The sequence below is a fragment of the Advenella mandrilli genome, assembly GCF_016595155.1.
GTDB classification, from domain to species: Bacteria; Pseudomonadota; Gammaproteobacteria; order Burkholderiales; family Burkholderiaceae_B; genus Advenella; species Advenella mandrilli.
This window is the reverse complement of record NZ_JAENGP010000004.1, coordinates 168250-225489: the sequence shown is the minus strand read 5'-3', so window position 1 is coordinate 225489 and position 57240 is coordinate 168250. Positions and strand designations below refer to the sequence as shown.

The 57240-nt window shown below is 48.8% G+C and carries 54 protein-coding genes and 2 riboswitches (2 of these 56 cut by a window edge); of the genes, 44 read left to right on the top strand and 10 right to left on the bottom strand.

Going from position 1 to position 57240, the window contains the following annotated elements:
- The 7 genes from JHL22_RS05610 to paeA form a co-directional block, all read left to right on the top strand.
- A protein-coding gene (locus tag JHL22_RS05610; RefSeq protein ID WP_234041129.1) for a Bug family tripartite tricarboxylate transporter substrate binding protein crosses the window boundary here: on the top strand, positions 1–476 show its final stretch. 502 nt of this gene lie to the left of the window's left edge; 476 of the gene's 978 nt are visible here — the last part of the coding sequence; its start codon lies beyond the left edge, outside the window; the stop codon is at positions 474–476.
- Positions 477–512: 36 nt separating this feature from the next.
- Positions 513–1466: an acetaldehyde dehydrogenase (acetylating) gene (locus JHL22_RS05605; protein ID WP_200234803.1), complete on the top strand. Its 954-nt coding sequence runs from the start codon at positions 513–515 to the stop codon at positions 1464–1466.
- A 29-nt stretch (positions 1467–1495) separates the two neighbouring features.
- Positions 1496–2515, top strand: a complete 1020-nt coding sequence (gene dmpG, locus JHL22_RS05600) for a 4-hydroxy-2-oxovalerate aldolase (protein ID WP_200234801.1) — start codon at positions 1496–1498, stop codon at positions 2513–2515.
- A gap of 429 nt (positions 2516–2944) precedes the next feature.
- Entirely contained in the window at positions 2945–3316 is a 372-nt protein-coding gene (locus tag JHL22_RS05595) for a helix-turn-helix domain-containing protein (protein ID WP_200234799.1), read from the top strand.
- Positions 3306–4700 carry a type II toxin-antitoxin system HipA family toxin gene (locus tag JHL22_RS05590; RefSeq protein WP_200234797.1) on the top strand — a complete coding sequence of 465 codons (1395 nt, stop codon included), beginning with the start codon at positions 3306–3308 and terminating at the stop codon, positions 4698–4700. Before JHL22_RS05595 ends, JHL22_RS05590 begins: the two co-directional genes overlap by 11 nt.
- 192 nt (positions 4701–4892) lie before the next feature.
- A riboswitch (glycine riboswitch) is annotated at positions 4893–4989 on the top strand.
- Between the two features lie 39 nt (positions 4990–5028).
- A riboswitch (glycine riboswitch) is annotated at positions 5029–5127 on the top strand.
- Between the two features lie 25 nt (positions 5128–5152).
- Complete coding sequence (locus tag JHL22_RS05585; protein ID WP_200234795.1) at positions 5153–5770, top strand: trimeric intracellular cation channel family protein; 618 nt, start codon at positions 5153–5155, stop codon at positions 5768–5770.
- Positions 5771–5962: 192 nt separating this feature from the next.
- Positions 5963–7288 carry a polyamine export protein PaeA gene (paeA, locus tag JHL22_RS05580; RefSeq protein ID WP_200234793.1) on the top strand — a complete coding sequence of 442 codons (1326 nt, stop codon included), beginning with the start codon at positions 5963–5965 and terminating at the stop codon, positions 7286–7288.
- Between the two features lies 1 nt (position 7289).
- On the opposite strand, the gene JHL22_RS05575 is transcribed toward paeA, so the two are convergent.
- Positions 7290–8534, bottom strand: coding sequence for an MFS transporter (locus JHL22_RS05575; RefSeq protein ID WP_329610639.1), 1245 nt, complete (start codon positions 8532–8534; stop codon positions 7290–7292).
- 312 nt (positions 8535–8846) lie between these two features.
- Here JHL22_RS05575 and JHL22_RS05570 point away from each other — a divergent pair, with 312 nt between their 5' ends.
- Genes JHL22_RS05570 through JHL22_RS05555 form a run of 4 tightly spaced genes read left to right on the top strand, consistent with a single transcriptional unit; the run spans position 8847 to position 12612 of the window.
- Positions 8847–9221 carry a cupin domain-containing protein gene (locus tag JHL22_RS05570; protein ID WP_200234790.1) on the top strand — a complete coding sequence of 125 codons (375 nt, stop codon included), beginning with the start codon at positions 8847–8849 and terminating at the stop codon, positions 9219–9221.
- A 58-nt stretch (positions 9222–9279) separates the two neighbouring features.
- Positions 9280–10230: a Bug family tripartite tricarboxylate transporter substrate binding protein gene (locus tag JHL22_RS05565; protein WP_200234869.1), complete on the top strand. Its 951-nt coding sequence runs from the start codon at positions 9280–9282 to the stop codon at positions 10228–10230.
- Position 10231: 1 nt separating this feature from the next.
- Positions 10232–11449: a CaiB/BaiF CoA transferase family protein gene (locus JHL22_RS05560; protein WP_200234788.1), complete on the top strand. Its 1218-nt coding sequence runs from the start codon at positions 10232–10234 to the stop codon at positions 11447–11449.
- Positions 11446–12612, top strand: a complete 1167-nt coding sequence (locus tag JHL22_RS05555) for an acyl-CoA dehydrogenase family protein (RefSeq protein WP_200234786.1) — start codon at positions 11446–11448, stop codon at positions 12610–12612. The genes JHL22_RS05560 and JHL22_RS05555 overlap by 4 nt, the downstream gene beginning before the upstream one ends.
- 92 nt (positions 12613–12704) lie before the next feature.
- Here JHL22_RS05555 and JHL22_RS05550 read toward each other — a convergent pair whose 3' ends face one another.
- Complete coding sequence (locus JHL22_RS05550; RefSeq protein ID WP_200234784.1) at positions 12705–13481, bottom strand: IclR family transcriptional regulator; 777 nt, start codon at positions 13479–13481, stop codon at positions 12705–12707.
- Positions 13482–13654: 173 nt separating this feature from the next.
- Between JHL22_RS05550 and JHL22_RS05545 the strand changes: the two genes are divergently transcribed.
- The 14 genes from JHL22_RS05545 to JHL22_RS05480 all read left to right on the top strand — a co-directional run bounded on the left by JHL22_RS05545 (position 13655) and on the right by JHL22_RS05480 (position 27049).
- Positions 13655–13924, top strand: a complete 270-nt coding sequence (locus JHL22_RS05545) for a Flp family type IVb pilin (protein ID WP_200234783.1) — start codon at positions 13655–13657, stop codon at positions 13922–13924.
- On the top strand, positions 13924–15249 hold the full coding sequence (locus JHL22_RS05540) for a hypothetical protein (RefSeq protein WP_200234773.1): 1326 nt from the start codon (positions 13924–13926) through the stop codon (positions 15247–15249). The genes JHL22_RS05545 and JHL22_RS05540 overlap by 1 nt, the downstream gene beginning before the upstream one ends.
- Positions 15246–15977, top strand: a complete 732-nt coding sequence (locus tag JHL22_RS05535) for a pilus assembly protein (RefSeq protein WP_200234771.1) — start codon at positions 15246–15248, stop codon at positions 15975–15977. The genes JHL22_RS05540 and JHL22_RS05535 overlap by 4 nt, the downstream gene beginning before the upstream one ends.
- 3 nt (positions 15978–15980) lie before the next feature.
- On the top strand, positions 15981–16688 hold the full coding sequence (locus tag JHL22_RS05530; RefSeq protein WP_200234769.1) for a hypothetical protein: 708 nt from the start codon (positions 15981–15983) through the stop codon (positions 16686–16688).
- A complete protein-coding gene (cpaB, locus tag JHL22_RS05525) occupies positions 16685–17665 on the top strand; it encodes a Flp pilus assembly protein CpaB (RefSeq protein WP_200234767.1) in 981 nt (326 codons plus the stop codon). The genes JHL22_RS05530 and cpaB overlap by 4 nt, the downstream gene beginning before the upstream one ends.
- 25 nt (positions 17666–17690) lie before the next feature.
- Positions 17691–19151 (top strand): type II and III secretion system protein family protein, encoded by a 1461-nt coding sequence (locus JHL22_RS05520; protein ID WP_234041128.1) that lies wholly within the window; start codon positions 17691–17693, stop codon positions 19149–19151.
- A gap of 28 nt (positions 19152–19179) precedes the next feature.
- Positions 19180–20937 carry a TadA family conjugal transfer-associated ATPase gene (locus JHL22_RS05515; RefSeq protein WP_200234765.1) on the top strand — a complete coding sequence of 586 codons (1758 nt, stop codon included), beginning with the start codon at positions 19180–19182 and terminating at the stop codon, positions 20935–20937.
- A 15-nt stretch (positions 20938–20952) separates the two neighbouring features.
- Positions 20953–21810, top strand: a complete 858-nt coding sequence (locus JHL22_RS05510; RefSeq protein WP_234041127.1) for a type II secretion system F family protein — start codon at positions 20953–20955, stop codon at positions 21808–21810.
- A 9-nt stretch (positions 21811–21819) separates the two neighbouring features.
- Positions 21820–22698: a type II secretion system F family protein gene (locus JHL22_RS05505; protein ID WP_200234763.1), complete on the top strand. Its 879-nt coding sequence runs from the start codon at positions 21820–21822 to the stop codon at positions 22696–22698.
- Positions 22698–23012, top strand: a complete 315-nt coding sequence (locus tag JHL22_RS05500) for a DUF192 domain-containing protein (RefSeq protein ID WP_200234761.1) — start codon at positions 22698–22700, stop codon at positions 23010–23012. Before JHL22_RS05505 ends, JHL22_RS05500 begins: the two co-directional genes overlap by 1 nt.
- A gap of 304 nt (positions 23013–23316) precedes the next feature.
- Positions 23317–25116, top strand: coding sequence for an acyl-CoA dehydrogenase (locus JHL22_RS05495; RefSeq protein ID WP_200234759.1), 1800 nt, complete (start codon positions 23317–23319; stop codon positions 25114–25116).
- A gap of 276 nt (positions 25117–25392) precedes the next feature.
- Positions 25393–25626: a hypothetical protein gene (locus JHL22_RS05490; RefSeq protein WP_200234756.1), complete on the top strand. Its 234-nt coding sequence runs from the start codon at positions 25393–25395 to the stop codon at positions 25624–25626.
- A gap of 236 nt (positions 25627–25862) precedes the next feature.
- Positions 25863–26240: a 50S ribosomal protein L19 gene (gene rplS, locus JHL22_RS05485; RefSeq protein ID WP_200234754.1), complete on the top strand. Its 378-nt coding sequence runs from the start codon at positions 25863–25865 to the stop codon at positions 26238–26240.
- An 89-nt stretch (positions 26241–26329) separates the two neighbouring features.
- The gene (locus JHL22_RS05480) at positions 26330–27049 is read left to right on the top strand and encodes a CoA pyrophosphatase (RefSeq protein ID WP_234041126.1); all 720 of its coding nucleotides are present in this window, start codon (positions 26330–26332) and stop codon (positions 27047–27049) included.
- A 74-nt stretch (positions 27050–27123) separates the two neighbouring features.
- Here the strand turns inward: JHL22_RS05480 and rsgA are convergent, their stop codons facing one another.
- Both rsgA and JHL22_RS05470 read right to left on the bottom strand, forming a co-directional pair.
- Positions 27124–28011, bottom strand: coding sequence for a ribosome small subunit-dependent GTPase A (gene rsgA, locus JHL22_RS05475; protein WP_200234752.1), 888 nt, complete (start codon positions 28009–28011; stop codon positions 27124–27126).
- Between the two features lie 4 nt (positions 28012–28015).
- Positions 28016–29281: a M48 family metallopeptidase gene (locus JHL22_RS05470; RefSeq protein ID WP_200234750.1), complete on the bottom strand. Its 1266-nt coding sequence runs from the start codon at positions 29279–29281 to the stop codon at positions 28016–28018.
- A gap of 57 nt (positions 29282–29338) precedes the next feature.
- Between JHL22_RS05470 and orn the strand changes: the two genes are divergently transcribed.
- The 8 genes from orn (at position 29339) to aceA (ending at position 38141) form a co-directional block, all read left to right on the top strand.
- On the top strand, positions 29339–29884 hold the full coding sequence (gene orn, locus JHL22_RS05465; RefSeq protein ID WP_200234748.1) for an oligoribonuclease: 546 nt from the start codon (positions 29339–29341) through the stop codon (positions 29882–29884).
- A 24-nt stretch (positions 29885–29908) separates the two neighbouring features.
- Complete coding sequence (gene acpS / locus JHL22_RS05460) at positions 29909–30343, top strand: holo-ACP synthase (RefSeq protein WP_200234746.1); 435 nt, start codon at positions 29909–29911, stop codon at positions 30341–30343.
- Between the two features lie 2 nt (positions 30344–30345).
- Positions 30346–31392, top strand: coding sequence for a beta-N-acetylhexosaminidase (nagZ, locus tag JHL22_RS05455; protein WP_200234744.1), 1047 nt, complete (start codon positions 30346–30348; stop codon positions 31390–31392).
- Entirely contained in the window at positions 31355–33184 is a 1830-nt protein-coding gene (uvrC, locus tag JHL22_RS05450) for an excinuclease ABC subunit UvrC (RefSeq protein ID WP_200234742.1), read from the top strand. Before nagZ ends, uvrC begins: the two co-directional genes overlap by 38 nt.
- A 17-nt stretch (positions 33185–33201) precedes the next feature.
- On the top strand, positions 33202–33774 hold the full coding sequence (gene pgsA / locus JHL22_RS05445) for a CDP-diacylglycerol--glycerol-3-phosphate 3-phosphatidyltransferase (protein WP_200234740.1): 573 nt from the start codon (positions 33202–33204) through the stop codon (positions 33772–33774).
- A gap of 78 nt (positions 33775–33852) precedes the next feature.
- Positions 33853–35112: an MFS transporter gene (locus JHL22_RS05440; protein WP_200234738.1), complete on the top strand. Its 1260-nt coding sequence runs from the start codon at positions 33853–33855 to the stop codon at positions 35110–35112.
- Between the two features lie 20 nt (positions 35113–35132).
- On the top strand, positions 35133–36350 hold the full coding sequence (locus JHL22_RS05435; RefSeq protein WP_200234860.1) for an MFS transporter: 1218 nt from the start codon (positions 35133–35135) through the stop codon (positions 36348–36350).
- A gap of 492 nt (positions 36351–36842) precedes the next feature.
- Complete coding sequence (gene aceA / locus JHL22_RS05430; protein WP_200234736.1) at positions 36843–38141, top strand: isocitrate lyase; 1299 nt, start codon at positions 36843–36845, stop codon at positions 38139–38141.
- Between the two features lie 171 nt (positions 38142–38312).
- On the opposite strand, the gene mltB is transcribed toward aceA, so the two are convergent.
- Positions 38313–39446 carry a lytic murein transglycosylase B gene (gene mltB, locus JHL22_RS05425; RefSeq protein WP_234041124.1) on the bottom strand — a complete coding sequence of 378 codons (1134 nt, stop codon included), beginning with the start codon at positions 39444–39446 and terminating at the stop codon, positions 38313–38315.
- A 183-nt stretch (positions 39447–39629) separates the two neighbouring features.
- On the opposite strand from mltB, the gene JHL22_RS05420 reads away from it, so the two are divergent.
- The 3 genes from JHL22_RS05420 (at position 39630) to JHL22_RS05410 (ending at position 42370) form a co-directional block, all read left to right on the top strand.
- Positions 39630–40556: a histone deacetylase family protein gene (locus JHL22_RS05420; RefSeq protein ID WP_200234733.1), complete on the top strand. Its 927-nt coding sequence runs from the start codon at positions 39630–39632 to the stop codon at positions 40554–40556.
- 133 nt (positions 40557–40689) lie between these two features.
- Positions 40690–41439, top strand: a complete 750-nt coding sequence (locus tag JHL22_RS05415; RefSeq protein WP_200234731.1) for an electron transfer flavoprotein subunit beta/FixA family protein — start codon at positions 40690–40692, stop codon at positions 41437–41439.
- Position 41440: 1 nt separating this feature from the next.
- Positions 41441–42370, top strand: coding sequence for an electron transfer flavoprotein subunit alpha/FixB family protein (locus JHL22_RS05410; protein WP_200234729.1), 930 nt, complete (start codon positions 41441–41443; stop codon positions 42368–42370).
- Between the two features lie 104 nt (positions 42371–42474).
- Here JHL22_RS05410 and JHL22_RS05405 read toward each other — a convergent pair whose 3' ends face one another.
- From JHL22_RS05405 to JHL22_RS05395, 3 genes are read right to left on the bottom strand one after another with little or no spacing between them, the layout of a single operon-like run.
- On the bottom strand, positions 42475–43197 hold the full coding sequence (locus tag JHL22_RS05405; RefSeq protein WP_200234727.1) for a M48 family metalloprotease: 723 nt from the start codon (positions 43195–43197) through the stop codon (positions 42475–42477).
- A 33-nt stretch (positions 43198–43230) separates the two neighbouring features.
- The gene (locus JHL22_RS05400) at positions 43231–44046 is read right to left on the bottom strand and encodes a BPSS1780 family membrane protein (protein ID WP_200234725.1); all 816 of its coding nucleotides are present in this window, start codon (positions 44044–44046) and stop codon (positions 43231–43233) included.
- 6 nt (positions 44047–44052) lie between these two features.
- Positions 44053–45021, bottom strand: coding sequence for a homoserine kinase (locus JHL22_RS05395; protein ID WP_200234723.1), 969 nt, complete (start codon positions 45019–45021; stop codon positions 44053–44055).
- A 176-nt stretch (positions 45022–45197) separates the two neighbouring features.
- Here JHL22_RS05395 and JHL22_RS05390 point away from each other — a divergent pair, with 176 nt between their 5' ends.
- From JHL22_RS05390 to yfaE, 5 genes are all read left to right on the top strand, one after another.
- Positions 45198–47000 (top strand): ClcB-like voltage-gated chloride channel protein, encoded by a 1803-nt coding sequence (locus JHL22_RS05390; RefSeq protein ID WP_200234721.1) that lies wholly within the window; start codon positions 45198–45200, stop codon positions 46998–47000.
- Positions 46981–48021 (top strand): tRNA dihydrouridine(20/20a) synthase DusA, encoded by a 1041-nt coding sequence (gene dusA / locus JHL22_RS05385; RefSeq protein WP_200234719.1) that lies wholly within the window; start codon positions 46981–46983, stop codon positions 48019–48021. Before JHL22_RS05390 ends, dusA begins: the two co-directional genes overlap by 20 nt.
- A 331-nt stretch (positions 48022–48352) precedes the next feature.
- Complete coding sequence (nrdA, locus tag JHL22_RS05380; protein WP_200234717.1) at positions 48353–50629, top strand: class 1a ribonucleoside-diphosphate reductase subunit alpha; 2277 nt, start codon at positions 48353–48355, stop codon at positions 50627–50629.
- Between the two features lie 28 nt (positions 50630–50657).
- The gene (gene nrdB, locus JHL22_RS05375) at positions 50658–51791 is read left to right on the top strand and encodes a class Ia ribonucleoside-diphosphate reductase subunit beta (RefSeq protein WP_200234715.1); all 1134 of its coding nucleotides are present in this window, start codon (positions 50658–50660) and stop codon (positions 51789–51791) included.
- A complete protein-coding gene (gene yfaE, locus JHL22_RS05370; RefSeq protein WP_200234713.1) occupies positions 51788–52111 on the top strand; it encodes a class I ribonucleotide reductase maintenance protein YfaE in 324 nt (107 codons plus the stop codon). Before nrdB ends, yfaE begins: the two co-directional genes overlap by 4 nt.
- A 67-nt stretch (positions 52112–52178) precedes the next feature.
- Here the strand turns inward: yfaE and JHL22_RS05365 are convergent.
- Positions 52179–53545 (bottom strand): IS3 family transposase gene (locus JHL22_RS05365; protein ID WP_200234857.1). Its coding sequence is split into 2 segments (ribosomal slippage): positions 52179–53044 and positions 53044–53545, totalling 1368 coding nucleotides; the frame shifts between segments, so codons are not numbered across the junction.
- A gap of 184 nt (positions 53546–53729) precedes the next feature.
- Positions 53730–54710 (bottom strand): Bug family tripartite tricarboxylate transporter substrate binding protein, encoded by a 981-nt coding sequence (locus JHL22_RS05360; RefSeq protein ID WP_200234711.1) that lies wholly within the window; start codon positions 54708–54710, stop codon positions 53730–53732.
- A 150-nt stretch (positions 54711–54860) separates the two neighbouring features.
- On the opposite strand from JHL22_RS05360, the gene JHL22_RS05355 reads away from it, so the two are divergent.
- The 3 genes in view from JHL22_RS05355 to JHL22_RS05345 are tightly spaced (at most 25 nt apart) and all read left to right on the top strand, a layout consistent with a single transcriptional unit that may run on beyond the window.
- Positions 54861–55412, top strand: coding sequence for a VOC family protein (locus JHL22_RS05355; protein ID WP_200234709.1), 552 nt, complete (start codon positions 54861–54863; stop codon positions 55410–55412).
- 1 nt (position 55413) lies between these two features.
- Positions 55414–56895, top strand: coding sequence for a bifunctional 3-(3-hydroxy-phenyl)propionate/3-hydroxycinnamic acid hydroxylase MhpA (mhpA, locus tag JHL22_RS05350; protein ID WP_200234707.1), 1482 nt, complete (start codon positions 55414–55416; stop codon positions 56893–56895).
- A 25-nt stretch (positions 56896–56920) separates the two neighbouring features.
- On the top strand, positions 56921–57240 hold the start of the coding sequence (locus JHL22_RS05345) for an IclR family transcriptional regulator (protein ID WP_200234705.1). It continues 436 nt past the right edge of the window; the window shows 320 of its 756 coding nt (coding positions 1–320); its start codon is at positions 56921–56923; its stop codon lies beyond the right edge, outside the window.

Here is a 57240-nt window from a genome sequence, read left to right as displayed (position 1 = left end):
TGCTGGGTGGATTGTTTATAGAAAAAACCGGTGCAAAATTAGTGCACGTTCCCTATCGTGGATCTTCTCCTGCTTTGCAGGATGTGATGAGTGGTCGTGTGGCAATGATGTTTGATCCTATTATTACGACATCACCGCTTATAAACGGAGGAAAGCTAAAGCCATTGGCGATTGCATCAGATAAGCGTTCTGCATTATTACCCGACGTGCCTACATTGGCTGAATTGGGTGTTGATGGTGTAGATGCTGGAGTATGGTTTGGTATTGTTGTAAAAAAAGGAACGCCTGAGCCTATTGTTGAGCGTTTGAATCAGGAAATTGTAAAAGCAATGGAATCGTCAAAGGTGAGCCAGCGTTTTACAGAGCAGGGGTTGGAGCCGATTCCAATGACATCAAAACAATTTGGTCAATATCTTGAACGTGAAAATACACAATGGATTCCACTGGTTAAGGCCAGTGGGGCAAGAGTTGAATAATGTATTTCATGGATGAGCAGCATAAGGAGAAGCACGATGAGTAAAAAGCTGAAAGCCGCTATTATCGGTTCGGGTAATATTGGTACTGATTTGATGATTAAAATTTTGCGTCATGGCAAATATATAGAAATGGGGGCCATGGTGGGTATTGACAGCGCATCGGATGGTCTTGCCCGTGCAGGCCGTTTAGGCGTGGCTACAACCCATGAAGGCGTGGAGGGGCTGTCCCGTCTGCCGGTGTTTGACAGTATTGATATTGTTTTTGACGCGACCAGTGCCGGTGCACACCTTAAAAACGACAAATTCTTACGCGAATTGCGGCCGGAATTAAGAATGATTGATTTGACACCGGCTGCCATCGGACCCTATTGTGTACCGGTGGTTAACGGCCAGGCACATCTTGATGCACTGAATGTGAATATGGTGACGTGTGGTGGACAGGCGACGATTCCGATGGTTGCAGCCGTCTCTCGTATTGTTCCTGTCATGTATGCTGAAATTGTTGCCAGTATTTCAAGTAAAAGCGCCGGTCCGGGCACACGGGCCAATATTGATGAGTTTACCGAAACCACTTCTACCGCGATTAAGGCGGTAGGCGGGGCTCAGCAAGGAAAGGCCATTATTGTTTTAAATCCGGCTGAGCCACCGCTTATCATGAGAGACACCGTTTATTGTTTGAGCGAGTCGGGCGATGAGGACGCCATAGAGGAATCAATAGCTCAAATGGTTGGCGACGTACAGCAATATGTACCTGGCTATCGTTTAAAACAGAAGGTACAGTTTGAACGTATTTCTGAAAAACATCCGTTAAATATACCTGCTGTTGGTCGTGTGAGTGGCTTAAAAACGTCTATTTTCCTGGAGGTTGAGGGGGCGGCCCATTACCTTCCTGCCTACGCGGGAAATCTTGACATTATGACCAGTGCAGCCTTAATAACTGCCGAAAAGATGGCCGCACGGATTATTAATCAATCAGAAGTCAGTATTTGACTGCACGCGCTTAAAAGGAACACTGAGTAATGAAAGATAATAAAAAGCTTTATATTTCTGACGTGACTTTGCGTGACGGCAATCATGCTATCCGTCACCAATATTCGATAGGGCAGGTTAGGCAAATTGTTAAGGCGCTTGATGATGCCAGGGTAGATTCTATTGAGGTTGCACATGGTGACGGTTTGCAAGGATCGTCATTTAACTATGGTTTTGGCGCACATACCGATCTTGAATGGATTGCGGCTGCAGCCGAAACGGCCAAGCATGCAAAAATTGCCACTTTGCTTTTGCCCGGTATAGGGACCATACATGATTTGCGTGCTGCCTATGATGCCGGTGCGCGGGTGGTGCGCGTAGCGACACATTGTACCGAAGCTGATATTTCAAGGCAGCATATTGCCTATGCCCGTGAACTTGGCATGAATGCCGTTGGCTTTTTAATGATGAGTCATCTAACAAGCCCCGGGGAACTGGCTAAACAAGCCAAATTGATGGAATCGTACGGTGCCACTTGTATTTACGTTGTGGATTCAGGTGGCGCTTTGAGTATGGATGGGGTCAGGGACAGGTTTCGGGCCTTTAAGGATACGTTGGATCCAAACACTGAAACGGGTATTCATGCCCATCATAATCTTAGTTTGGGTGTTGCCAATAGTATTGTTGCAGTTGAAGAAGGGTGTGACCGGGTGGATGCCAGTTTAGCCGGCATGGGCGCGGGTGCGGGAAATGCACCACTGGAAGTTTTTATTGCCGCTGCCGATCGCCTGGGATGGAATCATGGCTGTGATTTATACAAGCTGATGGACGCGGCAGATGATTTGGTTCGTCCTTTGCAGGACCGCCCGGTGCGTGTTGATCGGGAAACACTGGCCTTGGGTTATGCGGGGGTCTACTCCAGCTTTTTACGGCATGCAGAAGCTGCGGCACAACGCTATGGGTTAAAAACGGTTGATATTTTGGTTGAACTGGGCCGCCGTAGAATGGTGGGGGGGCAGGAAGATATGATTGTTGATGTTGCGCTGGATTTGCTGGCGGCCGAAAAGTAAATTTTTTTCCATCTCATTCTCACGCTCCTGCGTGAGAATGAGTAGCCACGTAAACTTACCCTAAAAAGGCACAAGCCAAAACCAGAGATTTCTGCCATTATCATCTTTGATGGAGGAAATCATAAAACGATCTACATTTTCTTGTACTCGCATTAAATACTCCCGATACGATGGCACAAACAGCTTACTTGATTAGGGGTGTTTGTTAGGATTGCTCCCGTGCGGAGCATGGTAGTGGTGCTCTGCGTGAGAATGTATACAGGGTGTGAAGAGTTTGAATAAAAAAACATATCATTAAAATATAAAAAGACTGTAATATCAGTCCTTAAATAATATAAGGACTGATATTACAGTCTTTTTATACAAACAATTGATATAATAAGAACAGAAAAACCTTATAATCCCCAAACACCTTTTGGGCATTCCACCATGAAATATAACGAAATTCCCCGGACCTCTACAGCAAGGCTTGATGAAGCGTCCCGCTTAGGGCAACAACTGCAGGTTTTACGCAAGGCGGTTGGCATGACTCAAAAAGAAGCTGCCATCCGCTCCGGTTTATCCCGCTCAACTGCTGTACTGATAGAAGCCGGAGACGAACGTCGCACGCTTACGCAAATACTGCGTTATTTAGACGCTATTTCCCCCCAAACCAGCCTTTTGGACTTGCTGCAGGAAAATGTTGAAGCAATCAAAAACATGAACGCAAACAATATTCCGCAACGAGTCCATAAGCCTCGTACTGCGCTCCCCTCTTCTTTAAGCAATCAATCGGCTCCAAGTGATAAATATGACTTCTAAACGTCACCCTTATTTTCACCCTCCAAAAGAAGCGGCTGTTTTTGCGCATATTGCTGGCGGATTAAATGGAAAAACAAATGGCTTCGTTCCTGCCGGAATGCTAGAAAACCTGAATGCTGACACACCGCCCACATTTACCTACGGCAAAAGGTATATTGAACGCAAAAATGCAATTGAAGTAGATCCCCGGGCGCTACCGTTAATAAATGAAACGGGGGGGATAAAAAGACATGTTTTACCAGATCTGATGGAATTTGGGGGTATTCGTGATGCTGCGCCAGATGCCTGGGGGCGCCGGGTTATTGAAAACAAGCTTAATGTAAGAACAGGCGTCCTTCCAGAAATTGCTTACTTACTGGAAGCCGGTAGCGATCGGGTGGGTGCTTTAGATGTACGAAAAACATTACAAGATACTGAAAATACACCATTAAACCAAGAGGTTGAGTTAAACAGATTGCTTGAGGTCGCTGACAAAATAGAAAATAATGAGCCAGTGCCCGAGCATTTGTTTCAATACTTCAATGGTTTGGGTTCTGCAGGTGGGGCAAGGCCAAAAGCAACCGTTAGGGATGAAAATGGGATTTTATGGTTAGCTAAATTTCCTTCAAAAGGAGACAGGGCATGTAATGCTGTACTTGAAGGTGGCACATTGGAGCTGGCTCGGGCCATTGGCTTACGGGTGCCTCCTATTAAAATTCAAGAGGTTGGTGATAAACGGGTTTTGCTTATTCGACGTTTTGACCGTTATTGGGCAAAACCTGGTTTCATATTAGAGGCCGGAGAAGAAAGCTGGAATAGGGATCCTGATCATTTATCATCGAACATTGTTCTGGAGGAAGGGCGAATACCATTTTGTTCTGCCCTGACATTAATGGGGCTTAGCGAGCATGAAGCAAGAGCAAGCTCATATGATGCCATCTCTCAGGCAATTCGGGCACATGGCGCAATATCGTTTGTAGCCAGGGATGTTAAAGAAATATTCAAGCGAATGGTTTTTAATATTTTTGCCAATAATAATGATGACCATTTGCGGAATCATGCTTTTATTTACGATGTGGCAGCCAAAGGATGGCGATTAAGTCCTTTATATGATGTATTACCTATGAATGTAATAGCCCAGGAACGTTATCTACACCTTGAAATTGGAGAGTATGGCCGAGTTGCTACGCTGGATAATGCTTTGTCTCGCTGGCCTGCTTTTTATAGCTGCCGTAAAGAAGCCGTAAAAGCCATTCAGACGATTTGGTTGTTTATGCGTGAATGGATGCCATACTTTGAAAATTTAAACGCTTCCGAGCTGGATATGGATTATTTAAAAGGTGCTTTTAGAAAGCTGGAAGATTTAGCCAGTGCAGAGTTAAGCAAAGAAATTCGTAATCATTAATGATAATCACATGAGCGGTTTTATCACTGTGGTCCGCTCATAACTGCCCCGGCCAGCGGCTAAATCCAAGTCCTGGGCCGCAGTGTCCAACTTTTTGGGGGCAGTTCACTCCCGCGTGGGAACACCCATAGAAACACAAGCCAATGTAAACCCCAACAACTTCACCAATTATCGTTTACTTGCAGTATAATCTCTGGCTTCGCAGGAGAGAGGGGCAGGCATAATGCGTGGCTCCCGCCGAAGGCGCAAACTCCCATAATCGCTCAGGCATCATTACTGCGAATCGTATTCGGAAGCGGCTGTTCCTTAACCAGGATAGTGCGCAGCCGTCACGCCAGCTGGAGAGCGGTTGCCGGGCAACCCACCGAAGGGGCAAGCAGTTTGTATCACTGCGTAAACTCTCAGGTAAAAGGACAGGGGGAGAGGCAGCATAAAACAACCAGGATTCAAAATTGCTTCTCTATATTTATATTATTGCCATTACCGCTGAAGCCATGTCGGGAGCGCTTGCCGCAGGCCGGCGCAATATGGACATGTTTGGCGTGGCTTTTGTGGCCTTCATTACCGCTTTGGGCGGCGGCACGGTACGTGACATGTTGCTGGGCAATTACCCGGTTACCTGGACCCAGCACCCCATGTATATCCATATCACGATTCTTGCCGGCCTGTTTACCATGGTCGTTGCCCGTTACATGCATCGCCTGCATTCCATCTTTCTGGTGCTTGACGCAATGGGATTAATTGCCTTTACCGTTATTGGCTGCAATGTGGCCCTGAAGCTGGAATATAGCACTACTGTTGTTATTATGGCGGGCATTACCACCGGTATTTTTGGGGGCATATTGCGAGATTTGTTATGTAACCGCACCCCCATGGTACTGCGAAAAGAACTGTATGCCAGTGTTTCACTGCTGGTTGCCATTTTGTATTTATGCCTGCGGCACTGGGGGGTTAGCCATGACATCAATTTACTGGCTTCATTCGGTTTTGGCCTTACATTGCGCCTGGCGGCCATTCGCTGGCGCTGGACTTTGCCGGTGTTTACCTATGCGCCAGGGCGCTGGAGCTAACCGGACTGTCCAGCAGGATTGAAAGTTAACAGTTTGTGTCCAGCAGCCCTTTATCTTTTCAATGGTTAGTTCTGGCTGGACATATAACGGCCTAGTGATCGGGTACATCATGCCTGAAATAGGCCGTTATTCATTGCCATTTCCTGCCAAATGGTACAAAATCACAGGGTTATAAATCTTTCGTGGTTTTTTATGTCGGCTGGTGATTTGCTCACGCACGTGCTTTTTCTTTTGCTGCTGATTATTATCAGTGGTTTCTTTTCCATTTCGGAAATTTCCCTGGCCGCCTCGCGCAAAATCAAACTTCGCCTTTTAGCCAACGACGGTATTGCCAAAGCGCAAGAGGTACTGGCCTTGCAGGAAAACCCCGGCAATTTTTTTACCGTGATCCAGATTGGGCAAAATGCCGTGGCGATTATGGCGGGTATTGTGGGTGAAAGCGCCTTGTCGCCTTATGTGGCCAATCTTATTTCGGTTATTTATAGCGGCCCCATGCTGGGTACCTTGTCTTTTTTGCTGTCCTTTTTGCTGGTCACGGCCTCGTTTGTGATGTTTTCAGACCTGATTCCCAAGCGCCTTGCCATGGCCCAGCCCGAAAAACAGGCCATGGCGGTGGTCAAACCCATGAAGTTTTGCATGTTGGTGTTTGCGCCCCTGGTATGGCTGTTCAGCAGTATGGCCAATCTCATTCTTCGTCTCATGAGGGTGCCGCAAGTGCGCGAAGAAGAAATTACCCGCGATGATATTGTGGCCCTGGCCGAAGCCGGTGCGCAAGGCGGTGGGGTCTTGCTGCAGGAACAATACATGATTCGCAACGTGTTTGAAATGGATTCGCGCATTGTGCCTTCGGCCATGACGCCGCGTGAAAGCATTGTGTATCTTTCCCTGAATGAAACAGAAGAAGACATCCGCCAGAAAATTGCCGAATTTCCGCATGGCAAATTTCCGGTATGCCAGGATACGCTAGACCATGTCATTGGTTATGTAGACTCCAAGGATATTTTGCCCCGTATCTTGCAAGGCAAGGATTTATCGCTTAGAACCGCACCCATTGTTCGCAAGGTGCTGGTACTGCCCGATACCCTGACCCTGTTCGAGGCACTTGAGCAGTTTCGGGCGGCCAAAGAAGACTTTAGCCTGGTGGTGAATGAATATGCACTCGTGGTGGGCCTGCTAAGCCTGCAAGACGTCATGAATACCGTGATGGGGGATTTGGTGGGTTCCCTGCAGGAAGAGTGGATCGTAAAACGCGATGACCATTCCTGGCTGGTAGACGGCATGACCCCCATCGAGGAAGTGATGGCCGCCCTTACCATTAAGGAGTTTGAGGGTTTTGAGAATAATTACGAAACCATGGCCGGGTTCATCATGTACAAGCTGCGTAAAGTGCCACGCCCCACCGACTTCGTCTTGTATGAAGGCTACAAGTTCGAAGTGGTGGATATTGACAACTACCGGATAGACCAGGTGCTGGTTACCCGGCATGATGAAGAAAAGCAAAACTTAACGGTTGACTGAATTAAATTAAAGGTATGGCTGCGTTGCGCTGCCGCTTTCTGGTGATGGCGATCAGCAAGGCCGCTGTTGCCATAATGCCTGCTGTCATGACAAACACGGCATTCATTCCATACAGGTTGGCCACCATGCCGCCGGCAAGTGGGCCCAATACCATGCCAAGATATTGGGCAGAGGTTGAATAACCTAATACGGTGCCGGCAATATGGCCCGATACGTTATGCCGGATCAGGGCAGTAATGGCCGGCATCAGGCCGCTTAAACCAATACCCATTAAAAACCGTAATACAATAAATTGCCAGTCAGCCCAGGCAAAGGCCTGTAAAAGCAGGGTCAGGGCGGTAAACAAAAAACAGGCAACCAGCACGCAAAGATGACCTTTCTGATCTCCCAGTCGGCCAATTCTGGCCGATCCCAGCAGGCTGCCAAAGGCAGTGACTGAAATGGCAATGCCCGCCAGCAGCGGAATGTTTTCCGTCAGGGTGTGAAGGTTGGCCATATACAAGGTGATGATGGGTTCAACCGAGTAATTGGCAAACATTAACAAAGAGGCACAGCCAAGCATTAACAGTACCAGGTTGCGACTGGGGGCGTTTTGCCAGAAACCATCGGTTTTTTTCATGGTTTGGCTGGCGCCCGCCTTGCGTTTGAAACGGGTCTCTTTAATTAAAAAAGCCGTTGCCAGAAAGGCAATGAAGATAACGCCGGCTGCCAGAAAAAAAGTATTTCTAATGCCAATATAAGCAGGTAGCAACCCACCCACCAATGGGCCCAGCAGGTTTCCCGCCAACATGCCGGCAGCATGGGTGCCTACAGCCCAGCCGGTATGTGCTTTGGGGGTTTGGGTGGCCACCAGAATCGTGGCGCCCGAGGCATAACCCCCTAAAATGCCAATCAACAGACGCAGGCCAAACAGCTCCTGCACATTGCCCACCATACCCATTAAGGCAATGCAAAAGGCCATCCCCAGGCTGGCACGGATCAGAATCGGCTTGCGGCCAAAATGGTCGGCAAATTTCCCCCAGACAGGGGCCATCAGGCCGGCGGTCAGGAAGGTGGCGCTAAAAGCATAACCCGACCAGCGAATAATGGCCTCGGGGTCGGTTTCTCCCAGTTGTTCAATGTAGATGGGCAGAAATGGCAGCACCAGCGTCATGGCCATGAGCGTTGTAAATGAACCGAATACGCACACGTACAGGTTGCGTTTCCAATGTTCTTCCTGGGTTTCTTCTTCTTGGATTGTTTGCACTTTAATGCCTTTTTTATGAATGAACGGGTTGCTATGGCTTTGTTCGCTTGAAGCGGTATTTATTATGCTGGGAAACAGGAATACTGAACAAGACCATTTCTTATACTGGTATTGAATGTACCTGATACTGGTAATGGTGGTGGTTTTTCGGTTTTCAACATAATTTTAGTAATTAGCTAAATCGCTTATCTCTCCGTTTGTAAATTAATGTTTTTGCTTTGATACCAATTTTAGTAATTACCCTTAAATACAAAATAATTTATGTGTGTGAAAATTAATTCACATGCAGGAATTTAATAATAGAGGGTATTTATGCATAAATGGATTGTTAAAGAAAACGAAATTGAAGGGTATAGCCCGGCCAACCATACGGGTACCGTCAACAAAAGACTAATCAGTCAGGAAACAGTTGGCGCAAAGCATATGGAAGTCCTGATCGGGACGATAGAAAAAAACCAGGGTGCATTACCGCATGCTCATCCTGAGCTTGAGCAGGTATGTTATCTACTTTCTGGCAGTGCCGATGTGGAAATGGATGGAGAAAAAGGGAAGCTGGAGCCAGGTAATTGCTGTTATTTCCCTCCTTATAAAAAACACATTTTTACCGTCACAAGCGAAGAGCCTGCCAGAGTTCTTATTATTTACTCACCCCCCTACGAAGAAAAACCGGAAAGAGTCATTCGTTAGGCAATGGCTGGATAAAACCAAATTAAAAGTCAAAGGAGACAAAATGTTTATAACAGGTATGAAGAAAAAAATGACCGTTCTGGTTATGAGTCTTTTAAGCAGCAGCGTATTGGCTGCGTATCCGGAACAGGCGATTACACTGGTCGTGCCATTCCCGGCTGGTTCCGGCACAGATGCCGTCGGACGTATTTTTGCTTCTGAAATGTCATCCCGTTTGGGGCAGCCGGTAATTGTTGAAAATAAACCCGGTGCTAATGCAACCATTGCAGCACAGCAGGTTGCCAAGTCCAGACCCGATGGCTACACGCTGCTGATTTCAACCAATACTCCTTTATCTGCCGCACCTTGGCTAATGAAGAATGTATCTTATGACGTTGTAAAAGACTTTACGCCTGTTGCTCGCGGTGGCAATTTACCGTTTATCCTGATTACCAATGCCAGCAAACCTTTTAAATCCGTCACCGACCTGGTTGATTATGCCAAGGCCAACCCTGGCAAATTAAGTTATGCCTCTGGAAACAGTACCGGGATTGTGGCAGGGGCAACCTTGGGCAATACAGCAGAAATTGATGTTTTGCATGTGCCTTATAAGGGCACACCCCAGGCAATCACCGACTTGATTGGCGGGCAGGTTGATTTTATGTTTACTGATCTGGCTTCAGGCATTCCTTTTGTTAAATCCAATAAAGTCAAGGCACTGGCTGTATCTACCGCCAAACCCAGTGTATTGTTGCCGGATTTGCCTTCCATGGAAGCCGCAGGAATTAATAATTTTGATATTAATTCCTGGAATGGCTTTCTTGGACCGGCCGGCTTACCGGATGAGGTCGTCAATACCCTAAATAAAACCATTAATGAAATTGTTGAAAATGAAGAGGTCAGGCAAAAACTGGCCAATCTTGGCTTTGATGCATTTAGTGGTACACAGCAGGAATTTGCCGATTTTGTGAAGCAGCAATATGTGTTGTGGGGAGATTTAATTAAGGCCGCTGGCATAGAGAAAAATTAATATGGTTAATCATGATGAACCAAACCCGGGTCCATTAAGTGGAATCAGGGTTATTGATTTAAGCTCGGTGGTGATGGGGCCGTTTGCTACCCAGATGCTGGCTGATCTGGGGGCAGATGTGATCAAGGTGGAACCACCGTGCGGTGACAACATGCGTAAGGTTGGCCCAATGGTTAATGACGATATGGGGGCGCTGTATTTACACCTGAACCGTAACAAGCGTTCCATTGTGCTGGACCTGAAAACCGAGCAGGGCAGACAGGCCTGTCTGGCCCTGGCCAAAACCGCTGATGTGTTTTTGTACAATGTGCGCCCGCAGGCGATGGCCCGGCTTGGGCTGTCTTATGAAGACGTATCCGCGGTTAATCCTGCCATTGTTTATGCCGGTGCCTATGGTTTTGGGATGGATGGTCCCTATGGTGGAAAACCTGCCTATGATGACCTGATCCAGGGTATGACGGGTATCCCGGTTTTATATGAAAAAAATTCGGGTGATGAGCCCCGTTATGCGCCCTTAACACTGGCGGACCGGACCATCGGCTTGCAGGCCGCTATTGCCTGCCTGGCCGGCGTCATTCAAAGTCGGGCTTCGGGTAAAGGCCAGTCTATCGAAATTCCCATGTTTGAGGGGATGAGCCAGTTTGTGCTGGGGGATCACCTGGGTGGGAAAACGTTCGTGCCCGAGAAAGGGGAGATGGGTTATGCCCGTTTGCTGGCCACGCATCGCAAACCTTATAAAACTGCCAATGGCCATATTAGTGTATTGATTTATAACGATAAACACTGGAAAAACTTCCTGCTTCTGATTGGCCGGGAGGATTTGGTAGAGGGCTCCATCTTTTCCAGTCATTCGGTGCGTGCTGACAATATTGCCGAGGTCTACAGTTTTGTGGCGCAGATACTGGCTGAAAAAAACAGCGAATATTGGTTGGATTGTTTTGCCCGGGCGGATATTCCGGCGGCCCCTTTATACAGTGTGGAAGACTTGATGGAAGACCCGCATATCAAAGCGGTTAACCAGGTCGTGGAAATGGATCATCCCACCGAGGGACGGATTCGTACCCCGGGCACGTTGGGCAAATATTCCGCAACCCCTTTAAAAATATATCGTCATGCTCCCAATCTTGGTGAGCATACTGAAGAGATCTTACAAGAAACGGATCTGGATCAGTCAATGATTGATTCTTTGACAAATAATACGGGAAGAAGCAAACCATGAATTTTGAGTTGAACAATGACCAGCAGATGCTGGTGGAAGCAGTACAAACCTTGTGTGACGATTTTGATGATGATTACTGGCATGCCAGGGATGCTGATGGTGAATACCCCGAAGCGTTTTACAAGACACTGGCCGAAGCGGGCTGGCTGGGCATTGCCATGCCTGAAGAATACGGTGGCGCTGGCTTGGGCATGACCGAAGCGGCTTTATTGATGAAAACCATTTCCCGCTCGGGTGCCGGGTTTACCGGTGCATCGGCGGTGCATATGAATATTTTTGGCCTGAACCCGGTGGTGGTGTTTGGTTCAGAAGATTTAAAACAACGTGCCTTGCCACCCCTTATCCAGGGCAAGCAAAAAGCCTGCTTTGCCGTTACCGAACCGGATGCCGGGCTGGACACGACCAAGCTTAAAACCAGAGCCGTTAAACAGGGCAATAAATATATTGTTCATGGCCGTAAAATCTGGATTTCAACCGCGCAGGTAGCAGACAAAATGCTGTTGCTGGCACGTACCACACCGCTTGAAGAAGTCAGCAAGCCTACCCAGGGCCTGTCCCTGTTTTATACCGATCTGAACCGTGATTATGTTGAAGTGCGGGAAATTGAAAAAATGGGACGCAAGGCGGTAGATTCAAACATGCTGTTTTTTGACGGGCTGGAAATTCCCGAAGAAGACCGGGTGGGCGAAGAAGGGCGGGGTTTTGAGTATATATTGCACGGCCTGAATCCGGAACGGATTTTGATTGCATCCGAAGCAGTGGGATTAGGGCAGGTTGCCTTGCAGAAGGCCACCCAGTATGCCAAAGAACGGGTGGTGTTTGGTCGGGCCATTGGCAGCAATCAGGGAATCCAGCATCCGCTGGCGCAGGCCTGGATGCAGCTGGAAGCCGCTGATTTAATGGTTAGTAAGGCAGCCAGCCTGTACGACAATAACAAGCCTTGTGGCGAATTTGCCAATACGGCTAAATATCTGGCGGCAGAAGCGGCTTTTAATGCCTGCCAAACCGCCATACAAACCCTGGGCGGCATGGGCTATGCCAAGGAATACCATGTAGAGCGTTATTTGCGTGAAAGCTTCATTCCCCGCATTGCGCCAGTCAGTCCACAGCTGATTATGTGTTTTATTGCCGAAAAGGTCCTGGGTTTGCCCAAGTCCTATTAATTAATATTGAAAATAATTCCTGTTTTGCATGGGGCCCGGATAACATGTTATCCGGGCTTTTTTTGAGTGTTGCAGATAAAGCACAGGGTTGTTCAGGCGGAATTTTCAATAAAAGTACTAATGACGCGCAGTTTCTGGGCAAAGTCTTCTAAATTTGCCTGAATCCGGTACAGAGGGCCGGCAATGGAAATGGCATAGTGGCTGCCAGAAAGCGCGACCGGCCAGGCCAGCGCGCCCACATCGGGCATGGATTCGCCAAAGTTGGCAAACCATCCCCGTTCAAGTGAGGCCTTTATATCCTGTATAAAGGCAGCTTTGCCTGAAAGGGTTTTTTTATTGAAGGCATGAAACGGGATGCTGGCTAATACGTCCTCTTTGTCATTGTCGTTCAGGGTGGAAAACAGGGCTTTGCCTAAAGAGTTGGCATTAATTTCCTTTTGTTCTCCGGCGATGGCCACGTAATGAATCGGATTAAGGGAAGGAAGCACTTCCAGATAAAGCACTTTGTGATTGCTGTTTAGCTTACCGATAACCACGGTTTCATTGGTAATGTTGCGCAATTCTTCAAGGCTGGGGTAGATGCGTTCCAGCACCGGGTCGGCGGCGGATATTTTCTGGGCCATGGCCAGCAGGCGTCCGGTAGGGTAATAACCCGCACGGCGGTTGGTTTCGTAAAGATAACCCAGGCTTACCAGGGTCCTGATAAGTGCCAGGCAGCTGGACATGGGGGCGTTTAACAGCTTGGCCAATTCTGACAGGGCCAGGGGCCGACATTCCTTGGCATAAATTTCAATAATTTCAATAACCCGCAAGGCCGTTTTGACATTGGTTTCTTTGGGGGCTTTGCGTGTTGTGAGTGGGTTTGTCATGGTTGGTGGGGTAACGGTTGAAATGCTTAAAGCAAATTATAGGGGCTGAGCGGCCATTTGCAAAATGGGCCTGTTTGTCCATGATGCTTTTAGCTATTTCGGGTTTTGCGAATTGTTGATTCGTGTGGGTGGTAGCAAACTATGCCTGTTGCTATTTATAAGGAGAACCCCCCATGAAAAAAGCCAGTTTCAGGCAGCGCGGACAAGGCATGACCGAATATATTATTATCGTTGCCCTGGTCGCTATTTCGGCCATTGCTGTGTACCAATTGTTTGGCCAGGTCATACGCTCGCAAACCGCGGCCATGGCCAGTGAACTGGCTGGTGAAGATGGTACCGAATATTCCGCTTCGGCACAAAATGCCGCGCAAGCCGCTTCAGCACAAACCACCGCCAAGTCCCTCAAAAGCTTTACCGGCAACGCAGGTTCGGGCGGGCAATAATGGCAATATTCCCCAGTCATGCAGCAAGGCAATTACGAAGGCAGCAAGGCCAGGCGCTTGTGCTGGGGATACTGCTATTGGGTGTGATTGGCCTGGCCATGAATGCCCTGTTCAGCACCAGCCGGCTGGTGAGTGTAAAGGCACGCCAGCTTAATACGGTTGATGCCGCCGCGTATTCTGGTGCCCTTATTCAGGCCCGTGCCTTAAACATGCAGGCATATATCAATATTGCCCAAACCGGTCATCAAATGGCCATGGCGCATTTGGTCACCCTGGGTTCCTGGGCAAAATTCAGTGCCACGCAAGGGCAGCAGGTCAGTGTCGGAAACCCACCGGCCTATTTAATTGGCATGATGTTTGGCAGTGGGCATATGCAGGGGTATCAATCAGCCCGCAAGGCCCAGGCCATTGCCACTATTGCCAATCCGGGTAATGAATTGTTTCAGGCTTTTGAGGCGCACGACAAGGCCGTGCACAAAGTTTTGCAGGCAGCCAGCCTGGCGATTGATAAAACGCTGGAGTCCGCGCGTAACCGGGCTATTGAAAAAGTGATACTGGCCAACTATCCCGAGCCGCAAATTCGCAAGGCGTTGTCCTGGGACATTCACCATGACAATTTGCAAGGGTTTTCTGCAGTCTATCAACCTACCGGCAATTACCGTTCATTCATTGGGCAGGTAGCCGGTGTGTACCGTTTTCTTGATGAGCGCAATCATGTGCACAAAAACTTTTGGATGGTCAATAAACAATGCCCCTCTAAGCGTCATGAACTAAGGCGAAAGGGGCAAACCGACCTGGATGAGAAAGGTAACTGGCAATCGATTGACACACAGTCATACCATGCCTTGCGTTCCAACCGCTGGATTGGCTGTTATTTCAGGGAGTATCCCATGGGCTGGGGCTGGGTGCCCGGCAATGCAAACAGCATGGCTATGGACTTGCCCCATACGGAATCGCCACCTGATAATTTCTCCGGGATTGATTTCTGGCGCTGGGTAAAAAAAGCTACTCAATGGAATATTTTTGGTGGAAATCACAATCCTCTGGCCAATTCCCGTGCCGTGGCAGAGCGCCAGCGCTGGGAAGGAGGCGGGCTGGCCAATTATGTCGATATTGCCAATGCCCGCAAGCAGTCTTCGGTGGAATTTACGCTTTCCTTAACCCGCAAAAATGCCTGGGGACATGATTTTACCGTTCACAGCCGCGCCCAAACTTTTTTTGAGCGGCCACAAGTACGGGCAGACAAACGCGTTGAAAAAGCCAATTTCTGGCATCCGTTCTGGCAGGCACGCTTGGTGGAAGCAGGGAAAAAGGTGTTTGAATGAAACGGAAAGGGCAAAGTGGCCAGGCATTGGCCGAAGGTTTGGTACTTATGCTGGTGTTGATATTGTTCTTTGTGGCCATTGGCTGGTTGGGCCGCTTGCTGGACATGGGTTTGCAGGCTTCGCATGCCAGCCATTATGGTGCTTTTCAGCTGGGGCGGGAAATTCCCGATATTAACAAGGCGGAACTGGAAACCCGTTTTTTGCTGGGCCCAGAAAAGAATTGGCGTGACCGGCGGGGGAATTTATTACTGAATTCTGATGCTATTGACGTGACTGTAGACCGTAACGAAAAGCTGGATGCCATTATGCAGCCGGGCACGAATCATGAGCAGGCCGCTTTGCTGCGCAAGGGCTGGCAAATTGAAGACCCGGGCATGGCCCGGCTGTCGTTAAGTGTGACACCCGTGTTTGCCGCGGCACGCCAGCAAGCCAATTCACAGGTTGCGCTTAATTTGGGGCTGGATTTTTTTGATCACTTTTCGCTTTCCATCAGGCGTCATACCAGCATTCTGACCGGTGCCGGTCATGCCGCCAGTGACCAGACCGCTCATACGCATACTGCACGTAGCCGTGAGGGCTGGCAAAATGCGGCCAGCCTGTCCTATGAAAGCGGTCAGAAAATCCAGTCCTACTCGGAAAGTGTAGATGCTCCGTGGAATCGGCCACAGCCTGTTTTTGACTGGCTGCAACCATGGCAAGGCACCTTGCCAGCCCATCATCTGGAGTAATAAATGGCCAGGAAAATAAAACGGATACTGGTATTAGTGGTTGCCATGGCATTAGCCATGCCGGTTTGTGCCAAAGAAGGCCTGCAGCAGGTTTCCAGCCGTATCTTGGCTTCATTAAAGGTGCCGCAGTTTGACCTTGCACAGGAAATGAAGCTGTTTGGCCAACCGGCACTTAGCATTGTTTTTACCCGGGAACAGCCACTGGACAGTTTAATGCAGCGGGTTCAAGACGGACAGACAGTTTTTAATTACGCCGATGTGCTGGACGGGCATATGTTTTTGCATGCTGGCTTAAGCAATGCGCATGTTTTGCTGCATCTTGTTGCCACCTCTGAAACCAGTTTCAGGGGTGAATTAAGCGTTATTGAAAATAATCAATCGGCGGCTTTAAGCCAGTCTGTATTCAATGAACAGATGGTCGCAAGATTTTTGCCGTGGATACCGGTGGGTGCGCAATTATTGATGGATATTGAATTGCCAGGCCGGGAAATGGTGTTGCAACAACTTTACCTGCTCAAGCAAAGCGTCCGGCAAACACAAGATGACATCAATGCCCGCCTGTTGGCCCGGGAATGGGTGCCCGGCAACGAGGTTTTTCCGGGCCGGGGTTTTTGGCATAAAGGCAATGAATCGCTTTATGTCTTTGTACATGAAACAGAGACAGGGGCAGGCGTTTATCTGATGAAAAAAATGAAACAGGCAGAAAAATGAAAAAGCGTAAATGGCTGGATAAAACGGTTTTGATGGTAGGGGTGGCTATCCTGGCGGGCCTGTTTGCGGCATGGGCTGCACGGGAATATATTCAGGACACCATCAAGCAAATAGAACAACAGGCCCGGGTTAAGACGGTTCAAAGAGTGGTGGCGGCTTATGACTTGCCTGAAGGCACCCGGATTGAAGCGGTCCATGTGGCGGTGCGGGACATACCCGAGTCATGGGTGGTTAGCGGTAGCCTGGCACCTGACGCGTTTATTCAAATAGAGGGGCAGGTAATTACCACGGCTCTTAAAGTAGGAGATCCTGTCTTGTGGGCTAATGTGGCCAAAGCCAAAAACGCACCGTTTTCCACCAAAATCAATCCCGGAAGACGGGCCGTCACTATTCCGGTAGATGCCATTAACTCGGTATCGGGCATGTTGGTGCCTGGTGATCTGATTGATCTTTACGTGTCATTCGAGTATCGACGGCGGAAAATTACGGCGCCCCTGTTGCAAGGGGTCCTGGTGATGGCAACCGGCCGGCAAAGCAAAAACGGTTATGCCGAAGGGCTGGAAGAAAGCGGCCTGGAGCAAAGTTATTCAACCGTTACGCTGGATACGGCTCCCGAAGAGGCGGCCAAGCTGGTGGCGGCCCGCCAGGCAGGCATGATTACAGCCCTGTTAAGGAATCCCGAAGACGATAAGGCAACCCACAAAGCAGTCCGGGGAGATCTGGCCAGTATTTTGGGCATTGCGACACCACCGCCGCCCGTCAGGAAAAAACCGGCCGTTATTTATGGTGATGATGCACTTAGAAAATTGCCCGGCCTGGCGCTTGCACCCAACCCGGAAACGGCCGGCAAGCGCGATGAGCGTGGCGTGTTTGAGTTGCCTGTTCAGGAGGATATTGTCAGCGCCTGGATAAACTCTTTGCCCAAATCAATAGAAACGGCAACTGAAATGCAGACAGATTTAATGGTTGAGCAGTAAACAGGATGAATAAGGAGTGAAGTTGATGTTAGTAAGAAAAACAAAAGCGATCATGTGGATGATGGCTATCGGGTGGTTCGGGATATTCGCTTCCTGGCCGGCTTTGGCGGCAGATGATCCAGTTCATTTGAAATTGAATATTGGCGATATACGGGTGTTGACTATTCCCCAAATTGCCCGTATTGCGGTGGGTGATAGTAAAGTGGTGAATGCCGTTAGCGATGATGACCGGGAAGTGATTTTGTTTGCCAAGGACCAGGGGCAAACCACCCTGCAAATTTGGGATGTGCACGGAGACCGGAAGATTTTCCAGGTGGTGGTGCAGGCGGCCGAAGAACAGAAGCTATTGCAGGATATCCGGCGCATTCTGGCGCGGATTCCCAAGGTGCGGGCCAGCATTGTCGGTGACAAGGTCATTGTGGAAGGAGACAGCCTGACCGATGCCGATCGTGAGCGGGTAGGCATTCTGGCCAAACATTATCCGCAAATTATTGATATGAGCAGCCAGGTGGGATGGGACCAGATGGTGTTGTTGGACGTGCAAATACTGGAATTGCCCCGCAATTATTTGCAAGACATTGGCGTGCGCTGGAATCCTGCCTCGGCCGGTGGGTTAAATGCCGGGATAACCTGGGATGCGGCCTCTTCCAAATTGTTCGACAGGGTGGGGGAGCAAGTCATGAATGTGCCGTTCCCCATGAATAACCCGGCTGGATATTTCGGTGTCAGTGCTGTGTTGTCATCCACCATTCAGGCCATGGCAAGCCAGGGCGAGGCGGTTATTCTGGCGCAGCCGCAACTCATGGCACGCAGCGGTGCCACGGCAGAGTTCCTGGCGGGCGGAGAGGTTCCCTATTCGGTGACCGACAACAACGGCAATACCCAAACCATTTTCAAACCCTATGGCGTGAGTTTGTATATCACGCCCCGGATAGAAAAAAATGGCACGGTGCGTTCAAAAATACATGTCGAAGTCAGCTCGGTGGATGCGTCCATGAACCTGGCTGGTGGGCCGGCACTCAAAACCCGTCGCACATCTACTGAGTTTAATGTCCAGTCGGGAGAAACGCTGGTGCTGGCGGGGTTCATCTCGCGTGACCAGGTTCAAAACAGTGACAAGGTGCCCGGTTTTGGCGATACCCCTATTTTAGGTGCCTTATTCAAGTCCCGTAAGTTTCAGAATAATGAATCGGAACTGGCCATTTTTGTTCGGCCTGTGGTGGTGTCTGCCGATAACAAGGATCTGCAAAAACGGGTCAAGCGCTCCAAACTCATCCTGGACAGTACCTTTGAGGCGGGGCCGGTGCTTAATGTGCATGTACAAGGCGAACCGCCGAAAAATGAACCGGTGTCATCAGCTAAAAAACCAAATGCCCAGGAAAAACCGAAAAAAAGGAAATGGCAAGGTAATGAGATGCAGGCCTCTGTATGGGATCCGGTGCTTGAGGCACCGGTAACCGGCATTCGCTTCAAGAAATCCCGGTAATTCATGGTTGGCTGAAAAGGATTGAATTATGCTTAAAATTGAAATGCAATTTGAAGATGGCAAAAAGGAAATCAGGGAATTTGCTTTACCGTTTGAGATTGGTCGCCTGGCCGGCTGCGGACTGCGCTTGCGCAGCTGGCGCGTGGCCAAAAAGCATGCCCGTCTGGAAGCCAGGGATGCCGGTGTATTTATTGAAGACCTGGGGGCGATTACCGGTACGATGTTAAATGGCCAACGAATAAGCCGTCACGGGCCTTTACAGGAAGGCGATGAGATTATTATTGGCCCTTGCATGATGAAAATAAGGCAGATCTGTAGCCAGCAAGACAGAGCAGACCGGCAAGAAGGGCAAGATGAGGTTGCCAGTTCTACAGCAACCCTGACTGGTGTAAAACATGCTTCGGATCAAGGGCTGCTTGAACAGGATTTGTCCTTAAGGTCGCAGACCGCGCAATCAATCGCAGCTGTCCCGGAAAAATCCCGGCAAGACCTGACGCAGCACTTGTATATCCGCCGGCGTTTGCATGGGGCCTTGCTAGAGGCGCTGGATTTGCGTCGCAGGGATGTGTCCATGATGAGTGACGAAGCGCTCAGGAGCGAAGCGGGGGGCTTGCTTGATGATATTATCCAGGCCGATGAGGATATTCCAGCCGACACCGACAGACAACGTCTTATGCAAGAAGTGCTTGACGAAGCCGTAGGCCTTGGGCCCCTGGAACCCTTGCTGCAAGATGCCAATATTACCGAGATCATGGTAAACCGGCATGATGAGATTTATGTCGAAAAAAACGGCTGTCTGCAGCGCCATGATGCCGTCTTTAGTTCTGAACAGGCCGTGGTGGGGGTCATCGACCGGATTGTGGCACCCATAGGCCGGCGCATTGATGAAAGCTCACCCATGGTGGATGCCCGTCTGGCTGATGGTTCCCGGGTTAATGCGATTATTCCTCCCATCGCGCTTAGGGGCGCAAGTATCACTATCAGAAAATTCCCCTTGCAGCGTCCTGCCATGCAGGATTTGTTAAAATTGGGTTCACTGGATACCTGCATGAGCCGTTTTCTTGAGTCGTGCGTACGCCTGCGAAAAAATATTGTCGTCTCGGGCGGTACGGGTTCTGGCAAAACAACCTTGTTGAATATTCTGTCCAATTGCATTCCGCCACAAGAAAGAATTGTCACGATTGAAGACGCAGCGGAATTACGGCTTAACCATGAGCACCTGGTTGCGCTTGAAGCCCGTCCGGCCAACCTGGAAGGCAGGGGGCAAGTCATGATCCGGGATTTGGTGCGTAATGCCCTGCGTATGCGACCTGACCGGATTGTGGTGGGCGAATGCCGTGGGGCGGAAGCCTTTGATATGTTGGGGGCCATGAATACCGGGCACGAGGGTTCGTTAACCACCTTGCATGCCAATACCCCGCGTGATGCCCTGGCGCGGCTTGAAACCATGATTTTAATGGCGGGCATGGATTTGCCCCTGCTCGCGGTGCGTGAGCATATCGCTGCCAGCATCGAATTCATTATCCAGCAAACTCGTTTGTCCAATGGGCGCCGGGTGGTGACCTCAATTGTTGAAGTAGGCGGGATGGAAAACGGCGTGATCAAAACCCAGGAGATCTTTGCTTTTGAACGAAAAGGCGGGGGCGTTTTTGCCGGCGCCGGGATTATTCCCAATTGCTTTGAGCGCATGCGACAAGAAGGGTTTGACTTTGATCCTGCCTTGTTCAGCCAGCGCAGTGACGCCCAGTCATATGCCGCCTCTTTCAACGATATTGTCAGTCATTAAGAGGGGGCCGTTTATATGGATAACAGCATGATCTGGTTGGTATTGGCATTGTTAAGTGTCGCTGCCGCCATCTTGTTCTGGTTCGCCTTGCAGGGGTTGCTGGCCGCTTTCCGTAAATATGAACATGATTTCAAGCATTTGACTCAAAAAAACATGAGTGATTTTTTTCTGTTTTTTGATCCGGTGCAGCTGTGGACGGTTGCGTTGCTAATGGGGGCGTTCACGGTGGTGTTGATCTGGTTTCTGTTTAATAGCCTGCCAGTTGCAGTGGCAACGGGTTTGGTGGTTTTGTTGGCACCCCGTCATGTGCTGTCGCTGTTAAGACAGCGTCGTCTTAATCTTTTTGACCGGCAGTTGCCAGATATGTTGCTGTCCCTGTCGGGGGCGTTGCAAGCGGGCACGGGGGTGCAAAATGCCCTCAAACTGTTGGTTGAAGAGGCACCGGCGCCTTTGAGTCAGGAAATTGGCCTGATGCAGCGGGAGCAGCGACTGGGTTTATCATTTGAACAGGCGTTGGACAACCTGGCTCAACGCATGCCTTCGGAAGCGACAAGTCTGGTGGTGTCCGTATTGAAGATCGCCACCCAAAGCGGAGGAAACCTGTCCGAGGCGCTTGACCGGATCTCCCTTACTTTACGGTCACGCATACAGATTCAGGGGCGCATCAAGGCGCTAACTTCTCAGGGAAAAATGCAGGCCTGGGTGATGTCCTGCTTGCCCGTTGGCTTGATGCTGGTGCTTAACCTGATTGATCCGGCGTCCATGCGGTTTTTATGGGAAACCCCGATGGGTTGGGCTGTGCTGGCTATTATTGTGGTGCTTGAAGTAGCCGGGGCATGGATGATCAGAAAAATCGTGTCCATTGATATTTAGGAGCTGGTCTTGAAATTCTGGTTAAGTATAGGTGCTGCGGGGGTTTGTTTTTACCTGTGCGTGTTTCTGCTGCTTAGGCCTGGCATGCAGGGGGCATCATTGCCCGCAGGTCATTCGTCGCCATGGCTGTTAAGGCTGCTTTGGCCCTGGGTAGAGCAAGTGGGACGGTTTGTGCAGCCATTTTTATCCTGGAAGTACCGGCTCCGGGTCGAGAAAGAATTACGTCATGCAGGCCTGGAACGCAAACTCACGTGCATGAATATGAGTGCCTTGCAGTGGTTGGCAGGCGTGGCAGGCGCTTTGCCAGTGCTGTTTGCCGGTACACAGTTATTGTCCTGGTCGTTTGGCCTGGCTTTGTGTGTCGCGATGGTGTCAGCTCCTTTTTTTGGCTGGTTGCCCCGGCACTGGGTACGTTTGCAGGGCAAGCAAAAGCAACGCCAGATATTAAAGGCCTTTCCTTTCATGCTTGATATGACCACCCTGTGTGTGGAATCGGGGCTTAACCTGCAGGGGGCGCTTATCCAGACGGCCCGCTTAAGCCCGGAAGGCCCCTTGCGTCAGGCGCTTGGACATGCGCTTAATGACATGCGTGCCGGCATGCCGCGGCTTGACGCCTTGCGGGCCATGGCAGACCGGACTGGGGTGCAGGCATTACGGCAATGGGTCACGGCCATGGCACAGGCCGATGCATTAGGCATGGGGTTAGGGCCCATATTGCGGGCGCAGTCCGACCAGCGACGGTCAGAGCGTTTTTTGCGGGCTGAAAAACTGGCCATGGAAGCGCCTGTCAAAATGCTTTTACCCCTGGTGTTGTGCATTTTTCCCTGTACCTTTATTGTGATTGCTTTTCCGATTGGCATGAAATTGCTTAACTCAGGTTTGTCTTAATGAAGCTGTATCATGCAAGCACGTTTTGGCAACGCTTCAAAGGCTTGCTTGGCAAGAAAAACTGGCCCCGCAACCAGGCCTTGTTAATTCGACCCTGCAACAGTGTTCATACGGTTGGTATGCGGTTTCCAATATCCGTGATTTTTCTTGCTCGTGATTATCGGGTGCTTAAAGTGGTGCCTTGTTTAAAACCATGGCAATTTGCTTATTGTCGCAAGGCATATTGTGTGCTAGAGCTGGCAGCCGGTGTTTTGCCAAATAATGAACCGCTTTGTTTCAGGCAAGCTTGCCAGCTGGTGGAAGAAATTTTTTAAAATGCCATAAAAAAGACAGCCAGAAATCGTTGGAGGTTTTCTGAACAGAGCAAAATTGTGCTCATCAATTACCCGGCATGGCAGCTTGAAGGGTAAAAATGCAAATATATTGTTTTATCTTGAAAATTAACCCCCAGGATGAAACAATTTTTAACAGCTTTGTCGTAGAATAAATTGTTTATATTCATCAGGCATGGTTTTATGTTTGGTTATAAGATGCCAACCGTTTCGTATGGTTTTTTCTTGGCCAATGCTATTTCCCAGGCCGTATTTTTAATTTATAACTATTTTGCAGGGACAACAAATGAGCTATAAAGCGCCAATTGAAGATATTTCCTTCAATCTGAAAGATATGGGGTTATTGGACGATGTTTTGCCATTGCCCGGATTTGAAGAAGTTTCTGAAGATGTGGTAGATGCGGTGCTAGAGGAAAATGCCCGTTTCGTGGAAGAGGTGGTCGCGCCGCTTAATGTGGTTGGCGATCGTGAACATGCCATCTGGCACGATGGGCAGGTAAAAACACCGCAAGGTTTCAAGCAGGCGTTTGAAATTTTTGCTGCCGGTGGCTGGCAAGGTTTGCAGCATGATGCCGAACACGGCGGCCAGGGCTTTCCAAAAGTGGTGGCAGCTGCCACCTCTGAAAACCTGAACGCTGCCAACTTGTCTTTTTCCTTATGTCCCCTGCTTACCGATGGTGCCATAGAAGCGATTACCCAGGCGGGTACTCAAGAGCAAAAAGAAACCTTTATTCCCCCCATGCTTGAAGGGCGCTGGACTGGCACCATGAACCTGACCGAACCGCAAGCCGGTTCGGATCTGGCTTTGGTGAATGCCAAAGCAGTTCCACAAGAAGATGGCACCTACCGTATTTTTGGCCAAAAAATCTTCATTACCTACGGAGAGCACGATATGGCAGAAAACATCGTGCATCTGGTGTTGGCCCGTACCCCCGGTTCACCAGCGGGCATCAAGGGCATTTCCCTGTTTATTGTGCCTAAGTTTCTGGTTAATGAAAATGGCAGCCTGGGCAAGCGTAATGATGTCTGGTGTGCCTCACTGGAAGAAAAACTGGGTATCAATGCCAGTCCTACTGCCGTGCTGCTGTTTGGCTCAGGCAAGTCGGAAGAAGTGGGTGAAGGGGCCATTGGTTACCTGGTAGGCCAGGAAAACCAGGGCCTGCAGTATATGTTTATCATGATGAATGCCGCTCGTTATAACGTGGGTATTCAGGGTATCGCCGTTTCCGAGCGAGCTTTGCAGCAGGCCCAGGAATACGCACAGGAACGGGTCCAGAGCAATGCCCTGGAAGGGTCTGCCGGGCCGGTGCCCATTATTAACCACCCCGATGTGCAGCGTATGCTGGCCACCATGCGCGGGCTTACCGAGGGTGCGCGTGCAGTAGCCATGTATGCGGCCCGGGCCAATGATCTATCCTTAAATCACCCCGATGAATCCGTTCGGACCAGTAACAAGGCGGTTTATGAGTACCTGGTACCCATTGTGAAAGGGTTCTCTACTGAAAATGCCATTGAAGTCGCTTCATTGGGTGTACAGGTGCATGGTGGCATGGGTTTTATAGAAGAAACCGGCGCTGCCCAGTATTATCGTGATGCCCGCATTTTATCTATTTATGAAGGCACCACGGCTATTCAGGCCAATGATTTTGTAGGGCGCAAAACCTTACGTGATGGTGGGGCTGTAGCCAGGGGCTTTATTAAAGCCATGCAAGAGACCGTGGCCGAACTGGAGCAACAGGCAGGCAGCAGGCAGCTGGTTTTTATTGCCGCCCAACTGAAAATTGCCATCCAGGCCTATGAAGCCAGTACCGGTTACGTGCTTGAAACCGCCACAGAGGGGAATTTGCGGGCCGTTTTCATGGGCAGTGTGCCATTCCTGATGTTGTCCGGTTATGTGCATGCCGGTTGGCAACTGGCTCGTGCCGCGCTTAAATGCCAGGGTCGCTCTGAAGCTTTTTACACACAAAAACAGGCCACCGCCGTTTTTTATGCCGCGCATTTGCTGCCGCGTGTATCTGCCTTGTCGGCCGCCGTACTGGCCGGAGACCTGGCCCAGGACAGTCTGGCTTATTTGAAAACGGTTTAACAGGATCGTTTTTCAGGCCATTTCCGTTTTGGGGTGTGGCCTGACTATTTGCGGCTGTCCTTCATAAAACCGCTTGCCCTTTCCCTTTCTGAAAGGCAGGCGGTTTTTTGTTGCGTTTTCGCCAAGGCTAAAATAATCACTTGCCAAAAGTACTGTATAAATATACAGTACTACTTATCGCAGGCATAGTTGCGATATCCCAGGTTAGGGTCCTGGTACTTCTGCCGGGTATGGTTAGCGCCATATCCGGCAGTTCCGAACTTTCAGGAGGCTAAAATGCAAGCAGCTAAACTTTCTTCATCGGGCTCAATCCGCCGTCATATGGCTAACGATATTTCCTGGTCTCCCTACGACCAAACGTATGCCATGCTAAACAATCCAAAACTGGGTTGCTATTCGCGCAAAAACCACCTGTCTTTAAGGCAAAAATTTATGGATGTCTGTTCGGCGGTGGTATGGGCGGTTGCCATTCCGCTGGTACTGTTTATTGGCACCATGGCCGGTTACTAGCATAAATGTCTAGCCTGGTGTTGTACAAATATTACTTTATATTGGGTATAAAACGGTTTTAAATGCCTTAAGCATAAGAATACACTGGCTTTTATCCGTTTTAAGAGATATAATTTTCTGCTTTATTGTATTCATCCTCTGGCGGCTTTGCAGGTAAAGGGTTACTTGCAAGTACGGCGTAAAAATAAATGCTTAGTATCAGTTTTTAGCCGTGAATGATGATTTAAGGAGTTCTTATGAACCTTATCGAACAACTCGAGAAAGAAGAGATTGATCGCCTGACAGGTGGTGAACCCACTGTTGAATTTGCACCTGGCGACACCGTTATTGTTAACGTAAACGTGGTTGAAGGTACCCGTAAACGTGTGCAGGCTTACGAAGGTGTTGTTATTGCCAAACGTAACCGCGGTCTGAACTCAGCGTTCATCGTACGTAAAATTTCTTCCGGTGAAGCCATCGAGCGTACATTCCAGCTGTACTCTCCCACTATCGCTTCCATCGTTGTAAAACGTCGTGGTGATGTGCGTCGTGCCAAACTGTACTACTTGCGCAACCGTTCCGGTAAGGCTGCTCGTATTAAAGAAAAACTGGTTCGTAAAACAGTGGCTGCATAATTTCATACCTTTTATGAAATTTAGTTGTCCCTGAAGAAGAAAGCACCTATAGTTTATAGGTGCTTTTTTTATTTCTTAAGGATTTATATTTGTCAAAAGAAATTCTCAGGCTCAGAAAAAAAATAATACTGCCTTTTGATCCGGTTATCCAGCCTTGGACGCCTGCCAGCGAGAACCTGTCTCCGGTGCCGGGCTCTTTATTGACGACCGATTTATTCCACAAGGCATTTGATCATCGTTTTATCTGGCAGGCAGAGTCTTTGCTGCATGACTGGAATGATGTCAAATTCACAGAGAACCAAACTTATATTGATGCAGCGGTCCTGTTGCCGCTGGTATATGTCAACAAAGAAATCCATGTCATTTTAACCCGACGTTCTGCCCGCCTTAAAAATCATGCCGGGCAAATCAGTTTTCCCGGGGGCAGGGTAGAAGAAAGTGATTTATCCGCCAAAGAGGCGGCCTTGCGTGAAACGGAAGAGGAAATTGGTATTCCGGCTAACAGCATAAAGGTGGTGGGGCAGTTGCCAGATTTGTTTACCGGTACCGGTTTTCTGATGAAGCCGTATGTGGGTTGGGTTGACGAGGGTTTTTCAATCCGCACAGACAGCAATGAGGTGGAAGAAGTGTTTTATGTCCCACTGTCTTTTTTCATGGACCCACGCAACCACCGTTTGCATAATGCAAAACTGCCCGATGGCACCGTACGAAGTTATTTTTCAATGCCCTGGAACTCCTATTTTATATGGGGGGCAACGGCATCGGTTATTAGAAACCTGTACCATCGCCTGCATCAGGCAGCTGCCTGAACCGGTATTATTGAACCGGTCCTAAAAAGCTGTATGGCAACCTGCTTAACAAGGATTGATACGCTTAACGAGAATCAATATCGCGTGGCACTCTGGTTTTCCAGCAGGATCCGTTCATACAGTTCATGACGTTTGTTGCTAATGACCCCTTGCTTTAACGCGGCCAGTACGCCACATCCCGGTTCATGCAAATGGGTACAGTTGTAAAAACGGCACGATTCGATATGCGTTTTGAACTCTGGAAAGCCATTGGCGACATCGGTTTGCGTTAAGTGGTAAAGACCAAACGCCTGAAAGCCCGGAGAGTCTATAAGGCAACCCGTATTGTTGGGTAAATGATACAGGCGGGTACTGGTGGTGGTGTGCTTGCCCGTGCCCAAGGCCACCGAATGTTCTTGGGTATGGGCCCGGGCATGTGGAATAAGTACATTTAAAATGCTGGATTTACCCATGCCGCTTTGTCCCAGCAGCAGGCTGGTTTTATCTTTTAGTAATGGCAGCAAGTCCTGTTTTAATTGTTCGGGCTCATGAATGCTACTTGAAATAATGGGAACACCTAGTTCACGGTAAATTTCAAGTGATTCCTGTGCGCGTGCCATGCCGCTGGTCAGGTCGCATTTATTCAGCAGGATAATCGGGCTGATGTCGGCGCTCCAGGCACCGGTTAAGGCACGGCCGGTCAGGTCTTCAGAAAAAAATGGTTCGGTGGCTACCACAATAAGCAGCTGGTCTACATTGGCGGCAAATTGCTTGGAACGCATTTCGTCCGAGCGGTAAAGCAGGTTTTTGCGCGTCAGGGTTTCTTCAATGCTGCCTTCGTCCTCGGCTTGTGGCTGGATGCGAACAAAGTCACCCACGCAAATACCGGTTTTTTTGCCCCGGGTGTAGCATTGCCGGGTTTGTCCATTTTCCAGTTCAACAATGTAATGTCTGCCGTGTGCAGAAATAACGCGTCCTTTCATGTGCTTACGCCTTTGAGCCGGTTAATAAATGCCGGATACGTATAGATGCCGGCGGATGGCTGTCATAAAACGCCGAGTGTATGGGGTCGGGTGTAAGGGTGGCGGCATTGTCGTCATAAAGTTTGACCAGGGCTGAAACCAGTGAGCTGGCTTCAGCCTGTTGGCTTGCGTATTGATCTGCCTGGAATTCGTCTTTGCGGGAAAACCAGCTAGCCAGGGGAGACAGCAGGAAAGTAAATACCGGTACGGCCATGAAAAACAAAATAAGTGCCAGCGCATCATTATTGCGCTCCAGTGAGGGCATCACCCCCAGGCCTTCATAAAACCAAAGGGTATTTTTCACATAACCCAGCAAGGCAAAAAACACCAGGGCAATGAAGAAGCTGATGAGCATCCGCTTGATAATGTGTTTGTGCTTGAAGTGACCCAGTTCATGGGCAAGGACGGCTTCAATTTCAGCGCCATTCAGCTTGTTCAGTAAAGTGTCAAAAAACACAATGCGCCGTGATTTGCCAAAGCCGGTAAAATAAGCGTTACCATGGGCGGAGCGTTTTGAGCCATCCATCACAAACAAACCATTCAGGGTAAAGCCGCAGCGCGTGGCCAGTTTATTAATGCGTTCGGCCAGCTCGGGGTTGTCAAGCGGCGTGAACTTGTTGAACAGCGGCGCAATAAAAGTGGGATACAAATACAGGATAAGCACATTGAATCCAACCCAGAGTGCCCAGGCCCAGAACCACCAGGCATTGCCTGCCTCAGCCATTAGCCATAAAATGGCGGCCATTAGGGGCAGGCCAAGAATAAGGCTAATCACAAGACCTTTGATAGAATCGCTAATGAACAGTTTAAGGGTCATGCGATTGAAACCGTATTTGGCTTCAAGCTTGAACTGACGCCATAAACTGAAGGGCAGGTGCAACAGGCCGGTAATTATGCTAACTGAAGCAAGCAAGGCCAGCTGGCGCCACATATCTGCTGAAAATTGTTGTTGCAAGAATATGTCCAGCAGGTGTAAGCCACCTAACAGGGTAAAGCCAATCAGTATCATTGCATCAAATATCCACTCTGTTATCCCCAGTTTCATGCGTTCAACCGTATAATCAGCTGCCCGCTGGTGGCTGTGCAGGCTTATTTTTTCTGAAAATTCGGCAGGAACTGCGTTGCGGTGTTGGCTGACATGACGTATTTGACGGCTTGAAAGCCAAAGCTTGACAAGGGTTTCAATACCCAGAAACAGGATAAATAAGAATGTAAACAGCGTAGTTGTCATATGTTAATGATGGCTCTGTGCGAAAATAACGAAACTCAGTATTAAGGATAAACGAAAATGGCAGTAAATGATTTGCGACTGGTTTGGTTGGATATGGAAATGAGCGGTCTGGATCCTGAAAAAGAAAAAATTCTGGAAATAGCCGTTGTTATAACCGAACCGGATCTTACTATTGTGGCTGAAGGGCCTGTATTGGTCATTCATCAACCTGATAGTGTATTAGATGCCATGGATAAATGGAATACGTCCACCCATGGTAAAAGTGGATTAATTCAAAAAGTTAAAGATTCCACTTTAACAGAAGGGCAGGCTGAAGACATTTTGATTGAATTTATGTCTCAATATGTTCCCAAAGGTGCCTCACCACTGTGTGGCAATACCATTAGCCAGGATCGCCGCTTCATGTTTAAATACATGCCCCGTTTTGAACAGTATTTTCATTACCGGAATCTGGATGTCAGTACCCTTAAAGAGCTTTCCCGTCGCTGGAAGCCCGAGGTTTACAAGGGTTTTGCCAAGAAAAGCAAGCACGAGGCCCTGGCGGATATTCACGAGTCGATTGAGGAAATGAAGTACTATCGGGAACACTTCATTAAAGTGTAAACGGATAGGGGTGTTGGCGAAGATATGAATACATTAATCGGGCAGGCAGGCCCTCAGGGAATTGCCGGTATTGGTACAGACCTGATCTATATTCACCGGATACAGGCGTCTTATGATCGTTTTGGCCTACGCTTTGCAAAGCGCATTTTGGGGCCGGAAGAAATGATCAAGTTTGAGGGACGTTACCGGCGTGATGCGGCCCGTGGCATTCGTTTTCTGGCGACCCGTTTTGCCGCTAAAGAGGCTTTTTCCAAGGCTATCGGGCTGGGCATGCGGATGCCCATGTACTGGTCTGGCATGCAAACCCTGAATGCGGCCAGCGGCAAACCCATGGTGGTGCTGGCCGAGCCGCTTAAAACCTGGTATGAACAACGGTTTGGTACGGCGCATGTGTCTGTTACCGACGAATCTGATCTGGCCATGGCATTTGTCCTGGTTGAATCTAAAAAAGGACAATAAAAATGCAGTCATTGGCAGTACCGCCCGGACCCGTTATGGTTGATGTGCAGGGCACGCAGTTAACCCAGCGCGAAAAAGAACGTTTGCGTCACCCGTTGGTGGGGGCGGTTATTTTGTTTGCCCGCAATTATGAAAGCCCCGAACAGCTAAGTGCACTTACCCGGGAAATCCATGAAGTCCGGAAAGCGCCTCTGCTGATTGCGGTTGACCATGAAGGGGGGCGGGTACAGCGTTTCAAAACCAACGGTTTTACACACTTGCCCGGCATGCGCGAATTGGGGTGTTATTGGGAGAAGGATCCGCAGTCGGCCATTCGTGCCGCCACTGAGCTGGCTTATGTCATGGCGGCCGAGTTGCGTGCCTGTGGGGTGGATTTTACCTTTGCACCGGTACTCGACCTTGACTATGGGGTCAGTCAGGTGATTGGCAGTCGTTCTTTTCACCGCGATCCCAAGGTGGTGAGCACATTGGCGCGAGCCATTATTCAGGGGCTTTGCCTGGCGGGTATGGCGGCCTGTGGCAAACATTTTCCGGGGCATGGCTTTGTGGAAGCCGATTCCCATTTGGCCATTCCGGTGGATGAGCGTACCCTGGATGAAATCATGAATGAAGATGCGCTGCCATACCAGTGGCTGGGTGATATGGTTTTGCCCGCTGTGATGCCCGCCCATGTTATTTATCCCAAGGTTGATAATTCACCTGCCGGTTTTTCCCGGAAATGGGTGCAGGATATTCTGCGCCGGCAACTTGTCTATAATGGGGCGGTGTTCTCTGATGATCTTACGATGGAAGGTGCATCGGTCGCTGGCGATATCGTCGCACGTGCGCAGGCAGCCCTGAACGCCGGTTGTGATATGGTGCTGGTGTGCAACCGTCCTGACCTGGCTGATGAATTGCTTGAACGGCTTGAATTTGCCATTACAAGCGAGTCCATTGAACGGATTCAGCGCCTGATGCCAGCCATGCCTTTCATGAATTGGGAAGCCTTGCAATTGAATAAGCGGTACCAAGATGCCCGAGCCTTTCGACATAAAATCGTTTCTGAGTGACCTGCCTCATTTGCCGGGTGTTTACCGACACCTGGATGAAAATGGTACGGTCCTTTATGTGGGCAAGGCGCGTGACCTGAAGAAAAGGGTTTCTTCCTATTTTCAGAAAACCCCGTCCAGTCCGCGTATTGCCCATATGGTGGCCCGCGTGGTGCGTCTGGAAGTCACTGTCACGCGCTCCGAGGCCGAGGCCCTGATTCTTGAGAATAATCTCATTAAATCATTGCGCCCGCGCTATAACATCTTATTCAGGGACGACAAATCCTATCCCTATTTAATGGTTAGCGATCATGCGTTCCCGCGGATTGTGTACTATCGGGGCAGCACCAGCAAGAAAGGGCGCTTTTTCGGACCCTATCCAAACTCCTGGGCAGTGCGGGAAACCATTCAGATACTGCAAAAAGTGTTCCGCTTGCGCACCTGCGAAGACACGGTGTTTGCCAATCGTTCCCGTCCCTGTTTGCTACACCAGATCGGGCGCTGTTCCGCGCCTTGCGTGCAGGCCCTTTCCGAAGAGGCTTATCGCCAGGATGTCGAAAGGGCGGTGCGTTTTCTGGATGGCCAGGCCAGTGATGTGATTGATGATATTGAAAAACGCATGATGGCGGCTTCCGGTGCCCTGCAGTTTGAGCAGGCGGCCGTTTTGCGTGACCAGATGCATGCCCTGGCCACTGTGTTGCACCAGCAATCCATGGAAGAAGCCGGTGGTGGTGATGTGGATATTATTGCGGTGGAAATGCTGGGTGGCAAAGTGTGTGTCAACCTGGCCATGGTGCGCGGCGGGCGGCATCTGGGCGACAAAGCTTTTTTTCCCGTCCAGACCGATGGCGATACCCCTCCTGATGTTCTAAACGCCTTTGTGGCCCAACATTATCTTGAGAATGTACTGCCTCCCTTGTTGATCTGTTCCCACTCTTTGGCTGAACCGGAGCTGCTGGAGATGCTTAATGAGCATGCCGGTGGCAAGGTGAAAGTGCGTTTGCAGACACGTGTTCAGGGCGTTAAAAAAGCCTGGCTTGAGCAGGCCGTGAAAAATGCCCAATTGGCCCTGTCGCGGGTGTTGTCCGAGTCGACGGCAAAGGCGGCGCGTACGCTGGCATTGGCTGAACTGCTTGGTCTGGATACCGATGAGAATGCGCTGGATGAAATGCGTATAGAATGTTTTGACATTAGCCATACGGCCGGAGAGGCCACCCAGGCCTCATGTGTGGTTTATCTTCATCATGACATGCAATCTTCGCACTATCGTCGTTACAATATTGCCGGCATTACGCCCGGGGATGATTATGCCGCCATGCGTCAGGTTCTTGAACGGCGATTTTCCCGAGTGGCTGATGCCGAATCGCCCATGCCCCAAGTGGTGTTAATTGATGGTGGCAAGGGGCAGGTGGAAATAGCGCGGCAGGTATTTGAGGAATTGGGTCTGGATACGAGTGTGATTGTTGGCGTGGCTAAGGGAGAAGGGCGTAAACTGGGGTTGGAAACCTTGGTGTTTACCGATGGACGCGCCCCAGTGGCGCTGGGACTGGGGTCTCCGGCGCTCATGTTGGTGGCTCAGGTACGCGATGAAGCACACCGCTTTGCAATTACCGGTATGCGAGCCAAGCGAGCCAAAGCCCGTAATGTATCAAGACTTGAGGAAATTGAAGGGGTTGGCACGAAACGCAGACAGAAATTGCTGGCACGCTTTGGCGGTTTTTCTGGCGTGGTATCAGCCAGTATTGATGATTTACGGTCGGTAGAAGGAATTTCGCAGGCTTTGGCAGAACGAATCTACGAATCACTAAGATAGTGTTAGGATTACACCTTATGAAAACAATGAATATACCCATTATTTTGACTTGGATGCGGGTTGGCATGATCCCGCTGGTCATTGCCCTGTATTACCTGCCAACCGAGTGGATGGGGGTTCATCTGCGCGATACGATTGGTGCGCTGGCTTTTATTGTGGCAGCGCTAACCGACTGGCTTGATGGCTGGTTGGCCCGACGCTGGAACCAGACGTCTTCTTTTGGTGCGTTTTTAGACCCGGTTGCCGATAAGCTCATGGTTTGTGCCGCCTTGCTCATCTTGCTCGACCTGGGACGCCTGGATTCTTTTATTGCACTTATTATTATTGGGCGCGAGCTCACAATCTCTGCTTTGCGTGAATGGATGGCCACTATTGGTGCACGCGATAGCGTGGCCGTGCACTGGCTGGGCAAACTCAAAACCACGGCACAAATGGTGGCTATTCCCTGTTTGATGTTTGCCCAAACCTGGCAAGGTATTCCTTTTTACCAAGTAGGGCAGGTGCTTATTTATGTGGCTGCCTTGTTAACCGTATGGTCCATGTTTTACTATATGCGCAAGGCATGGCCCATTATCCGGAAGCAGGCCTGAAAAAGGCCGCGTGAAAACATGAATTAACCACTCGTATCAGGGTGGTTAATTTTTACAAAAATAAAACAGATGTGAGACATGAATACTCAAACAGTATCCGCTGATACAAACATAGATGAAAAAAAAGCCGCTGCCCGTGACTGGCAAGTTATTTCTCTGGTCGGAGTGGTGCATGCGGGCTCCCACTTTTTTCAGCTGGTGCTGCCATCCCTGTATATTTCCCTTAACCGGGAGTTTGGTTATAGCTTTGTCGAGCTTGGCCTGGTCACCACGGTATTTTTTGTGGTTTCCATGTTAGGACAGGCCAGTTCAGGCTTTATTGTCGATAAAAAAGGTGGCCGGCCGGTATTGCGTTTTGGTTTGGCATTTATGGCGCTTTCCGCTTTTCTCATCGCTGTGGCGCCCGGGTATCCGGTATTGCTGTTAGCGGCAATTATCGGGGGAATGGGTAATGCCGTATTTCATCCTGTGGATTTTTCCCTTCTTAATCAGCATGTCGGGCCTAAACGGCTAGGGCATGCGTTCAGTGTGCACGGGGTGTCGGGTAACCTGGGCTGGGCATTTGCGCCTGTTTTCATGACATTCATGATTGTCACCACCGGCTCATGGCGCATTGCAGCGGCAGCGGCCGGTGTTTTGTTGCTGCTATTGCTGTTGCTCACGTATATCAAGGCCGGTTTAATTGCGCCAGTCAAACACACTAAACAGGCTACACAGCCAGAACCTCACCAAACCATGGGGTTTGCTGAAAAATTGTTGCTTTTGCTTAAAAATCCGGCCTTATGGGGCGCATTCATCTTTTTTGCTTGCGGTGCGATTGCCTTGTCATCGGTACAGAACTTTACGGTACCTATTATGGATGCCCTTTATGGTACCAGTAAAGAAGTGGCCAGTGCGGCCTTGTCTTTATACATGGTCTCAGCAGGGGTGGGGTTGTTAATTGGCGGTTTTCTGGCAGGCACAACTAGCCATACTGAAAAAATAGTGGGTGCGGCCCTGTTTGCTTCGGGATTGGCATATTTACTGTTGGCCAGTGGTCTTGTTCTATCTTCTTTTGCCGTTTTCGGCTTATGTGTCGCCGGTTTCTTGTTTGGCCTGGCCGGGCCCTCACGCGATATGCTTATCAGGCGGGTGGCGCCCAAAGGGGCCATGGGTTCGGTTTACGGACTGGTTTATTCGGGCATGGATGTCGGTTCTGCGCTGGGGCCGGTCGCTTATGGTGCCATGCTTGATTACGGCCAGTATTCGGGGCCATGGATTGGGGCCGGGTTGGCCTCGTTTGTTGCCGTCGCAGCCGCCTTCTGGGTTGCATATTGCGCAAAATTAAAAGGTTTGTAATAAGGGTTGTTATGACAGTCATGCAAACAGAAAAACAAAAAGTCCTCACCATGGCACAGCTCTTGTTTTGCGGTGCATTTATCGTCACCATGTCAATGGGTATCCGGCATGGCTTTGGCTTGTGGTTGCAGCCTATTACCCAGGCCAACGAATGGGACAGGGAAACCTTTTCATTTGCCCTGGCCATGCAAAATCTGGTGTGGGGTTTTACGGGTATTTTTGCCGGGATGGTTTCTGACCGTTTTGGCGCGGTCAAGGTGATTGTCCTGGGGGGTATTTTATATGCCCTTGGTTTGTTGGGCATGGCTTATTCAACCACCGGACTGGGCTTTATGCTGTCCAGCGGGTTTTTAATTGGCATGGCCCAGTCAGGCACCACTTACGCCATTATTTTTGGTGTCATAGGGCGTAATATTCCGGCTGACCGTCGTTCATGGGCCATGGGGGTGGTTGCGGCGGCAGGTTCATTTGGCCAGTTTTTAATGGTGCCTGTCGAAAATCTCCTGATTGACTTTTTTGACTGGCAAATTGCCTTGGTGGTATTAAGTGGCATGGCCTTGGTTATCATCCCGCTGGGTATGGCCATGCGTGAGCCTTCGCCAGTGGCAGGTGTTGCCCAAGACGTACGGCAGGGCATTATTCCTGCCATTAAAGAGGCGTTTGCCTATCCAAGCTTTCGTTTGCTGGTGGCCGGATATTTTGTGTGCGGTTTTCAGGTGGTGTTTATTGGCGTACATATGCCCAGCTATCTTAAAGATGCGGGCATGAATCCGGAAGTGGCCAGTTATGCCTTGGCTTTAATTGGGCTTTTTAATGTATTTGGCACCTATGCGGTTGGTTTAATGGGGCAAAAATATCCCAAACATTATTTGTTAGCCGGTATTTATACCATTCGCGGGATTGCTATTATTGTTTTCCTGCTGGCACCATTAACGCCCGTTAGTGTCTATATATTTTCTGCCGTCATGGGCTTGCTTTGGTTGTCAACCGTTCCGCCTACCAATGCCATTGTGGCGCAAATATTTGGTATTCAGCATTTTGCGATGTTGGGCGGGTTTGTGTTTTTCAGTCATCAAATAGGCTCTTTTCTGGGGGTCTGGCTGGGTGGTATCATGTACGATATCTATGGCAGTTATGATCCTGTATGGTATTTGGCTATTGGGCTTAGCGTTTTTGCCACCCTTATCAATTTACCGGTCAAAGAGCATGCGATTGTCCGTACGGCTACAGCCAGTTAGTGAAGGAGTAATACCGGTATGAATCCAACCTTAAAAAAAATATTGATTTATGGCGGGCTGCTACTGGTCCTTGCACTGGTATTTGTCATGTATACACAGCCAAGCCTGTTTATTACTCTGTCTAACCAGTTCTGGTCTTGCTTTTAGTTTTTGTTCACTGTTTTATCATTTTTACAACACCGCCATGGCGGTGTTTTTTTTATGCGTTCTGAATAGGGGCCTGATGCCTGTTTTTTCAATCTTTTTTTATATAGTGAATGATGAATTTCATAATGTGAAACTCTCATGTTGCAGTGTTGAAAAAATAATTTCATAAACAAAAAATTCATTTCATATTGCAAAATAAAAATCATAAGTATTTGAAATATAAAAATAAAATAAATGGTCTTATATAAGATATAAGTGTGTTTTGCAGTGCCGCAAAAGGATAGAATTTATTCAACTGATCCAACATTTTTTATCTTTATTTTTTTATTTTTCCAGGAGACTTATATGTCAAATCGTGAAACAGCAATCCGTAATTTGCAAAAAGAATGGGCCGAGAACCCACGCTGGCAGGGTATTAAACGCAATTACAGCGCCGAAGACGTTGTTAAGCTGCAAGGTTCCCTGCAACAGGAATACACCCTGGCACGCCGTGGTTCAGAAAAATTGTGGAATTTATTGCACACCGAGCCGTTTGTTAATTCTTTAGGCGCACTTACCGGCAACCAGGCCATGCAACAGGTAAAAGCCGGCCTTAAAGCCATTTACCTATCTGGCTGGCAAGTTGCTGGCGATGCCAACATTGCCGGTGAAATGTACCCTGACCAATCCCTGTATCCGGTTAACTCCGTACCAAGCGTTGTTCGCCGTATCAACAATTCATTAACCCGTTGTGACCAAATCCAATGGATGGAAGGCAAAGAGCCAGGTGATGAAGGTTTTGTTGATTTCTTCGCCCCTATCGTTGCCGACGCCGAAGCCGGTTTCGGTGGTGTCCTGAATGCCTATGAATTAATGAAAGCCATGATCGAAGCCGGTGCTTCAGGCGTTCACTTCGAGGACCAATTGGCTGCTGCGAAAAAATGCGGCCACATGGGCGGCAAGGTTCTGGTTCCAACCCGTGATGCCGTTGCAAAATTAACAGCAGCCCGTCTGGCTGCCGACGTAATGGGTGTTCCAACCTTGTTGCTGGCCCGCACCGATGCCGAGGCCGCCGATCTGATTACCAGCGATATTGACGAAAACGACCACGAGTTCATTACCGGTGAGCGTACCGTTGAAGGCTTTTTCCGTACCCGTGCCGGTGTGGATCAGGCAATTTCCCGTGGTTTGGCTTATGCGCCTTATGCCGACCTGCTGTGGTGCGAAACCTCAACGCCCAACCTTGAAGACGCCAAAAAATTTGCAGAAGCCATTCACAAACAGTTCCCTGGCAAACTGCTGGCTTATAACTGCTCACCCTCTTTCAACTGGAAGAAAAACCTGGATGACGTTACCATCGCCAAGTTCCAGAAAGAGCTGGGTGCAATGGGTTATAAATTCCAGTTCATCACATTGGCAGGCTTCCATGCACTGAACTATGGCATGTTTGAGTTGGCGCACGGTTACGCCCGTAATCAAATGAGTGCATTTGTTGAGTTGCAGCAAAAAGAATTTGCGGCTGCTGACAAGGGCTTTACTGCCGTTAAACACCAGCGTGAAGTGGGTACCGGTTATTTTGATAGCGTTACCCAGGTTATTGAAGGTGGTCAGGCTTCAACCACAGCTCTCACCGGTTCTACCGAAGAAGCTCAGTTTGCACACTAATAAGCACATTGGGTTAAGAAACAGCTCGTAAAGGCTCCGTTGGGGTGTCTCGCAAGATAGGATGCGAGGCACCCGTTTCTTTAATTAACAAGCTGTTTTTTGTTGAATGCAGTGTTTCCGGGCGGTGCTGAATGGTTTTCTATAAAGCCCGCCAGGAAGTTTGACGGGATACTAAGGAAAAATCACGTTGTAACCATTACTTCGCTGTTTCTGGGCCAGGGCCTGGGCCAGGTCGGCAACTGAAGTGGCGTAGAAGTAACTACGGTTGTATTTGGTAATGGCAAAGAAGTTGGGGGTAGCCGTGCGGTATTCCGTTTGCCCTCTTATTTCATCGGGCAGGTTGATGACGCCAAGTTGCTTGCCTGATGCCCAGTTATTGTTATTGTTGTTGGAAAGCGTAGCCCCTGAAGATTGCAATTGTGTCCAGCTCAGGTAAGGCTCCAGCCCACCATCTACCAAGCCTGCGGCATTGGCAGGCAGGCGAACAGGGGCAAATATGGGTGTATTGCTTTGCCAGCCGTGTTTAACCAGGAAATTGGCAACCGACATAATGGCATCTTCCTTACTGTTACGTAAGTCAATTTTGCCATTGTTGTCACCATCAATGGCGTAGTGCAAAATACTAATAGGCATGAATTGAGGCAGGCCGGTTGCACCGGCAAAAGAACCTTCTTCATGCCTGGCACTAAGCTTGCCCTGGTAATCAAGGTTAATCAGGGCAGCGAGCTGGTTCCTGAACATTTGGCTTTTTTCAGGGCGTGAAGTATCGGGGTGGTTAAAGCCCAGGGTATATAGGGCATCCAGCATGCGGAATGAACCCATGTAACGGCCATAAACTGTTTCGACACCAATAATGCTGGCAATAACGGCAGCCGGTACACCATATTCGCGTTCGGCCCGGCTAAGCGTGTTGCGGTTGGCGTTCCAGAATTCGGTGCCATACCGTATGCGAACCGGCTCTACAAAACGGGCGCGGTAACTTGGCCAAACACGCTTGATGCGGCCTTTGGGGCCCTGAGGCATAATAAGCTTGGCAACCCTTTCATTGTATTGGGCGTTGTTGAGCAGGTTTTGTATATAGGAATCAGGAATGCCATAACGCCGGGAAACCTGTTTTATAAACTCTGCAGAATTAGCCGATAGCATGGTGTTTTCAACTTCCCAGCCGGTTTTTTTAGAAACGGCAGGCGTATTTGTTGTGGTAGAGGCTGTTTTATGTGTCTGCTCTATGGGAGCACTGGCACAGGCGGTTAAAAACAGGGTGCTTATGGCAATCAAAATAGGGTTTCTGGTTTTTAACATCATGATTTAGTGGTGATTGTTTACAGTTAAAGGCGGTTTAACGAATTTTATGGCAGACTGAATTTGATTTATGGAAAATATAATTGGTGCGCCAATTATTTGATATAAATATGTTAGATTGTAATGATTCATTAAAATAAATGGCGGATTTTTTAGCCATAACGATATTCAATCAGAGAGTTGAGCGTGGAGACTTTATATATTACACATCCAAACTGTCGTTTGCATATGATGCAAAAGTGGCATCCAGAGGCACCTGCCCGTCTGGATGAAATTAACGACCGTTTGCTGGCCAGTGGGGTGTCGCCATGCTTAAAACATCTAGATGCACCTAATGCCTCAGATGGCGATGTGTTAAGGGTTCATACGCCAGAATACCTGGCCTACCTGAAAGAGCATGTGCCCCAGGAAGGTTATTTCAATATAGATAATGAAGAAACCAGTATGAATCCGCATACTTTGCGAGCTGCTTATTCTGCTGCGGGGGCAGGAATTATGGCGGTTGATGAAATTATGGCGGGCAATGCACTTAATGCTTTTTGTGCGGTCAGGCCGCCCGGGCATCATGCGGAACGAGGCCGGGCCATGGGGTTTTGTTTTTTCAATAATCTGGCCATTGCGGCCCGTTATGCCATTGAAAAATACAAACTGCAAAAAATTGCCGTGATTGATTTTGATGTACACCATGGTAATGGTACCGAAGATATTTTTAAAAATGATCCACATATTATTATGTGCAGTTTTTTCCAATATCCTCTGTACCCTGACTGCGGCGTTGCCAACGTTGCACCCAATATGTTTAATACGCCGGTACCTGCCTTTACCAAGAGCGAGATGGTCAAGGATATTGTTCTTAACAAGTGGTTGCCGGTCCTTAATGATTTTCAACCCGAGTTGGTGCTTATCTCTGCGGGATTTGATGCCCACCGGGAAGATGAAATGGGGCAAATGGACTTGGTAGAAAAAGATTATGAATGGATCACCAAACAGTTGATGGAGGTGGCTAATCAATATGCGCAAGGCCGAATAATCAGCTTTCTGGAAGGGGGGTATAGTTTATCGGCATTGGGAAGAAGTGTAACCGCACATATCAAGGCGCTGGCTTCTTTATGAAAACTGAAACAGGTCTTCAGTAAAGAAAAATAGCCAGTTATATAAAAATGGCTTACCTTTATCACAGCTACATTGTAGAATTGAAAGGTTTTGGTTTATGGCAGTAATGTTGCCAATATTAGGAGATACTTGGATGAAGGTATTAGTACCTGTAAAACGTGTCGTTGACTATAACGTCAAAGTGCGCGTCAAATCAGATCAAACTGGGGTAGATATTGCCAATGTAAAAATGTCAATGAACCCTTTTGATGAAATCGCTGTTGAAGAAGCAACGCGATTAAAAGAAAAAGGTGTTGCGACTGAAGTAGTGGCGGTTTCTTGCGGCGTCACGCAGTGCCAGGAAACATTGCGTACAGCAATGGCCATTGGTGCCGATCGTGCCGCGCTGGTGCAAACAGACGTCGAGCTTCAGCCATTGGCCGTTGCAAAACTGCTCAAAGCGGTTGCCGAAAAAGAACAGGCTCAATTGGTTATTCTGGGTAAACAGGCCATTGACGACGATGCCAACCAGACTGGTCAGATGCTGGCTGCATTGTTGGGCTGGCCCCAGGCTACTTTTGCCAGCAAAATTGAAATCGAAGGCGACAGTGCCAAGGTTACCCGTGAAGTTGACGGTGGTCTGGAAACTATTTCAGTTAAATTGCCGGCCATTATCACCACAGACTTGCGCCTGAATGAGCCACGTTATGTAACGTTGCCCAACATCATGAAAGCAAAGAAAAAACAACTGGATACCTACACACCCGAAGATCTGGGTGTTGATGTGACTCCTCGCATCAAAACACTGAAAGTGTCAGAACCACCAGCACGCAAAGCCGGTATTACCGTTCCTGATGTGGCTACGCTGGTAGATAAATTAAAGAATGAAGCAAAGGTGATTTAATATGACGATCTTGGTTATTGCTGAACATGATAATGCAGAATTAAAAGCAGCTACATTAAATACCGTTGCCGCCGCAGCAAAAATTGGTGGTGATATTCACGTTTTGGTTGCTGGTAGCGGTGCACAGACAGTTGCCGAACAAGCGGCCAAAGTTGCCGGTGTAAGCACTGTCCTGCTGGCAGATGCGGCACAATTGGCCGACTCTTTGGCTGAAAATGTGGCCGAACAGGTTATTGCTATTGCCGGTAATTACAGCCATATCCTGTTCCCAGCGACTGCATCCGGTAAAAACGTGGCTCCCCGTGTTGCTGCCAAACTTGATGTTGCCCAACTTTCCGACATCATTGCCGTAGAGTCTGCAGATGTGTTCCAGCGTCCTATTTATGCCGGTAACGCAATTGCAACCGTAGAATGCACTGATGCCAAAAAAGTCATTACGGTGCGTACAACTGCGTTTGATGCGGTTTCTGCCGAAGGTGGTTCTGCTTCTGTGCAAAACGTTGACGCGGTTACCGACTCTGGCCTGTCTTCATTTGTAGGTCGTGAAGTTGCAAAAAGCGATCGTCCTGAATTAACCGCTGCTGCCATTATTGTTTCTGGTGGCCGTGGTATGGGCAGTGCCGAGAACTTCAAGATTCTTGACCCATTGGCCGACAAACTGGGTGCAGCATTGGGTGCTTCCCGTGCAGCGGTTGATGCCGGTTATGCTCCTAACGACTGGCAAGTTGGTCAAACCGGTAAGATTGTTGCGCCACAACTTTATGTTGCGGTTGGCATCTCTGGTGCCATTCAGCACCTGGCCGGCATGAAAGACTCCAAAGTTATTGTTGCTATCAATAAAGACGCAGAAGCACCTATTTTTGGTGTGGCCGATTACGGTCTGGTTGCCGACTTGTTCACTGCCGTTCCTGAACTGGTCGGTGCGCTGTAAGGCACCGTTTAAACAGGGTAAAATACAATGCATAGTTGGTATTTTGCCCTGTTAAGGTAATAAAAAACGCTTCATTTGAAGCGTTTTTTTATGGCTGGCATTAACTACATTTTTTCTATCCGGTCTGCCCGATTGGCAGAATCTGGGTGACTGGAGAAAAAACCACCACCGCCACCACCCAGTTTGCGCAGGGCCGATACCGCATGGGATTTATCGTAATTGTTTTCTTGCAGGATTTTCAGGCCATAAGCATCGGATTCCAGTTCGTGCGATTGTGAATACTGGGCATTAACCAGATTATGGGCCAAAGTGCCAATTTCATTGCCCGACAGTGATGCAACAATTGAGTTGCCACTTGCCGCGCCGGCTTTGCGTGCCGCCAGTGTAAGCAGGTTGGTGCGTGCCTGTGATTTTGAATGGCCATTCATGACGTGGCCAATTTCATGGCCAATCACGAACAGCAGTTCGGGGTCTGTCATTTTATCCATTAAGCCTGAATAAACCCGAATGCTGCCATTGGGCAGGGCGAAGGCATTGACTTCCGGATTAAGGTAGACCTTGTAGTCCAGGGTTGTGCCATTGTAGCTGCGCAGGTTACGGGTAATATTGTTAAGACGTGTGGTGTAGCTGTTATTGGCACCGGCAACCGTGTTTTGCTGGTCTAGTTGCTGTTGGGATTGCACCGCCAGGGTCTGGATTTCGGCATCGTTAATGGTGGCGGCCTGGAATAGGGACGAGGCCGCGTCAACCATGCCCGCGCTATTCATGCCTTCACAGGCGCTTAATGAGCCAAGCAACAGGCCGGAAATAATGAGTTTCTTTATCATGATTACTCTCATACTGATAAAAATAAATGTGAATCAGGGTTCTATGGTGCGTATGTCTGGCTTACCAAAAATGGCAACATAACTGGAGTAAAAACCGCAATACATGCTGACTGCAATAATCATGACCAGTATTTGGGCAATAAAGGCAATCAGCATAAGTGGCAGCCCCATTAACACCAGCAGGTCTGTCAGAAGAAACTGACAGGCATAAAATAATATACCCCAAATGGAAAAGTAAACCATAAAGGCAATTTTATTACGCCAGGAAGCAACCATGGAATAAAACAGGGCTTTTTTAACACTTAGGTTTTCCCACCCAATTAATTGGGGTACATTCCAGAAAGAAATGGCGGTTAAAAATGTAAGGATTGCCCATAAAGCATACTGAAAAATACTAATGGAAAAACTGGGAATGTCGGCCAGTGTCAGTTTGTATTCGGGATCGGAAAGCAACCTGGAGATTTTTTGCATGTCTTCATGGCTTAGGGCATTCAGGGTTGGATAAAATGAGATGAATGTAATGAGCATGAAGATGCTGGCGTATAAAAAACCAATTACGGCCAGGCGTCGGATAACATCGGGCTTTTTAAGTGGCAGGACCCATTCGGCTGGAATGACTTTGTTGTTGCTGTCGATAGAACGGCAGGCGGTTACCATGACCAGGCTGGAGACGGGAATGCTCACAATAAAAAGTGGCAAGCCGATGAGGGGGAGAACAATAAGAATCTGGCTAAGGAAATTGATAATAAACGTGATGGCCAGCAGTGCCATAGGCTGCTTTCTGAACAAGGCGAAAGCGGCTTGAACCCATTGTAATCCCGCAGAAAAAGGTAGTTTAGCTGCTTGCATAATTGATTATGGTAATTGTGGAAGGACTGATTCGGTACGCAGCTTGAGAATGCGTTCGAAGTGGGTCGGGTCGTGCGGTTTCAGGGTTTGTGCCGGGCGCGGTATGAAAAAATCATAAAGGCGGGATGTCCAGAAACGCAAGGCAGCGGCCCTGAGGGCAACCGGCCACACCTGTCGTTCTTCATGGGTGAAAGGGCGGATGCGGTGATAGGCTTGCAGCCAGGCGTTTGTATGATCCTTAAGCAAAGCACCGGTTTCGCGTTCTATACACCAGTCATTGACAGCAACCGCCACGTCGAAAATCCATTTATCGCAACCGGCAAAGTAAAAGTCAATAACACCACCCATGCTTGGGTTTTCAAACGTGCCATCAAACAGGACATTATCGCGGAACATGTCGCAGTGGCAGGGGCCGGCTGGCAGGTTTTGCCAAAGGGCTGAACCCTGGACACGGATTTGTTCGTCCAGTGAGGTTTGGTACAGCTGCGTTAATTCCGGGTTCAGGAACGGCTGTATGCTGGGGTAGGTAGCCTGCCACCAGCCAAGCCCGCGCAAATTTGGCTGCCTGATTGGAAAATCTACCGCTGCAAGGTGTGCCTGGGCCTGGGTTTGGGCCGCAATAATACAGTGATTGACACTGGGTGAGGCCTCATAGCCACCCGCCAGGCGGGTAACGATAGATGCTGGCTTGTTTTTTAGTGTACCAATACGCTTGCCATCTTTGCGGGTTTGCGGCATGGGTACTTTGACACCCTTGCTGGCCAGATGGTGCATTAATTCAATGTAAAAAGGCAACTGTTCGTGGGTAAGCACTTCGAATAGGGTCAGGACATATTCGCCATGCGTGCTGGTCAGGAAAAAGTTGGTGTTTTCGATGCCGGCCGTAATGCCTCGTAAGGAAACAAGCTCACCCAGGTCATATTCAGCAAGAAATGCTTCGGCTTCAGAGGTGGTCAGATTTGTAAAAACAGCCATATCAGGTATATATCATCAATTAAGTTAATGCAGATGCCCGGTATTTTAGTCCAGGATGAATAGTCAATGATACATTCATTTAATACATTTAAAAATAAAGCATAGCCATCTAGGGATATTCCCAAATGATGTTTGGATATAATAAATTTTTTAATTCTGGCATTTTTGGATAGGCGATGATTTTCAGTAATGGTCTTCACGTGCTCAGGGAACAATGTAAACAAGCCCGGTGGCTTTCCGGGCAACCCGCTTTGCTGGTATGGGCATTGTTCATGGGCGTGTTGGGCGCACTGGCCACCATTGCTTTTTATTGGGGCATCCACCAGGTCCAACTGTTGCTGTCGGGGCAATCAGGGTCTATCGTTTCGGTGACGCGCATCTGGTCAAGCTCTGAACGAATACTGTATCCGGCGCTTGGCGGCCTTGTGGCTGGGCTGCTTTTGTGGTGGGCAAGCAAACTCAAGGTGGACAGCAATGCCGACTACATGGAGGCGGTGGCCATTGGCAATGGGCACTTGTCACTGCGGCAGGGGTTTTTAAGGGTTCTGTCTTCGTTAAGCGTGATTGCTACCGGTGGTTCGATTGGTCGTGAGGGGGCCATGATTCACCTTGCTGCCATGGGCGCTTCGGCCACAGGACGGCTTTTTTGCTTCGAGGCGATTCCCTTACGCTTGCTGGTCGCTTGCGGAGCGGCAGCCGGGGTTTCGGCCGCTTATAATGCACCGGTTGCAGGGGCCCTGTTTGTGGCTGAAATCGTGCTGGGCAGCATGTCTATGCAAACTCTTGGTCCTTTGCTGCTGTCTGCGGCAACCGCAAACATCACCATGCGTATGCTGGGTTATTACCATGTCATGTACGATTTGCCCGAGCTCATGCCAATTGATCCGTCTTTCCTGGTTTTCGCGGTTTTACTGGGTATTGTCTCGGGCTTGTTGGCCCCCCAGTTTTTGCGTTTTCTTGATGGCGGCAAACGTCTGTTCAGGAAAACCGGGCTGGGGTTGCCATTGCGGCTGGCCCTGGGTGGTTTTGTTCTGGGCTTGTTTACATTGTTAGAACCCCGTGTGGCCGGCAATGGTTACAGTGTTCTGAGTTCTTTTTTACATGAACCCTGGGCCTGGACGGCAGTGACCCTGATATTGTTGACCAAGGTTTTGTCTACGGGGATTACGGTTGGGTCGGGTGCGGTAGGCGGGGTGATTACGCCTGTGATGTTTATGGGTGGGGCCTTGGGCTTATTGTGTGTACAGCTTTTTGGTTTGCTGTTGCCAGCAGTGTTATCCAACACCGCGCTGTTTGTGTTGCTGGGTATGGGCTCATTTTTGGCTGCGGCTACCAGTGCACCGCTAATGGCGATACTCATGATTTTTGAAATGACGCACAGTTATACTATAATACTCCCCCTTATGCTGGCCTGTGTGTTTTCCTATTTCACCTCCCGGTCTATCGCGGGCGCGGTTATGTATGCGGTAACAGAATCGCGTGACAAGGATTTGCTGCTACGGCATCGCTTGCGCCAGCTTAGGTTGGCCAATTTGGTCAGTCCGGTAAGTACGGTCATCAAGCATAATCAAACGATGCAAGATGCCCTGAATATGTTTATTGAATTTGGCGTGCGTTTTATTTATGTGGTTAATGAAATGAACGAATATCAGGGGGTGATTGCGCATAAAGACGTTAGCAGTTTCCTGCTGTCTGGTAACGACATGCTGGCGCCTTTGTCAGGAGAACTGATTAATCGTTCTTATTTAACGACACTGCAACCCGATATGACATTGGATGAAGTGCAAGATTATTTTGTGGCCTTCAATGGCGAGCGGTTACCGGTTTTAAGCGCAGATGAAAGGCCGCTCTTGCTAGGGGTGGTTTATAAATCTGATGTGCTTAAGAAATTTAATGAGTTGAAAAAATTGCTGGATGCCAGCAGTGACGCTATTTTGGATGTAAGAGCGAGAAAATTGTATGACAATCGTCGAAAATAAACAGCAGGAAAAATTGGCACCAGTCGGGCTTTATGCCCGTGCCGATGCGCCATGGCGACTGTCGGTTGCGCCCATGATAGATGTCACAGACCGTCATTGCCGTTTCTTTCACCGCCTTTTGGCGCCCAAAGCATTGCTATATACAGAAATGGTTACGACCGGTGCCCTTATTCACGGTGATATTGCCAGACACTTAAGGTTTAATGAAGAAGAGCATCCACTCGCCTTGCAACTGGGGGGCAGCGACCCACGGGAGCTTGCGCATTGTGCCCGGCTGGGTCAGGAGTGGGGCTACGATGAAATTAATCTTAATTGTGGCTGTCCTTCCGAACGGGTGCAAAAAGGGGCTTTTGGTGCCTGCCTAATGGCAGAACCCCAACTGGTGGCCGATTGCATAAAGGCCATGCAAGATGCGGTTAATCTGCCCGTAACGGTCAAGCACCGCCTGGGGCTTGATTACGATACCTCTTATGGTTTTGTGCGGGATTTTGTTGGGAAAATTTATGATGCCGGATGTCGGGTGTTTGTTTCGCATGCCCGTAATGCCGTGCTTAAGGGCCTGTCACCCAAAGATAACCGGGAAATTCCACCTTTGCGTTATGATGTCGTTGCAAAACTCAGGCAAGATTTCCCCGACGCCCTGTTTGTCCTGAATGGCGGGCTTAAAGAAGTGCAGCAAATGTATCTCATGGCCAATGAGTTTGATGGTGTCATGATAGGGCGCGCTGCCTGGCATGATCCCTATTTGCTGCGTGAAGCCAGCCAGCTGTTATGGCCGGACGTTGCGGTTCCTTCCAATGAGACGATTGTTGAAATCATGATGGCTTACATCGCCAAAGAGCGGTTGACAGGGGTACCCATGCGTTTGACGGTCAGGGCTATGTTGGGTCTGGTCAATGGCCAGAAGGGCTCGCGGCTGTGGCGCCGCACCCTGTCCGATCACCGTTTGTTGGCCGCCAATGATCCGGCTTTGCTTATGCAGGCTTTTGCTCAGTTGGTAAATAGTCAAACTGTGGTATGAAGCGTAAAAAATAAAAATTATTTACAATAATTTTTTATCTCCGGCAAGGGAAGAATTGGCTTTTTTATCAATTGATTGTATAAATGAATAAGCCTTTCGAACGGTTTTTTTAAACTTGATATTCTCGTTAAATTACTATATATTGTGGTTCGGCCTTGCGCCCTTACTAAATGTAGAATTTTTCTAATGGCTGTCTTTACTGTTTTTTCATCAAATACAATGAAGATGGCTGTTTTATTTTAATAAATCCACGCCAAAGCAACCGTTTACACTCCTGTGACAGACAGGTTAATAAGCGGGAAATGTTGTTAATATTTTTTCGGGTAAACACATGAACAAGAACCTATTAGTCACCAAACGTAGCGGGGAAAAAGAACCCCTGAATCTGGATAAAATTCACCGTGTTGTCGCATGGGCTGCTGAAGGCTTGGATCATGTTTCTGTTTCTCAGGTAGAGTTGCGTTCCCATATCCAGTTTTATGACGGTATCCGTACCGATGATATTCATGAAACCATCATCAAGGCGGCCGCCGACCTGATTTCCGAAGAATCACCCGATTACCAGTATTTGGCTGCACGCCTGGCTATTTTTCATTTGCGCAAGATCGCATTTGGCCAGTTTGATCCGCCCAAGCTGTATGAGCACGTTGTCAAAATGGTAGAGATGGGCAAATACGATGCTCATATCCTTGAAGACTACACCAAACAAGAGTTGGAAGAAGCCGATTCCTACATTGATCACTGGCGTGACATGTCGTTTTCCTATGGCGCGGTAAAACAGCTTGAAGGCAAATACCTGGTGCAAAACCGGGTCACTCATGAAATTTATGAGAGCCCCCAATTCTTGTATATTCTGGTTGCACTCTGTCTGTTTTCCAAATACCCCAAAGAAACCCGCTTGCAGTACGTGAAAGGTTTTTATGATGCCATTTCCACCTTCAAGATTTCCCTGCCAACCCCGATTATGTCGGGTGTTCGCACGCCTACCCGCCAGTTCAGTTCATGCGTGCTGATTGAATGCGGTGACAGCCTTGACTCCATCAATGCCACCACCAGTTCAATTGTACGTTATGTATCGCAACGGGCCGGCATTGGCATTAACGCGGGCCGCATTCGTGCGGTTGGTAGCACCATTCGTGGTGGTGAAGCCAAGCATACCGGTTGCATTCCTTTCTATAAACACTTCCAGACAGCGGTGAAGTGCTGCTCGCAAGGTGGTGTGCGGGGTGGTGCAGCAACCCTGTTCTATCCCATCTGGCACCTTGAAGTTGAATCCTTGCTGGTACTTAAAAACAACCGTGGCGTAGAAGAAAACCGGGTACGCCACATGGATTACGGCGTGCAAATCAACCGCCTTATGTACCAGCGCTTAATCAAGGGTGGCGACATCACTCTGTTTTCTCCCTCTGACGTGCCTGGTCTGTACGATGCTTTCTTCGAAGACCAGAGCCGTTTCGAGACTTTGTATGAGCAATATGAAAATGATCCTTCCATTCGCAAGCGCAAGGTAAAGGCGGTAGACCTGTTTTCGCTCATGATGCAGGAACGCGCCGGTACGGGTCGTATTTACATCCAGAACGTTGACCATTGCAATACGCACAGTCCCTTTGATCCGGCTGTGGCGCCGGTTCGCCAAAGCAACCTGTGTCTTGAAATTGCTTTGCCAACCAAGCCCCTGAACGACATTAACGATGAAAACGGCGAGATTGCCCTGTGCACGCTGTCGGCGTTTAATCTGGGCGCCATCGCGTCCCTGGATGAATTGAAGGATTTGTCTGAACTGGCTGTGCGTGCGTTGGATGCTTTGCTGGATTATCAGGATTACCCCATCAAGGCGGCTGAAATTGCCACCATGAACCGTCGTACCCTGGGTATTGGCGTTATCAACTATGCTTATTACCTGGCTAAAAACAATGCCAAGTACTCTGATGGCAGTGGCAAGGCACTGACACACCGCACCTTTGAAGCCATTCAATATTATTTACTGCAGGCATCGGTAAAACTGGCCAAAGAGTTTGGTGCTTGTCCGGCTTTTAATGAGACTACCTATTCAAAAGGCATTTTGCCTATTGATACCTACAAAAAAGACCTGGATGCGATTTGCAATGAGCCCTTGCATCTGGACTGGGAGGCCTTGCGCAAGGATATTATTACCCATGGCTTGCGTAACTCCACCCTGACCGCTCTCATGCCTTCAGAAACCTCCAGCCAGATTTCCAATGCGACCAATGGCATTGAGCCTCCCCGTGGTCTGGTCAGTGTCAAGGCTTCCAAAGATGGTATCCTGAAACAGGTCGTCCCCGAATATGATCGCCTGAAAGACAAGTATGAATTGTTGTGGGACATGCCCGGTAATGACGGTTATTTGCAACTGGTGGGTATTATGCAAAAATTTGTTGATCAGTCCATTTCGGCCAATACCAACTATGATCCGTCCCGTTTCCCAAATGGTCGTGTGCCCATGAACCAGCTGTTGAAAGATTTGTTAACCGCTTATAAGTTCGGCCTTAAAACCTTGTATTACCAAAACACCCGTGATGGTGCCGACGATGCACAAACCGCTGATCAGGGTGACGATGATTGTGCCGGTGGTGCTTGCAAAATTTAAGCCGTGGTTTTAATAGAGTAAATAAATTATGTCTTATAGTACTTTTTGTCAGATAGCCAATGACCCATTAAAAGAACCTATGTTCTTTGGTCAACCCGTGAATGTGGCTCGCTATGATCAGCAAAAATACGAGATTTTCGAGAAACTAATCGAAAAGCAATTGTCTTTTTTCTGGCGCCCCGAGGAAGTGGACGTCTCCCAGGACCGGATTGATTACGCAGCTTTGCCCGATCATGAAAAACATATTTTCATTAGCAATCTGAAATACCAGACATTGCTGGATTCTATTCAGGGACGTAGCCCCAACGTGGCATTGCTGCCGCTGGTTTCTATTCCCGAACTGGAAACCTGGATACAGACCTGGTCGTTCTCGGAAACGATTCATTCGCGATCCTATACGCATATTATCAGGAATATTGTCAGTAACCCTGCCACGGTATTTGACGATATCGTTGTGAATGAACATATTCTTGCCCGTGCCCGCGATATTTCCATTTACTACGATGAGCTTATTAAACTGACCGAGTATTACGATCTTTTTGGAGAGGGTACTCACACCCTTAACGGAAAAAGCGTGACGATCAGTTTGCGTGAACTGAAGAAAAAGCTTTACCTGTGCCTAATGGCGGTCAATGCCCTTGAAGCCATCCGTTTCTACGTTAGTTTTGCCTGCTCGTTTGCGTTTGCCGAGCGTGAACTGATGGAAGGCAATGCCAAAATCATCAAGCTGATTGCCCGTGACGAAGCCCTGCATTTAACCGGTACGCAGCATATCCTTAACATTATGCGTAGCGGCGAAGACGACCCTGAAATGGCCGACATTGCCAAAGAGCTTGAGCAGCCCTGTTTTGACCTGTTCAAAAAGGCAGCCTTGCAGGAAAAGGAATGGGCTGAATATCTGTTCAGGGATGGTTCCATGATTGGCCTGAACAAGGATATCCTGTGTCAGTATGTTGAATACATTACTAATTTTCGTATGCAAGCCGTTGGCTTGAAACCTGCCTTTGACGGTAATAAACAAAACCCGATTCCATGGATCAATGCCTGGTTGTCATCCGATAATGTACAGGTTGCACCCCAGGAAGTGGAAATCAGTTCTTACCTGATCGGTCAGATTGATGCCGAAATCAATACAGATGCACTACAAAATTTTGAGCTATGACCCTTGTTGCAACACTGGATACCAGTTTTGATTTACTAGATGGGGAAACCCTTCTTGAGGGGCTTGAAAGAACCGGCCATGAGGTGGAGTATCAGTGTCGTTCGGGTTATTGCGGGTCTTGCCGCACCCGCCTGATATCCGGCGAGGTCCGATACCTATCCGAGCCGCTGGCTTTTATTTCACGTAATGAAGTGTTGCCATGCTGCTGCGTGCCGGTTAATACCGTGCATCTGGATGTTGCGCAGGCCTATGAGCCCGAGCAGCTTGCTTTAAGTGAGGATCTGGAACCGCAAAACAGCCTGGATTTCACTAAAGCCTGATTTTTCTGTAAGCGGAACGTTCCCACGCGCTGAATGAAGTGACCCCCAAATGTTGGACGGTTAAAAACTAGGCAGCTAACACCTGAATCCGGTATTGTACCGGACTCAGGCCGTTTAACTTGAGCTTGATACGTTCGTGATTGTAGTAGTGAATGTATTCCTCAATGCCCGCCTCCAGCTGTTCGATATTATCGAAGCGTTTCAGGTGGAAGAACTCGGACTTCAGTATACCAAAGAAGCTTTCCATTGCCGCATTGTCCAGGCAGTTTCCTTTCCTGGACATGCTTTGCACGATACCCCTGTCTTCCAGCATTTTCCGATAACGGGCATGTTGGTAATGCCAGCCCTGATCGGAGTGCAAAAGGGGCTTTTCAGACGGCTTAAGCCGGGCCAAGGCCTTATCCAACATCTCGGTGACCAGCTGCAAAACCGGGCGCCGTGCCATCTGCCAGGCGATGATTTCACGATTGGACAAGTCCATCACGGTAGAGAGGTACCGCTTTTGATTGTTGACTTTGAATTCCGTCACATCAGTCACCCATTTTTGATTCGGTTGATCGGCCTCAAACTGGCGCTGGAGCAAATCCGGCGCAATCGTCCCGACCGCACCCGCATACGATTTATATTTCTTGACGCGGACCAACGACTTTAAACCCAGTGCCCGCATCAGGCGCTGCACCACCTTGTGGTTGATCACCACAGTCTTGAGATGGCGTAACGCTGCCGTGATGCGCCGATAGCCATAGCGGCCTTCGTGGCGCTCATAAAGCTCAAGAATCTTGTCCTTGATGGCTGCGTATTTGTCGCCTACCGTTTGCGCCTTGAGCTGGTAGTAAAACGTACTGCGCGACAGCCCTGTTATCTGGAGCAGCAGATTGAGCGAATGATCGGGCCTTAATCCCTGGATGACTTGCGCTTTGTCTGCAGCGCTGCAGCCTGTTTCGCTTCGATTAAGGCCCTCAATTTTTTTAAGTAGGCATTCTCCGCACGCAAGTAAGCCAGCTCGTCCAGCAGTTCTTGCTGTGTCCGTGTTTCGTCAGACGCAGGCGTCTTGGGAAGATGTTTTGTAGGCATTTTCATTTGAGTTCCACCTTTATGGGGGGGCTTCAAGGCCCAGGATTCACCGGTAGTATTATACTGGCGACGCCACTTGCCGATGGTTCCTATGCTGCGGATGTTATAGAGTGCTGCGGCCTGTCGGTCGGATACCCCCTCGCGGGCAATGTGTCGCAGTACTTGCTGCTTGAATTCATCACTATAGGCACCGCGCTTGTTATCCAGGCCGGATACGCCATGATGCTGGTAGCTTGCTACCCAATAGCGCAATTGAGAAATATCCACCCCGTAGGTATCGGCAATGAGGCGATAGCCACTCTGGCCGGACAGATACTCTTGGACTAATTTGATTTTGAACGGCAAATCATATTTTGTCATTGAAAAGACCCCTAAAAGTTGAATGGGTGTCCAACTTATTGGGGTCAGTTCATTTCTTTTGTAGGAGCGAAGCATTATTCAGGTTTGCTCCGACGCCGCTTCGCGCCGAAGTCGCTGCACCTGAATAATACCTCGCTCCAGCGTGGAAACGTATACAGATAAAACAATACTTTTCAGAGGCTAATCAATCCAGCTTGATTTGGGCGCGTTCAATCACTTTCTGCCACTTTTTGCTATCATCAGCAATAAACGCCTTGAACTCTTCAGGCGTGCTGCCCTCCAGTTTGCCGATATAGGTTTTTTCCCAGCGTTCGGCCAGTTCCTTGTTATCGTTTACTTTTTGCATGGCCTCTCCCAACACTTTCAGTGCTTCAGGTGGCGTTCCGGCAGGTGCCAGCAAGCCTTGCCAACCGAAGGGGCTAAAGTCGTCAAGACCGGCTTCTTTGAAGGTGGGTACATCGGGGAAGCTGGGATGGCGCTCGTCACCGGTAATGGCCAATAGTTTCAGTTTTCCTGTTTTAATGCCACCGGCAGCGGCGGGCAGGGCATCAAATAAGAAATCCACCTGTCCGGCCATTAAATCAGCAAATGGGTTGGTGGTGCTGTACGGAATGAAAACCGGGCTTGTTTTACTGTCAAAGCCAAACCATTCACCTGATAAATGGGAATAGCTGCCTACACCCATGCTGGCAATATTGAATTGCCCTGGATTTTTCTGTAATTTTTCGATTAAATCCTTCACATCGGTAACCGCTACTTTGGGGCTGGCAATTAAGCCGGTGTTCATGATACCCAGCAGGCTGACCGGAACAAAATCCTTTTCAATGTCATAGGTTTTTTTGGTATACAAATGAGGCTGAATGGACAATGTGCTGGTTGAACCAATCAACAACGTGTAACCGTCTGGTTTTGCCTGGGCTGCGGCAGCATTGCCAATGGCACCTGATGCGCCCGGTTTATTGTCAATAATAACGCTAACGCCCAGGTTTTTCTGAAGCTCGGCAGCAACTTCACGGGCATTGGTATCAGGGCCAGTGCCAGGGGCAAACGGCGTAATGATACGAATAGGGCGATCGGGGTAAGCCGCTTGTGCACTGAAAGCGATAAGCCCCAGGCTTAGTCCGATAGTGATTTTTCTTGAAAGCTTATTAATGGTAAAACGCATAGTTGTCTCCTCAGGGATGTCATTGTCTTGATTAAATCGAATAAAACTTGATCTTTGTTAAATTATCATAATATAATAAAAAGATCAAATTAATTTTGATTAATTTTAATCAAATTATCATTAAATGATATTTGTATTTAGGAGACAGAAATGACACAAGCCAAAGACAATATTCAGCTTTCACTCAGCCATCTGGGTATTTATGTACATGACCTGGAAAAAATGAGTGCTTTTTACAAAGAAACATTTGAGTTCACCCAAACCGACAAGGGAGACCTGGGCCATACCCAACTGGTGTTTTTAAGTCGTGATCCTGCCGAGCATCACCAACTCGTCTTGGCAACCGGACGGCCGGAAAATCTTCAGTTCAACTTGATTAACCAGATTTCATTTCGTGTACCCAACCTGGATAATTTGCGCCGTTTTTACGAGCGCGTAAAAAAACATAATGATGTTAATGATATCCAGTGTGTTACGCATGGTAATGCCGTATCCATTTATTGTCGTGACCCCGAGGGTAACCGTCTTGAAATTTTCATGGACACTCCCTGGTATTGTGACCAGCCCCTGCGCGAATCCATTGATCTTGATCTAAGCGATGACGCCATCATGGCACAAGCCGAAGCCATTGCCCGCAAATATCCAAAATTCAAATTGCGTTCTGAGTGGTACGAAGAAATGCGTCAATTAATGGGGGTGTAATATGAAGACAGAAAACGAACTGTATGATGTCGCGATTGTGGGTTACGGCCCGGTTGGTGCCACCCTGGCCGGCCTGTTAGGCCAGGAAGGCTTGAAGGTATTGGTGCTGGACCGCGAGGCGGATATTTATCCATTACCGCGTGCCATCCATTTTGATGGTGAAGTCATGCGGATTTTCCAAAGCCTGGGTCTTAAAGACAAAGTGCTGGAAATCAGCCGCCCCGGTATTCATGGCATGCATTTTGTGAATGCAGAAGGGGAAACCTTGCTGGTTCGGGCGGGCAGTAACGAAAGCGGCCCCAATGGATGCGCCAATAATTATTATTTTCACCAGCCCCAGCTGGAAGTTTTGCTGCGGGAAAAGGCAGCCAGCCATGAAAACGTGACGCTAAGGCTAAGCACCGAACTGATTGGTATTCAGGAACAAAGCGATTGTGTTGAATTGACGGCACAAAATCATAATACCCATGCAAGCAGTCATTATAGGGTCAAATACGTGGTGGGCTGTGATGGTGCCCGTTCATTTGTTCGCAATACCATGAATAGTCCCATGGAAAACCTGGGATTGCGTCAGCAATGGCTGGTCTTTGATGTCTTGCTTAAACAGAATGTAGAGTTACCACCTTACACTATCCAGCATTGCGATCCGGCACGCCCCATGACCTATTGCAATGTGGTGGATAACCGCCGCCGTTGGGAAATCATGGTCATGCCCGATGACAACCTTGAGGAGTTGGTTAAACCTGAAAACATCTGGAAAATGCTTGAGCGCTGGATCAATCCAGAGCAGGCAGACCTGGAGCGTGCGGTTATTTATACCTTTAATTCCCTGATTGCCCAGGGCTGGCGCAAAGGGCGCCTGATGCTGGCCGGTGATGCCGCCCATCAGACCCCGCCATTTCTGGGGCAGGGCTTGTGTGCCGGGATTCGAGATGCGGCCAACCTGTACTGGAAACTCACATCGATTATCAAGGGCAATGCCAGTGATACCTTACTGGATACTTACGAATCAGAGCGTTCTGCCCATGTCCATGAAGTTATTGGGCTGGCTGTCTATCTGGGCAGTATTATCCAGACCACAGACCCTGATAAAGCGGCAGAGCGCGACAGGAAACTGCGTGAAGACGGCTGCCGTGAATTTTTCATGCCGGTCTCGCAATTGGGTGAAGGCTTGTGGGATAGCCAAAGAAAGGCGGGGGGGCAATTATTTTTCCAACCCAGAAACAGGGAAGGCATTGCACTGGATGATCTTGTTGGCAACCGTTTTGCGATTGTACATACCGATAAAGCGGGTTTTAACAAACTGGAGGATGCGTTGGCAGAAAGGGCTAATATCGTGCCGGTGGAACTGGATAACCAGGAGGTTGGTAACTGGCTGGCAGAAAAAGAGGCGGAATTTGTTGTGCTGCGCCCCGACCGTTATGTGCTGGGTACGGGTAAAAATAAGGCACAATTACAGGCATTATTATCGTTAGTACCGTGATACTGTTTTTGTTAAAGGTTTTATGATGAGTGAAAAATCCCCTTCCAGCCTGGCCCGTATGTTAATGGTGCTGGATTTCTTTACCGAAGACACGCCCATATGGAGTGTCGAGGATATCGCCCAGAAACTGGAGGTGTCCATTCCAACCTGTTATCGCTATATGAAAATGCTGGTGGAATCGGGTTGGCTTACTCATCAGTCAGAGTCTTGTTATACCTTTGGTCCCCGCATCCTGGTTATGGATTATTACGTGCGGCAGTCTGATCCGGTTTTGCGCGCCAGTGTCCCGCACATGCAGGAACTGGTGGCTAAAACCGGGTTTGCGTGTGTCCTGTCCGCATTTTA

What these genes read in the sequence shown, in the direction of transcription:
- JHL22_RS05605 (WP_200234803.1), top strand. Translation starts at nt 513, where the DNA reads ATGAGTAAAAAGCTGAAAGCCGCTATTATCGGTTCGGGTAATATTGGT.
- dmpG (WP_200234801.1), top strand. Translation starts at nt 1,496, where the DNA reads ATGAAAGATAATAAAAAGCTTTATATTTCTGACGTGACTTTGCGTGAC.
- JHL22_RS05595 (WP_200234799.1), top strand. Translation starts at nt 2,945, where the DNA reads ATGAAATATAACGAAATTCCCCGGACCTCTACAGCAAGGCTTGATGAA.
- JHL22_RS05590 (WP_200234797.1), top strand. Translation starts at nt 3,306, where the DNA reads ATGACTTCTAAACGTCACCCTTATTTTCACCCTCCAAAAGAAGCGGCT.
- paeA (WP_200234793.1), top strand. Translation starts at nt 5,963, where the DNA reads ATGTCGGCTGGTGATTTGCTCACGCACGTGCTTTTTCTTTTGCTGCTG.
- JHL22_RS05570 (WP_200234790.1), top strand. Translation starts at nt 8,847, where the DNA reads ATGCATAAATGGATTGTTAAAGAAAACGAAATTGAAGGGTATAGCCCG.
- JHL22_RS05565 (WP_200234869.1), top strand. Translation starts at nt 9,280, where the DNA reads ATGAAGAAAAAAATGACCGTTCTGGTTATGAGTCTTTTAAGCAGCAGC.
- JHL22_RS05560 (WP_200234788.1), top strand. Translation starts at nt 10,232, where the DNA reads ATGGTTAATCATGATGAACCAAACCCGGGTCCATTAAGTGGAATCAGG.
- JHL22_RS05555 (WP_200234786.1), top strand. Translation starts at nt 11,446, where the DNA reads ATGAATTTTGAGTTGAACAATGACCAGCAGATGCTGGTGGAAGCAGTA.
- JHL22_RS05550 (WP_200234784.1), bottom strand. Translation starts at nt 13,481, where the DNA reads ATGACAAACCCACTCACAACACGCAAAGCCCCCAAAGAAACCAATGTC.
- JHL22_RS05545 (WP_200234783.1), top strand. Translation starts at nt 13,655, where the DNA reads ATGAAAAAAGCCAGTTTCAGGCAGCGCGGACAAGGCATGACCGAATAT.
- JHL22_RS05540 (WP_200234773.1), top strand. Translation starts at nt 13,924, where the DNA reads ATGGCAATATTCCCCAGTCATGCAGCAAGGCAATTACGAAGGCAGCAA.
- JHL22_RS05535 (WP_200234771.1), top strand. Translation starts at nt 15,246, where the DNA reads ATGAAACGGAAAGGGCAAAGTGGCCAGGCATTGGCCGAAGGTTTGGTA.
- JHL22_RS05530 (WP_200234769.1), top strand. Translation starts at nt 15,981, where the DNA reads ATGGCCAGGAAAATAAAACGGATACTGGTATTAGTGGTTGCCATGGCA.
- cpaB (WP_200234767.1), top strand. Translation starts at nt 16,685, where the DNA reads ATGAAAAAGCGTAAATGGCTGGATAAAACGGTTTTGATGGTAGGGGTG.
- JHL22_RS05520 (WP_234041128.1), top strand. Translation starts at nt 17,691, where the DNA reads ATGTTAGTAAGAAAAACAAAAGCGATCATGTGGATGATGGCTATCGGG.
- JHL22_RS05515 (WP_200234765.1), top strand. Translation starts at nt 19,180, where the DNA reads ATGCTTAAAATTGAAATGCAATTTGAAGATGGCAAAAAGGAAATCAGG.
- JHL22_RS05510 (WP_234041127.1), top strand. Translation starts at nt 20,953, where the DNA reads ATGGATAACAGCATGATCTGGTTGGTATTGGCATTGTTAAGTGTCGCT.
- JHL22_RS05500 (WP_200234761.1), top strand. Translation starts at nt 22,698, where the DNA reads ATGAAGCTGTATCATGCAAGCACGTTTTGGCAACGCTTCAAAGGCTTG.
- JHL22_RS05495 (WP_200234759.1), top strand. Translation starts at nt 23,317, where the DNA reads ATGAGCTATAAAGCGCCAATTGAAGATATTTCCTTCAATCTGAAAGAT.
- JHL22_RS05490 (WP_200234756.1), top strand. Translation starts at nt 25,393, where the DNA reads ATGCAAGCAGCTAAACTTTCTTCATCGGGCTCAATCCGCCGTCATATG.
- rplS (WP_200234754.1), top strand. Translation starts at nt 25,863, where the DNA reads ATGAACCTTATCGAACAACTCGAGAAAGAAGAGATTGATCGCCTGACA.
- rsgA (WP_200234752.1), bottom strand. Translation starts at nt 28,011, where the DNA reads ATGAAAGGACGCGTTATTTCTGCACACGGCAGACATTACATTGTTGAA.
- JHL22_RS05470 (WP_200234750.1), bottom strand. Translation starts at nt 29,281, where the DNA reads ATGACAACTACGCTGTTTACATTCTTATTTATCCTGTTTCTGGGTATT.
- orn (WP_200234748.1), top strand. Translation starts at nt 29,339, where the DNA reads ATGGCAGTAAATGATTTGCGACTGGTTTGGTTGGATATGGAAATGAGC.
- acpS (WP_200234746.1), top strand. Translation starts at nt 29,909, where the DNA reads ATGAATACATTAATCGGGCAGGCAGGCCCTCAGGGAATTGCCGGTATT.
- nagZ (WP_200234744.1), top strand. Translation starts at nt 30,346, where the DNA reads ATGCAGTCATTGGCAGTACCGCCCGGACCCGTTATGGTTGATGTGCAG.
- uvrC (WP_200234742.1), top strand. Translation starts at nt 31,355, where the DNA reads ATGCCCGAGCCTTTCGACATAAAATCGTTTCTGAGTGACCTGCCTCAT.
- pgsA (WP_200234740.1), top strand. Translation starts at nt 33,202, where the DNA reads ATGAAAACAATGAATATACCCATTATTTTGACTTGGATGCGGGTTGGC.
- JHL22_RS05440 (WP_200234738.1), top strand. Translation starts at nt 33,853, where the DNA reads ATGAATACTCAAACAGTATCCGCTGATACAAACATAGATGAAAAAAAA.
- JHL22_RS05435 (WP_200234860.1), top strand. Translation starts at nt 35,133, where the DNA reads ATGCAAACAGAAAAACAAAAAGTCCTCACCATGGCACAGCTCTTGTTT.
- aceA (WP_200234736.1), top strand. Translation starts at nt 36,843, where the DNA reads ATGTCAAATCGTGAAACAGCAATCCGTAATTTGCAAAAAGAATGGGCC.
- mltB (WP_234041124.1), bottom strand. Translation starts at nt 39,446, where the DNA reads ATGATGTTAAAAACCAGAAACCCTATTTTGATTGCCATAAGCACCCTG.
- JHL22_RS05415 (WP_200234731.1), top strand. Translation starts at nt 40,690, where the DNA reads ATGAAGGTATTAGTACCTGTAAAACGTGTCGTTGACTATAACGTCAAA.
- JHL22_RS05410 (WP_200234729.1), top strand. Translation starts at nt 41,441, where the DNA reads ATGACGATCTTGGTTATTGCTGAACATGATAATGCAGAATTAAAAGCA.
- JHL22_RS05405 (WP_200234727.1), bottom strand. Translation starts at nt 43,197, where the DNA reads ATGATAAAGAAACTCATTATTTCCGGCCTGTTGCTTGGCTCATTAAGC.
- JHL22_RS05400 (WP_200234725.1), bottom strand. Translation starts at nt 44,046, where the DNA reads ATGCAAGCAGCTAAACTACCTTTTTCTGCGGGATTACAATGGGTTCAA.
- JHL22_RS05395 (WP_200234723.1), bottom strand. Translation starts at nt 45,021, where the DNA reads ATGGCTGTTTTTACAAATCTGACCACCTCTGAAGCCGAAGCATTTCTT.
- JHL22_RS05390 (WP_200234721.1), top strand. Translation starts at nt 45,198, where the DNA reads ATGATTTTCAGTAATGGTCTTCACGTGCTCAGGGAACAATGTAAACAA.
- dusA (WP_200234719.1), top strand. Translation starts at nt 46,981, where the DNA reads ATGACAATCGTCGAAAATAAACAGCAGGAAAAATTGGCACCAGTCGGG.
- nrdA (WP_200234717.1), top strand. Translation starts at nt 48,353, where the DNA reads ATGAACAAGAACCTATTAGTCACCAAACGTAGCGGGGAAAAAGAACCC.
- nrdB (WP_200234715.1), top strand. Translation starts at nt 50,658, where the DNA reads ATGTCTTATAGTACTTTTTGTCAGATAGCCAATGACCCATTAAAAGAA.
- yfaE (WP_200234713.1), top strand. Translation starts at nt 51,788, where the DNA reads ATGACCCTTGTTGCAACACTGGATACCAGTTTTGATTTACTAGATGGG.
- JHL22_RS05360 (WP_200234711.1), bottom strand. Translation starts at nt 54,710, where the DNA reads ATGCGTTTTACCATTAATAAGCTTTCAAGAAAAATCACTATCGGACTA.
- JHL22_RS05355 (WP_200234709.1), top strand. Translation starts at nt 54,861, where the DNA reads ATGACACAAGCCAAAGACAATATTCAGCTTTCACTCAGCCATCTGGGT.
- mhpA (WP_200234707.1), top strand. Translation starts at nt 55,414, where the DNA reads ATGAAGACAGAAAACGAACTGTATGATGTCGCGATTGTGGGTTACGGC.